This is a genomic window from Streptomyces sp. NPDC017936 (assembly GCF_044328485.1).
GTDB lineage: Bacteria > Actinomycetota > Actinomycetes > Streptomycetales > Streptomycetaceae > Streptomyces.
On the sequence record NZ_JBIRHK010000029.1, the window covers coordinates 1 to 56,491 of the forward strand.

At 73.3% G+C, this 56,491-nt stretch carries 50 protein-coding genes and 1 pseudogene (1 of these 51 cut by a window edge); 19 read left to right on the forward strand and 32 right to left on the reverse strand.

Annotated elements, in window-relative coordinates; all coding sequences use genetic code 11:
• Together ACH4F6_RS38220 and ACH4F6_RS38225 are read left to right on the forward strand one after the other, a co-directional pair.
• A partial coding sequence (locus ACH4F6_RS38220; RefSeq protein WP_397965165.1) for an acyl-CoA dehydrogenase family protein occupies positions 1-479 on the forward strand: 479 nt, incomplete at its 5' end.
• On the forward strand, positions 476-1,372 hold the full coding sequence (locus ACH4F6_RS38225; protein WP_397965166.1) for a 3-hydroxybutyryl-CoA dehydrogenase: 897 nt from the start codon (positions 476-478) through the stop codon (positions 1,370-1,372). The genes ACH4F6_RS38220 and ACH4F6_RS38225, both read left to right, overlap by 4 nt.
• Before the next feature lie 243 nt (positions 1,373-1,615).
• Here ACH4F6_RS38225 and ACH4F6_RS38230 read toward each other — a convergent pair whose 3' ends face one another.
• The 6 genes from ACH4F6_RS38230 to ACH4F6_RS38255 form a co-directional block, all read right to left on the reverse strand.
• Positions 1,616-2,368, reverse strand: coding sequence for an ABC transporter permease (locus ACH4F6_RS38230; protein WP_397965168.1), 753 nt, complete (start codon positions 2,366-2,368; stop codon positions 1,616-1,618).
• 12 nt (positions 2,369-2,380) lie between these two features.
• Positions 2,381-3,409 carry an ATP-binding cassette domain-containing protein gene (locus ACH4F6_RS38235; protein ID WP_397965169.1) on the reverse strand — a complete coding sequence of 343 codons (1,029 nt, stop codon included), beginning with the start codon at positions 3,407-3,409 and terminating at the stop codon, positions 2,381-2,383.
• Complete coding sequence (locus tag ACH4F6_RS38240; protein WP_397965171.1) at positions 3,406-4,056, reverse strand: PadR family transcriptional regulator; 651 nt, start codon at positions 4,054-4,056, stop codon at positions 3,406-3,408. Before ACH4F6_RS38240 ends, ACH4F6_RS38235 begins: the two co-directional genes overlap by 4 nt.
• A gap of 27 nt (positions 4,057-4,083) precedes the next feature.
• A complete protein-coding gene (locus ACH4F6_RS38245; RefSeq protein WP_397965173.1) occupies positions 4,084-6,561 on the reverse strand; it encodes an excinuclease ABC subunit UvrA in 2,478 nt (825 codons plus the stop codon).
• Positions 6,562-6,652: 91 nt separating this feature from the next.
• Entirely contained in the window at positions 6,653-8,233 is a 1,581-nt protein-coding gene (locus ACH4F6_RS38250; RefSeq protein ID WP_397965175.1) for an FAD-dependent monooxygenase, read from the reverse strand.
• Positions 8,230-9,411: a nucleotide disphospho-sugar-binding domain-containing protein gene (locus ACH4F6_RS38255; protein WP_397965177.1), complete on the reverse strand. Its 1,182-nt coding sequence runs from the start codon at positions 9,409-9,411 to the stop codon at positions 8,230-8,232. Before ACH4F6_RS38255 ends, ACH4F6_RS38250 begins: the two co-directional genes overlap by 4 nt.
• A 219-nt stretch (positions 9,412-9,630) precedes the next feature.
• On the opposite strand from ACH4F6_RS38255, the gene mtmGII reads away from it, so the two are divergent.
• Complete coding sequence (gene mtmGII, locus ACH4F6_RS38260; RefSeq protein ID WP_397965264.1) at positions 9,631-10,770, forward strand: 3A-deolivosylpremithramycin B:dTDP-D-olivose D-olivosyltransferase MtmGII; 1,140 nt, start codon at positions 9,631-9,633, stop codon at positions 10,768-10,770.
• 151 nt (positions 10,771-10,921) lie between these two features.
• On the opposite strand, the gene mtmMI is transcribed toward mtmGII, so the two are convergent.
• The 5 genes from mtmMI to ACH4F6_RS38285 form a co-directional block, all read right to left on the reverse strand.
• Positions 10,922-11,959 (reverse strand): demethylpremithracinone o-methyltransferase, encoded by a 1,038-nt coding sequence (gene mtmMI, locus ACH4F6_RS38265; protein WP_397965178.1) that lies wholly within the window; start codon positions 11,957-11,959, stop codon positions 10,922-10,924.
• Between the two features lie 62 nt (positions 11,960-12,021).
• Complete coding sequence (locus ACH4F6_RS38270; RefSeq protein ID WP_397965180.1) at positions 12,022-13,050, reverse strand: methyltransferase; 1,029 nt, start codon at positions 13,048-13,050, stop codon at positions 12,022-12,024.
• A gap of 11 nt (positions 13,051-13,061) precedes the next feature.
• Positions 13,062-14,252, reverse strand: coding sequence for a mithramycin biosynthesis glycosyltransferase MtmGIII (gene mtmGIII / locus ACH4F6_RS38275; RefSeq protein WP_397965182.1), 1,191 nt, complete (start codon positions 14,250-14,252; stop codon positions 13,062-13,064).
• A gap of 72 nt (positions 14,253-14,324) precedes the next feature.
• A complete protein-coding gene (mtmGIV, locus tag ACH4F6_RS38280; RefSeq protein ID WP_397965183.1) occupies positions 14,325-15,545 on the reverse strand; it encodes a mithramycin biosynthesis glycosyltransferase MtmGIV in 1,221 nt (406 codons plus the stop codon).
• Positions 15,546-15,768: 223 nt separating this feature from the next.
• The gene (locus tag ACH4F6_RS38285; protein ID WP_397965184.1) at positions 15,769-16,710 is read right to left on the reverse strand and encodes an aldo/keto reductase; all 942 of its coding nucleotides are present in this window, start codon (positions 16,708-16,710) and stop codon (positions 15,769-15,771) included.
• A gap of 194 nt (positions 16,711-16,904) precedes the next feature.
• On the opposite strand from ACH4F6_RS38285, the gene ACH4F6_RS38290 reads away from it, so the two are divergent.
• The 4 genes from ACH4F6_RS38290 to ACH4F6_RS38305 are packed head-to-tail and all read left to right on the forward strand — an operon-like array spanning position 16,905 to position 21,395.
• Complete coding sequence (locus ACH4F6_RS38290; protein ID WP_397965185.1) at positions 16,905-18,365, forward strand: NDP-hexose 2,3-dehydratase family protein; 1,461 nt, start codon at positions 16,905-16,907, stop codon at positions 18,363-18,365.
• Positions 18,362-19,357, forward strand: a complete 996-nt coding sequence (locus ACH4F6_RS38295; protein WP_397965186.1) for a Gfo/Idh/MocA family protein — start codon at positions 18,362-18,364, stop codon at positions 19,355-19,357. Before ACH4F6_RS38290 ends, ACH4F6_RS38295 begins: the two co-directional genes overlap by 4 nt.
• A gap of 29 nt (positions 19,358-19,386) precedes the next feature.
• The gene (locus ACH4F6_RS38300; RefSeq protein ID WP_397965188.1) at positions 19,387-20,649 is read left to right on the forward strand and encodes a class I SAM-dependent methyltransferase; all 1,263 of its coding nucleotides are present in this window, start codon (positions 19,387-19,389) and stop codon (positions 20,647-20,649) included.
• Positions 20,646-21,395 carry an SDR family NAD(P)-dependent oxidoreductase gene (locus tag ACH4F6_RS38305; protein WP_397965189.1) on the forward strand — a complete coding sequence of 250 codons (750 nt, stop codon included), beginning with the start codon at positions 20,646-20,648 and terminating at the stop codon, positions 21,393-21,395. The genes ACH4F6_RS38300 and ACH4F6_RS38305 overlap by 4 nt, the downstream gene beginning before the upstream one ends.
• A gap of 72 nt (positions 21,396-21,467) precedes the next feature.
• Here ACH4F6_RS38305 and ACH4F6_RS38310 read toward each other — a convergent pair whose 3' ends face one another.
• From ACH4F6_RS38310 to ACH4F6_RS38340, 7 genes are all read right to left on the reverse strand, one after another.
• Positions 21,468-22,241, reverse strand: a complete 774-nt coding sequence (locus tag ACH4F6_RS38310) for a cyclase family protein (RefSeq protein ID WP_397965191.1) — start codon at positions 22,239-22,241, stop codon at positions 21,468-21,470.
• Positions 22,242-22,244: 3 nt separating this feature from the next.
• Entirely contained in the window at positions 22,245-23,555 is a 1,311-nt protein-coding gene (locus ACH4F6_RS38315) for an FAD-dependent monooxygenase (RefSeq protein ID WP_397965192.1), read from the reverse strand.
• 3 nt (positions 23,556-23,558) lie between these two features.
• Entirely contained in the window at positions 23,559-24,323 is a 765-nt protein-coding gene (locus ACH4F6_RS38320) for an SDR family oxidoreductase (protein ID WP_397965194.1), read from the reverse strand.
• Positions 24,324-24,353: 30 nt separating this feature from the next.
• Entirely contained in the window at positions 24,354-24,623 is a 270-nt protein-coding gene (locus tag ACH4F6_RS38325) for an acyl carrier protein (protein WP_397965195.1), read from the reverse strand.
• A gap of 51 nt (positions 24,624-24,674) precedes the next feature.
• Positions 24,675-25,901: a ketosynthase chain-length factor gene (locus ACH4F6_RS38330; RefSeq protein ID WP_397965196.1), complete on the reverse strand. Its 1,227-nt coding sequence runs from the start codon at positions 25,899-25,901 to the stop codon at positions 24,675-24,677.
• On the reverse strand, positions 25,898-27,166 hold the full coding sequence (locus ACH4F6_RS38335; protein WP_397965198.1) for a beta-ketoacyl-[acyl-carrier-protein] synthase family protein: 1,269 nt from the start codon (positions 27,164-27,166) through the stop codon (positions 25,898-25,900). Before ACH4F6_RS38335 ends, ACH4F6_RS38330 begins: the two co-directional genes overlap by 4 nt.
• 176 nt (positions 27,167-27,342) lie before the next feature.
• Positions 27,343-27,795 carry a nuclear transport factor 2 family protein gene (locus ACH4F6_RS38340; protein WP_397965199.1) on the reverse strand — a complete coding sequence of 151 codons (453 nt, stop codon included), beginning with the start codon at positions 27,793-27,795 and terminating at the stop codon, positions 27,343-27,345.
• Between the two features lie 211 nt (positions 27,796-28,006).
• Here ACH4F6_RS38340 and ACH4F6_RS38345 point away from each other — a divergent pair, with 211 nt between their 5' ends.
• The 5 genes from ACH4F6_RS38345 to ACH4F6_RS38365 are packed head-to-tail and all read left to right on the forward strand — an operon-like array spanning position 28,007 to position 33,209.
• A complete protein-coding gene (locus tag ACH4F6_RS38345; RefSeq protein ID WP_397965200.1) occupies positions 28,007-28,954 on the forward strand; it encodes an aromatase/cyclase in 948 nt (315 codons plus the stop codon).
• Entirely contained in the window at positions 28,947-30,500 is a 1,554-nt protein-coding gene (locus ACH4F6_RS38350; RefSeq protein ID WP_397965202.1) for an AMP-binding protein, read from the forward strand. Before ACH4F6_RS38345 ends, ACH4F6_RS38350 begins: the two co-directional genes overlap by 8 nt.
• A 43-nt stretch (positions 30,501-30,543) precedes the next feature.
• A complete protein-coding gene (locus ACH4F6_RS38355; RefSeq protein WP_397965203.1) occupies positions 30,544-30,843 on the forward strand; it encodes an antibiotic biosynthesis monooxygenase in 300 nt (99 codons plus the stop codon).
• Positions 30,836-32,431: an FAD-dependent oxidoreductase gene (locus ACH4F6_RS38360; RefSeq protein ID WP_397965205.1), complete on the forward strand. Its 1,596-nt coding sequence runs from the start codon at positions 30,836-30,838 to the stop codon at positions 32,429-32,431. Before ACH4F6_RS38355 ends, ACH4F6_RS38360 begins: the two co-directional genes overlap by 8 nt.
• A 16-nt stretch (positions 32,432-32,447) precedes the next feature.
• Complete coding sequence (locus tag ACH4F6_RS38365; protein ID WP_397965206.1) at positions 32,448-33,209, forward strand: SDR family NAD(P)-dependent oxidoreductase; 762 nt, start codon at positions 32,448-32,450, stop codon at positions 33,207-33,209.
• 216 nt (positions 33,210-33,425) lie between these two features.
• Here ACH4F6_RS38365 and ACH4F6_RS38370 read toward each other — a convergent pair whose 3' ends face one another.
• From ACH4F6_RS38370 to ACH4F6_RS38395, 6 genes and pseudogenes are all read right to left on the reverse strand, one after another.
• Positions 33,426-33,629, reverse strand: a complete 204-nt coding sequence (locus ACH4F6_RS38370) for a hypothetical protein (RefSeq protein ID WP_397965209.1) — start codon at positions 33,627-33,629, stop codon at positions 33,426-33,428.
• Positions 33,629-34,624: a dTDP-glucose 4,6-dehydratase gene (rfbB, locus tag ACH4F6_RS38375; protein ID WP_397965211.1), complete on the reverse strand. Its 996-nt coding sequence runs from the start codon at positions 34,622-34,624 to the stop codon at positions 33,629-33,631. Before rfbB ends, ACH4F6_RS38370 begins: the two co-directional genes overlap by 1 nt.
• The gene (locus tag ACH4F6_RS38380) at positions 34,621-35,688 is read right to left on the reverse strand and encodes a glucose-1-phosphate thymidylyltransferase (protein WP_397965213.1); all 1,068 of its coding nucleotides are present in this window, start codon (positions 35,686-35,688) and stop codon (positions 34,621-34,623) included. Before ACH4F6_RS38380 ends, rfbB begins: the two co-directional genes overlap by 4 nt.
• A 469-nt stretch (positions 35,689-36,157) precedes the next feature.
• A pseudogene (locus ACH4F6_RS38385) lies at positions 36,158-36,291 on the reverse strand (methionine adenosyltransferase); the annotation flags it as partial.
• A gap of 183 nt (positions 36,292-36,474) precedes the next feature.
• Positions 36,475-37,257, reverse strand: a complete 783-nt coding sequence (locus ACH4F6_RS38390) for a thioesterase II family protein (RefSeq protein ID WP_397965215.1) — start codon at positions 37,255-37,257, stop codon at positions 36,475-36,477.
• 99 nt (positions 37,258-37,356) lie between these two features.
• A complete protein-coding gene (locus ACH4F6_RS38395) occupies positions 37,357-38,187 on the reverse strand; it encodes a BTAD domain-containing putative transcriptional regulator (protein WP_397965267.1) in 831 nt (276 codons plus the stop codon).
• A gap of 868 nt (positions 38,188-39,055) precedes the next feature.
• Between ACH4F6_RS38395 and ACH4F6_RS38400 the strand changes: the two genes are divergently transcribed.
• Positions 39,056-40,444 carry an MFS transporter gene (locus ACH4F6_RS38400; protein ID WP_397965216.1) on the forward strand — a complete coding sequence of 463 codons (1,389 nt, stop codon included), beginning with the start codon at positions 39,056-39,058 and terminating at the stop codon, positions 40,442-40,444.
• A gap of 155 nt (positions 40,445-40,599) precedes the next feature.
• Here the strand turns inward: ACH4F6_RS38400 and ACH4F6_RS38405 are convergent, their stop codons facing one another.
• From ACH4F6_RS38405 to lnt, 4 genes are all read right to left on the reverse strand, one after another.
• Positions 40,600-42,579: a helix-turn-helix domain-containing protein gene (locus ACH4F6_RS38405; RefSeq protein ID WP_397965217.1), complete on the reverse strand. Its 1,980-nt coding sequence runs from the start codon at positions 42,577-42,579 to the stop codon at positions 40,600-40,602.
• 76 nt (positions 42,580-42,655) lie between these two features.
• Positions 42,656-43,456 (reverse strand): 3-hydroxybutyrate dehydrogenase, encoded by an 801-nt coding sequence (locus ACH4F6_RS38410; RefSeq protein ID WP_397965219.1) that lies wholly within the window; start codon positions 43,454-43,456, stop codon positions 42,656-42,658.
• A 54-nt stretch (positions 43,457-43,510) separates the two neighbouring features.
• Positions 43,511-43,990 (reverse strand): NUDIX hydrolase, encoded by a 480-nt coding sequence (locus ACH4F6_RS38415; RefSeq protein ID WP_397965220.1) that lies wholly within the window; start codon positions 43,988-43,990, stop codon positions 43,511-43,513.
• 67 nt (positions 43,991-44,057) lie between these two features.
• A complete protein-coding gene (gene lnt / locus ACH4F6_RS38420) occupies positions 44,058-45,656 on the reverse strand; it encodes an apolipoprotein N-acyltransferase (RefSeq protein WP_397965221.1) in 1,599 nt (532 codons plus the stop codon).
• A gap of 274 nt (positions 45,657-45,930) precedes the next feature.
• On the opposite strand from lnt, the gene ACH4F6_RS38425 reads away from it, so the two are divergent.
• The gene (locus tag ACH4F6_RS38425; protein WP_397965269.1) at positions 45,931-46,956 is read left to right on the forward strand and encodes an O-antigen ligase family protein; all 1,026 of its coding nucleotides are present in this window, start codon (positions 45,931-45,933) and stop codon (positions 46,954-46,956) included.
• 2 nt (positions 46,957-46,958) lie between these two features.
• Here ACH4F6_RS38425 and ACH4F6_RS38430 read toward each other — a convergent pair whose 3' ends face one another.
• Positions 46,959-47,507, reverse strand: a complete 549-nt coding sequence (locus ACH4F6_RS38430; protein ID WP_397965224.1) for a hypothetical protein — start codon at positions 47,505-47,507, stop codon at positions 46,959-46,961.
• 105 nt (positions 47,508-47,612) lie between these two features.
• On the reverse strand, positions 47,613-48,398 hold the full coding sequence (locus tag ACH4F6_RS38435; protein ID WP_397965226.1) for a glutamate racemase: 786 nt from the start codon (positions 48,396-48,398) through the stop codon (positions 47,613-47,615).
• 39 nt (positions 48,399-48,437) lie between these two features.
• Between ACH4F6_RS38435 and ACH4F6_RS38440 the strand changes: the two genes are divergently transcribed.
• Positions 48,438-49,631, forward strand: coding sequence for a glycosyltransferase (locus tag ACH4F6_RS38440; protein WP_397965227.1), 1,194 nt, complete (start codon positions 48,438-48,440; stop codon positions 49,629-49,631).
• Positions 49,632-49,655: 24 nt separating this feature from the next.
• On the opposite strand, the gene ACH4F6_RS38445 is transcribed toward ACH4F6_RS38440, so the two are convergent.
• Positions 49,656-50,948 carry a TerD family protein gene (locus ACH4F6_RS38445; RefSeq protein ID WP_397965229.1) on the reverse strand — a complete coding sequence of 431 codons (1,293 nt, stop codon included), beginning with the start codon at positions 50,946-50,948 and terminating at the stop codon, positions 49,656-49,658.
• Positions 50,949-51,248: 300 nt separating this feature from the next.
• On the opposite strand from ACH4F6_RS38445, the gene ACH4F6_RS38450 reads away from it, so the two are divergent.
• From ACH4F6_RS38450 to ACH4F6_RS38465, 4 genes are all read left to right on the forward strand, one after another.
• Positions 51,249-51,680 carry a DUF6643 family protein gene (locus ACH4F6_RS38450; protein WP_397965231.1) on the forward strand — a complete coding sequence of 144 codons (432 nt, stop codon included), beginning with the start codon at positions 51,249-51,251 and terminating at the stop codon, positions 51,678-51,680.
• 44 nt (positions 51,681-51,724) lie between these two features.
• Positions 51,725-52,546 carry an MOSC domain-containing protein gene (locus tag ACH4F6_RS38455; protein WP_397965233.1) on the forward strand — a complete coding sequence of 274 codons (822 nt, stop codon included), beginning with the start codon at positions 51,725-51,727 and terminating at the stop codon, positions 52,544-52,546.
• A 178-nt stretch (positions 52,547-52,724) separates the two neighbouring features.
• Positions 52,725-53,330, forward strand: a complete 606-nt coding sequence (locus tag ACH4F6_RS38460) for a hypothetical protein (RefSeq protein ID WP_397965236.1) — start codon at positions 52,725-52,727, stop codon at positions 53,328-53,330.
• Positions 53,331-53,495: 165 nt separating this feature from the next.
• Positions 53,496-55,937: a right-handed parallel beta-helix repeat-containing protein gene (locus ACH4F6_RS38465; protein ID WP_397965237.1), complete on the forward strand. Its 2,442-nt coding sequence runs from the start codon at positions 53,496-53,498 to the stop codon at positions 55,935-55,937.
• Here the strand turns inward: ACH4F6_RS38465 and ACH4F6_RS38470 are convergent.
• A protein-coding gene (locus ACH4F6_RS38470; protein WP_397965239.1) for a hypothetical protein crosses the window boundary here: on the reverse strand, positions 55,934-56,491 show its 3' portion. Its footprint extends 1,863 nt past the window's final position; 558 of the gene's 2,421 nt are visible here — the last part of the coding sequence; its start codon lies beyond the right edge, outside the window; its stop codon occupies positions 55,934-55,936. The genes ACH4F6_RS38465 and ACH4F6_RS38470 overlap by 4 nt on opposite strands.

Sequence of the window (56,491 nt, forward strand, 5' to 3'; positions counted from 1 at the left end):
AGGGCACCGGCTTCGCCACCGCGATGAAGACCCTCGACCACACCCGCATCACCATCGCCGCCCAGGCCCTCGGCGTCGCCCAGGGCGCCCTGGACCACGCCAAGGGCTACGTCACCGAGCGCAGGCAGTTCGGCAGGCCGATCGCCGACTTCCAGGGCATCCAGTTCATGCTCGCCGACATGGCCATGAAGATCTCGGCCGCCCGCGCCCTGACCTACCAGGCCGCCGCGGCCTCCGAGCGCGGCGACAGCGACCTCACCTTCCAGGGCGCGGCCGCCAAGTGCTTCGCCTCGGACGTGGCGATGGAGGTCACCACGGACGCCGTCCAGCTCCTCGGCGGCTACGGCTACACCCGCGACTACCCGGTCGAACGCATGATGCGCGACGCCAAGATCACCCAGATCTACGAGGGCACCAACCAGGTCCAGCGCATCGTCATGGCCCGCAACCTGCCGGGCACCCCTGGCGGTGCGCGATGAGCGGCGACGCGGCCGGGATCCGCTCCGTGGGCGTGGTCGGCTGCGGGCTCATGGGCTCGGGGATCGCGGAGCTCTGCGCACGGAGCGGCCTGGACACCCTGGTCCACGACGTCGACCTGCCGGCGGTGGAGGCCGGACGCCGCCGGATCGAGAGGTCCCTGGCCCGGGCGGTCGCCCGCGGCAAGCTCACCGACGCCGCACGCGAGACGGCGCTGGCCTCGCTGGCGTTCACCACCGACCTCGCGGACTTCGCCGACCGGGACCTGGCGGTCGAGGCCGTGCCCGAGGACGAGGAACTCAAGCTGGGCGTCCTCGCCCGGCTCGACGAGGTCATGCAGCGACCCGAGTCGCTGCTGGCGTCCAACACCTCGTCCCTCCCCGTCATGAAGCTGGCCGCCGCCACCGGCCGCCCCGGCCGGGTCGTGGGGCTGCACTTCTTCAACCCGGTCCCCGTCCTCGACCTCGTCGAACTCGTCCCCTCCCTGGTCACGGACGAGACCACTTGGAAGCGGATCAGGGGCTTCGTCAGCGACGTCCTGGGGCGGCACGTCATCGTCTCCCAGGACCGCGCCGGCTTCGTGGTCAACTCCCTGCTGATCCCCTACATCCTCTCGGCGATCCGCATGTTCGAGTCCGGGTTCGCCGTCGCCCACGACATCGACGAGGGCATGGTCCGCGGCTGCGCCCACCCGATGGGCCCGCTGCGGCTGGCCGACCACATCGGGCTCGACACCACCCTGGCCGTCGCCGAGTCCCTGTACGCGGAGTTCAAGGAGCCCCTCTACGCTCCACCGCCGCTGCTGTGCCGGATGGTCCAGGCGGGCCTGCTCGGCCGGAAGACGGGCCGCGGCTTCTACAGCCACCCCGGTACGCCGGCGTCCGGCGACTCCTGACGGGCCGCAGCCGGGCGGGAGGCCGGCCGGGACCACTCGACGCTCCCGGCGCTGGACCCCGGCGGGAACGAACGGCGGGGCCGGGACTCCTCCTCCCCGTGCCCTCCACGACGGACGTGGCCCATCGGGGACCGGAGCCCTTGCTCCCCGCTGTCCTTCACAGGGGATCAAGCACGGTACGGCCGCGGTCCCCGAGCCGGGGGCTCGGGGACCGCGGCCGTACCGTGTCCGGTGCCGGACGGCTCACGCGTTGTACTTGGCGAAGATGCGGGTGCCGCCCACCGCCGAGACGACCATCAGGCCGAGCACCACGGCCACGCCGGTCACGACGTGGTGGGAGGTGTAGTCGCCGGTGAAGAAGTCGCGCATGGCGTCCACCGCGTAGCGCAGGGGGTTGGCGTCGCCGATGGCCTGGAGCCAGCCGGGGGCATAGGTCAGGGGCAGGAGGATGCCGGACAGCAGCATCAGAGGCAAGGCGATGCCGTTGAGGACGGGGGCGAAGAGCCACTCCGATGTCAGCTTCATGGCCAGCGCGTAGGAGAGGAAGGCCAGGCTGATGCCGACGAGCATCATCAGGGCGATGGCGGCCACGATGCCGCCGAACGGCGCGCGCAGGCCGAAGAGCAGGGCGATGAGGACGATGACCACCGATTGGACGAACAGGGCCAGGACGTCCCAGAGGACCCTGCCGAGGAGCAGGCCGAGCCGGCTCGCCGGGGTCACCCGCAGCCGTTCCAGGTAGCCGGAACGGACGTCGGGGATGAGACCGAACCCGGCGTAGCCGGTGGCGAACAGGCCCAGCTGGACCAGCAGGCCCGGGATGTAGACCTGCCAGGCGGCCGGACCGTCCTCCGGCAGCATCTTGACCAGCAGGGGGCCGAACAGGGCCATGTAGACGAACGGCTGGACGAGGCCGATGAGGAGACCCATCCTCTTCTGGGCCACGGCGGCGGCCTCGTCGCGGAAGATGATCGCCGCGTCGCGGATCGTGTGCATCCTTGGCTCCCTTCAGGCGTGGACGGCGTCCGCGCCGCGCTGCGAACGCCGGTCGGTCAGGGTCATGAAGACGTCGTCGAGCGTGGGCTTCAGCACCCGCAGGGACTCCACCCGGACGCGCGCGGACTCCAGCGTGCGCAGCAGGTCGGCGAGGAGGCGCTCGGCGTCGCGGCAACTGATCGACAGGACCGTGCCGTTCGCCGACACCTCCTGGACGTCGCGGTGGGCGGTGAGCAGTTCGGTGGCCCGTGCGGTGTCGCCGTCCACCTCGAGCTCGATGGTGTCGTGGGAGATGGCGGCCTTCAGGTTCCGCGGGCTGTCCTCGGCGACGATGCGGCCCTTGTCGATGATCAGGACGCGGTCGCAGAGGCTGTCGGCCTCGTCGAGGTAGTGGGTGGTGAGGAACACGGTGGTGCCGCGCTCGTCCCGCAGGCGGCGGATGTGCTCCCAGACGTCGTTGCGGCTCTCTGGGTCGAGGTTGGCGGTGGGTTCGTCGAGGAAGAGCAGCTTCGGCTGGTGCATCAGGCCCAGCGCCATGTCGACGCGGCGGCGCTGGCCGCCGGAGAGGGTCTGGATGACCCGGCCCGCGAGTTCCTCGAGGCCGAGCTGGGTGATCACCTCGTCGGTGCGGGCCTCGGCCTCGGGGCGGGACATGCCGTAGAGGCGGCCCTGCAGGACGAGGTCCCGGCGGACCAGGGAGCTGGGCTTGGCGCCGCCCGCCTGGGAGACGTAGCCGATGTGCGTGCGGACCTTCGCGGGCTCACGCAGCAGATCCCGGCCGGCGATGACGGCCGTGCCCGAACTCGGCGGGAGCAGCGTGGTCAGCATCCGCATGGTGGTGGTCTTGCCGGCGCCGTTGGGCCCCAGGAAGCCCACGATCTCGCCCGCGTGGACGGTGAAGTCGACTCCGGCCACCGCCTCGACCGGACCCTGCTTGGTGGTGAACGTCTTGGCCAGCCCCTTGGCCTGGATCATGGGTAATGCCTTCCTCGGCGGATACGGTTCGGCCCGCTGGTCGTGCGTCGCGGGTGGTGCGCTCATGTCTGCTGCTTCTCCGTCCTGTCTTCCGTCTCGTCCTGGTCGGTCCATACCTCGCGGCCCTCCTTGGTGGTGAGTTCGGGCCAGGCGAGGGTGCCGTCGTGGATCTCGGCGACGATCCGCCGGGCCCAGTCCCGCTCGGCTTCGGCCATGGTCAGGGCGTATTCGAGTTCGATCACGAACAGCCGCGGCGTCTGCTGGTCCAGTACCGCGGTCCGTGCCTGGCGGGCCTCCTCGATCTGCTCGTCCAGGCGGGTGATGCGCTCCCGCAGGGCCTGGACGGCGCGTTCGGGCCCGAGGGCGCCGAGGTAGCTCACCGCGGCGAGGAAGCTGGGGTACTCCTTCACCGGGGTACGGACCAGTTCGTCGAGCCAGCTCATGAACTCCTTGCGGCCCAGGTCGGTGTGGGCGTACACGGTGCGCTCCGGCCGGCGCCCGGCGCGTTCGGTGCTGTGCTCGGCGATCCAGCCGGCCCGCTCCAAGGCGTCCACGACGTCGTAGAGCGAGCCGGTCCTGACCTTGAAGCTGGTGTCCTTGTTGCGCTCCCGCAGGGTCGCGGCCATCTCGTACGGATGCATCGGCTGTTCCAGCAGCAGCCCGAGGACCGCGAGCCCGAGCAGGTTGGACACCGGCCGTTTGCGCACCGCCATCTCTCTACCTCCCTTAGTCGGTTCCGACTATACGGCATCGACTGATGCCTTGGGAGCACCCTGGCCGGGGAGCAGCCCGCGCAGATACCCGGCGGTGGGGCCCGAGTCCGGGGGGAGGGTGTCCGGAGGACCGCAGTGCAGCACGCTGCCGCCGGCCGCACCGCTGCCCGGGCCCATGTCGATCAGCCAGTCCGCAGCGGCGGCCAGGTGCAGGTCGTGCTCGGCGAGGACCACGGTGTTGCCCGCGGCGATCAGCACGTCGAACGCGTCGACCAGCACCTGCACGTCCGCCGGATGCAGACCGGTGACCGGCTCGTCCAGCACCACGAGGCCGGGCTGCCGCGCGCCCTTGGTAAGCGCGGCGGCGAGCTTCAGCCGCTGCGCCTCGCCGCCGGACAGCACGGTGGCGCTCTGCCCAAGCCGCATGTAGCCCAGTCCCGTCCGCCGCAGCGCCGTGAGCACCGGCCGCAGCGCGGGCGTGTCCAGCAGCTCGCTCGCCTCGTCGACACTCAGGTCCAGCACCTCGTCGATGGCCAGCCCCTGGTAGGTCACCGCCAGCACCTCGGGCCCGAACCGCCTGCCGTCGCAGACGTCGCAGGTGACCCAGACGTCGGGCAGGAAGTTCATGTCGACCTGCCGCACGCCGTACCCGGTGCACGGTTCGCAGCGTCCGCCCGGCGAGTTGAAGGAGAACGAACCCGCTGTCAACCCGCGGCGGGCGGCGGCGTCGGTGCCCGCGAACAGGTTGCGGATCAGGTTGAACGCCTTGGTGTACGTCGCCGGATTGGAGCGCGGTGTCCTGCCGATGGGCTCCTGGTCGACCACGGTCGCCCAGTGCAGTGGGCCCGTCCAGTCCACCCCGCCGACACCCGGCACGCTCGTCCCGTCGAGGCGGGCCTGCACCGCCCCGGCCACACCGTCCATGAGCAGCGTGCTCTTGCCGCTGCCGCTCACGCCCGTGAGGCAGGTCAGCGCGCCCAGCGGGATGTCGATCCGGTCGGCCCGCACGGTCCGCACGTCGACATCGGTCAGGCTGAGCATCCGGTCGGCGCGCACCGGGCGCCGGGCGCGCCGCACCCGTCCGCCCGGCATCGCCAGATAGCGGCCGGTCAGCGATTCGGGGACGGCCGCGACCTCCCGCGGAGTGCCCTGGGCCACCAGCCGTCCGCCCTCGCGCCCGGCCCGTGGGCCGATGTCGATCACCCAGTCCGCCCGGGAGATCAGCTCGGGATCGTGCTCGATCATGAGGACGGTGTTCCCGGAGCCGCGCAGTTCCTCGATGAGTTCGCCCAGCCGCGCCTTGTCGGCCGGATGCAGACCGGCGGACGGCTCGTCCAGGACGAACGCCACCCCCGACAGATCGGTGCACAGCTGGGCCGCCACCCGGGCCCGCTGCAGTTCCCCACCGGACAGCGTGGGAGCCGGGCGGGAGAGCTGGACGTGTCCGATCCCGAGCCGGACCAGCAGCCTGAGCCGCGCCCGGAGGGCGGGCAGGACCGCCTGCGCCGCCTCACGCTGGGCCGGACCGAGCGTCGTGGCCAGACCTTCGGCCCAGCCGAGCACGTCCTCGACCGGGCGGTCGAGGAGTTCGTGCAGGCGCCGGCCGCCGAGCCGCACGGTACGGGCGACCGCGCCCAGGCCCGTCCCTTCGCACGCGGCACAGGGCTCGTTGCGGACGAACGGCTCGTACGTCGCCCGGACGGCGGGACTGGCCGCAGCGCCGTACAGCCGCTCCGCCTCTGCGATCGCCCCCGGCCACGGGCGGCTGTCACGGACGCTGACCGCCGTGCCGCTCTTCTTCATGGTCGCCTCGTAGGCGATCTCCACCGCTTCCTCGCCCGTGCCGTGCAGCACCGCCCGCCGGAACTCCGCGGGCTGCTCGCGCCAGGGCCGGGCGAGATCCGCCGCGAAGCGCCGGGCCAGCGCCTGAACCGTCGCCCGTTCGGGAGCGCGCGCCATGGCGAACCACGGCGACGCCCCGTCCAGCAGCGGCCGGCCGGGTTCGGTGATCAGCAGGGCCTCCGCGGACCGGGCCCGGCCTCCGCTGCCACGGCACTGTGCGCAGCACCCCTCCGGCATGGCCGGGTTGAACTGCGCCGGCTTCAGCACCGCGCCCAGCGCCGGGTCCCAGTCCCTGGCCAGCGGAGGCAGCCGGGCGAAGGCGAGACCGAGGTAGTCGCCGGCTCCGGTGACGGTGGCCAGCGTGGAGCGCGGGCTGCGCGCCGGGGTCCGCTGGTCGACGGCGAGCGTGGGGGGCAGCCCGTCGATCCGGGTCACCTGCGGGCGGTCCCGCGGAGTGATGAACTGCCGTACGAACGGGCTGATCCCCTCCAGATACCGCAGCTGGGCCTCGGCGTGGATGGTGTCGATCAGCAGTGAGGTCTTGCCGCTGCCGCTCACTCCCGCGAACGCGACGACCCGGCCCTTGGGCACGGAGACCGTCAGATCGTCCAGGTTGTGCGTGCGGGCACCGACTACCTCGATGGCGTGCTCCCCGGATCCCATGGCACCCTCCTCGGACTCTTATATTCGGTTCCGAATAAGTAGCTTAGTCGGGACCGAATATAAGGCCTCGGCTATTTGGGTTTCAAGGCGCTCAGGGCGCACCCTCGGCGACCGGCGCGCTCCCCGCGGCCGGCGCGCCCTCGGCCGCCGGCGGGCCGAACCAGCGGGCCAGGCTCGCGCGCAGTTCGTCCGCCGTCGCGGCCGGTGAACCGGCCCAGGCGACATAGCCGTCCGGGCGGACCAGCAGTGCCTGCGCCGACGGCTCGACGGCCGCCTCGCCCGCGACCACGCAGACCCGGTCGGACCACGGGCGCGTCGCCTCCCGCAGATCGGCCCGCCCCGCGAGGTCGAGCAGCAACGGCCGTGCCGGATGCAGCAGTTCGGCCACCGGCACCGGCCCCTCGGGCCCGCCGGACAGCACCAGATGGCCGGCGAAACGCCCCGCCCACGGGTGCGGTCGCGCCGGGGCGGCGGGGGTGGACGTCGCGTACCGCACGTCCGTACCGGTGATCATGCCGGTGAAGTACCGGTTCACCTCGTCCGTGCCGAGCAGCTCCTCGACGAAGCCGCGCAGCGGGGTGGTGTGCTGCTCGTCCGGGCGCATCAGGGCGAGCTGCGCCCGCGTGTTGAGCAGGACCCGCTCGGCGACCGGATGCCGCTCGTCGTGGTAGGTGTCGAGCAGTTCCTCCGAGCCCCACCCGCGGACCCGGGCCGCCAGCTTCCAGCCCAGGTTGAACGCGTCCTGCAGACCGGTGTTCAGCCCCTGGCCGCCGATCGGGAAGTGCACGTGCGCCGCGTCACCGGCCAGCAGCACCCGTCCGCTGCGGTAGCGCTCCGCCTGGCGGCTCGCGTCCCCGAACCGGGAGAGCCACGACACCGGTTCGGTCAGCGTCAGGGGCGTGCCCCGCACCCGCGCGACGGCGGCGTTGAGATCCTCCAGGGTCACCGGTCCCTCGTGCGCCGCCGGGGGGTGCCCGTACTCGATGACGACCACCCGGCCCAGGCCGCCCTCCGGCGGGAACGCCAGCACCAGAATGCCGTCCGGGGTGCGCTCCCAGCGGCGCGGCACATCGCGCTCGGGAGTGGTCACATAGCCGATCAGGGCGCGGACGGTGGCCTCGGTGCCGGGGAAGCCGATCCCGGCCAGCCGGCGGACCGCGCTGCGTCCGCCGTCACAGCCGACGACGTAGCGGGCACGCACCCGGTACGGGCCGCTCGGCCCCTCCACCGTCACCTCCACCCCTTCCGCGTCCTGGCGCAGCCCGGTCACCTCGTGACCGCGATGGATCTCCGCGCCCGCCTCGCGCGCGTGCTCGGCGAGCAGGGCCTCGGTGCGCGACTGCGGCACCAGGGCCGTGTACGGGTGCCGGGTGTCCACCAGCCCGAAGTCCAGACCCCGGGTGAAGATCCCGGCGAAGGGCAGCCCCTTGGCGACCTGCGTTCCCTCCAGGAACCGGTCCAGCAGCCCGCGCAGGTCCAGCGTCTCCACCGTCCGGATGTGCAGGGCCCCCGCCCGGTCGTGACCGGCGGGCTCGACGAGCTTCTCGAGCACCAGGGCCTCCACCCCGCCGGCCCGCAGCTCCCCGGCCAGCATCAGGCCGACCGGGCCTCCTCCCACCACCACGACGTCCGTCGTCCGTACGGCGTCGTCCGCGTTGTCGTTGTGCATCATGCGCCTTTCGTGATCGGTGCGCCCGCTACGGGCCACTGGGCGAGCAGTTCCTCGAAGCCACCGGCGACCTGGGCCGGGGACGGGCGGGACAGGGCCAGGCCGCGCAGTTCCGCGGCGGCCCGCGCGTACCGGCCGTCGCCGACCAGCCGCCCTGCCGCCGCCGCGACGGCGTCCGGATCCGTCTCCGCCTCCCGCGCCTCCAGGTGCACCACCGCGCCGGTCTCCGCCAGCCGCTGCGCGTTCAGAGCCCGTTCGAAGGTGTCGCTCACGACGAGCTGCGGCAGTCCGCGGACCACGGCACCCAGCGCGGTGTTGGCCCCGCCGTGGTGCACGACCGCCGTGCACGAGGGCAGTACGGCGTGCAGGGGCACGCCGGTCACCGCCCGTACGCCGGCGGGGAGTCCGCCCAGCCGGGCCAGGTCATCGGCGCGGGCGACGAGCACCACCTCCACGCCGAGCCGCGGCAGCGCGCGCATCGCCCGCATCAGCGGATGGCCGCCCGGCATGCCGTCGGCGAACGTCCCCCAGGTGACACAGACCCGCGGCGCTCCGGGCGGATCCAGCAGCCAGGCCGGGACCGTTCCCGGCCGGTCCACGGGGACGTAGCGGACCGGGACGACGGCGCCGGGCCCCGGTCGCTGGAGCGGAACGGGACAGGGGTCGATCACGACCTCCCGCGCCGACGGCCACGCGCTGTCCGGTGCCTCGGCCGTCACCAGCTCGCGCACCCGGTGCCGCAGCCAGGCACCGGGCGGCGTACCGAAGAGGTCAGGACCCCAGAGATGCCGTAGCGTGGGGAGGTCCCGTGCGGCGGCGACCGTTTCCGCGGCGAAGGCCACCGGCTCGTGCACCACCGCGTGCGGCCGCCAGCGGTCGACGAGCGCCGCCAGACCGTCGAGCATGGCGAGGGCCCGGTCGGCGAACATGCGGGGCAGCGCGTCCCGCTCCCGGTAGTACGGCTCGCCGGGTACGCCCCGCACGCTCTCGCGGTGCCGTCGGGCGAAGTCGCCGTCCGCGCTCACCCGCACCACGGTCAGCCCGAGCGCCAGCGCACCCGGCGCCGTGTCGGCGTCGCAGGCCACCCGCACGTCGTGCCCCGCGGCCCGCAGGGCCCAGGCCAGCGGAACCATGGGAGCGAGATGCGAGGCGGAGACGGACGTCACGAACAAGATGCGCATGAAAGCCCCTGATCCTGGACATCGGGAGACGCACCGACGCTAGGCAGGACGCCTAGAGGCCCGCCTGAGGCTGAGCCGTGCCCGTCTCCTCCAGCGCCGCTCCAGGGCCACGCGATCCGCTTCCAGGACCGTGCGGGACAGTGCGGCGCGGCCGGTTGCCGGACGCCGCTGCTCTGTGTCCGAACCGAAGGCAGGTCGCAATGAAGGCGATTGACTGACATGCGCGTACTGGTCTGTTCCACCCCCCTGCTCGGCCACTTCAACCCTCTGCTGCCGCTGTCCTGGGCACTGCGCGCCGAGGGACACGAGGTCCTGGTGGCCACGGACGAGGACTTCGCGTCGAAGGTCCTGGAGCGCGGGCTGCCCGTGGCGCCGCTGTCGCCCGTGGCGCTGCGGGACGTGATGGCCCGGGACCGGGCCGGCCGCCCGGTGCCCCACACCGCCGAGGCGGACCGGGTCTGGCGCAGCGGCCACGGCTGGGGGCGGCTGGGCGCCCGGCACCTGACGGAGACGGTCACGCTCGCCCGTCGCTGGCGACCGGACCTGATCGTCACCGACCCCGTGGAGTTCGCGGGTCCGCTGGCAGCCGCGCACCTCGGCGTCCCCCGGATCGAGCACGGCTGGGGCATCCGTCCCAACCCCGAGTTCGCGCTGGCCGCCGAGGAGGAACTCGAACCCGAACTGCACGGGTACGGACTCGCCGGGCTGCCCCGGCCGGCCCGCGTCCTCGACACCTGCTCGCCCAGCCTCCAGCACCCCGGCACGGCCGGCGACCCCATGCGCTACGTCCCGGTGACCGGTCCCGCCGAACTGCCCGGCTGGCTGGACGAGCCCCGGAAGCTCCCGCTGGTGTGCCTGACCTTCGGCAGTGTGCTGCCGTCCCTGGCACCGGAGAGGATGCGGGGCCTGATCACCCGGCTGACCCACACCCTGCCCGCGCTCGGCGTGGAGGTGGTGGTGGCCATCGACCCGGCCGGTGCACGGGGGCTGCCGCCGGCGCCGCCCGGCGTGCTGTCCGTGGGCTGGCAGCCGGTGGACCACCTGATGCCGCGCTGTGCCGTCCTGGTCCACTACGGCTCCTCCGGCATGACGATGGCCGCGACGACCGCGGGGGTGCCCCAGGTGGTGCTGACCGTGCCGATCGCCGACGCCCCGGACAACGCGCGGCGCATCGAGGCGGCGGGGCTGGGCATCGCCCTGCCCGCCCTCGACCTCGACGCCGACCGCGTCGAGGCGGCCTGCCGGACGCTGCTCACCGACCCGTCCTGGCGGGCCCGTGCCGCCGAGGTCGCCGCGGAACAGGCCGACCGCCCCACGCCCGCCGAAGTCGCGACGGGGCTCGCCGCCGCGTACGGCTGAGCCGGGTGCGGCAGGAAGCGTTCCGTCCGGGGCGGGTGCGGGAGCCGGCGTCCGGTCCGGGGCGGGTGCCGCAGCCGTGCGGCGGAAACGGGTGCGCCGCCGTCCCGGTCACCGGGACGGCGGCGCAGCCGTGTGCGGGCCCGGCCCCGCGTCAGCCGGGCTTGCGGGCCACGAAGAGCCGGTCGTGCGTCATGGTGTCCAACGGGATGACCTGCTCCACCGTGAAGCCGGCCTCCTCGGCCCAGGCCGTGATGTCCCGTACCCGGTACTCCGAGCCGCCGTCGAGGATGACGGAGCACACCAGGCTCTGCAGATAGGCCCCCGCCTCGGAGCGGTCGTCGAGCATCGCGTCGTAGACCAGCAGGGTGCCGCCCGGGGGCAGGGCGCGGAACGCCTGGCCCAGCAGCCGCTTGCGGCTTTCCTCCGGGTGGTCGTGCAGGACGTGCCCGAAGAGGATCACGTCGGCGGCGGGCAGGGGATCGGTGAAGAAGTCCCCGCCCACGAAGTCGACTCGGCCCGTGGTGCCGCGGGTCGCCATGTGCTCGTCGAACAGCGGCTCCACGCCGGGCACGTCGAAGACCGAGCCCTTCAGGTCCGGGTGGTCCAGCACCAGTTGTGCCGCGACGTTGCCGCGGGCTCCGCCGACGTCCACGAACGTCTTCCAGCGGCTCCAGTCCAGGGCCTTGCTCAGCTCCGCGGCCACGAACTGGTTGAAGGTGTCCATGTGGTCGAGGAACCGGCGGGCCCGGTCCAGGTCCGGCTGCTCCTCCACCACCGCGCCCGCGGTGATGTCCTTGCCCGAGGTGGCCTTGCCGTCGCGCAGGGCGTCGGCGAAGCGGTTCCACAGCTCGTAGTGGACCCGGCCGTGCTGCAGCACGGCGCCGCCGATGTAGTGCGGGCGGCCCGGGACCAGGAAGTGCTCCGCGCGGGGCGCGTTGGCGTACGTTCCGCCGTCGACGGTCAGCAGGCCCAGCCCGACCAGTGCGTCCAGCCAGTCGCGCACGAGGTGGGAGTGCAGCCGGCCGTGCTCGCGGATCTCCGCCTCGGTGCGCGGACCCGCGGAGAGGTGCTCGAAGAGGCCCAGCTCCATGGCGGTGTGGAGCGCTCGGGCCCGGGTGTAGGCGACATTGAGCTGGAGGATCTCGCGGGCGTCGGCCGGCGAGGGGGCGGCCGTGGGGGTGTTCGTCATCGCGTGCCTTTCGGTCGAGGGAGGGACGGTGAGGGGTACGGGAGCCGGAGACGGACGGCGGTTCAGAGCCGCTCGGCGAGCAGCAGGCGCAGCGGCACCCCGCCCACCTCGTGCAGCCGGGGCTCCCCGAAGCCGTTGGCCGTCAACAGGTCTCGGTAGGTCTCCAGCGCGTGCGACTCGCCTTCGTGGGTCCAGGCCAGCATCAGCGCGGCGAACAGGTGGGGCACCGGGTCGGACGCCGGGTCACGGCCGTCCGCGGTGACCGCGACGATGCCGATCCGCCCACCCGGCCGGGTCACCTCCGCCAGGCGCCGCAGCATTTCGCCCGCGCGCTCGGCGGAGAAGTGGTGCAGCACATTGGTGATCAGCGACAGGTCGTACGGGCCGCTCAGCGGCACCTCGAACATGTCGCCCGGGGTCAGCTCGACCCGGTCCAGCACGCCCAGGCGCTCCGCGTGCCCCCGGGAGTGCTCCAGGACGCCCGGCCAGTCGACGGAGCGGACCCGCGCCTGCGGATAGCGCCGGGCCACCGTGTAGCCGTACAGCCCGTGCCCGCAGGCCACGTCCAGGACGTCCAGGCGCTCGCGGCCCGCCGCCCACGGCTCCAGGGTGTCGGCCAGCAGATCGGCGACCAGGGGGGTGTGCGGGGTGGGGGTGCGGGCCAGGTCCGCCCAGAACGGGTAGTCGGGGGTCTCGGCGTTGGTGTCCAGCACCGTTCCGCCTCGCCGGACCGCGTCGGAGAGGCGGCCCAGGGCATCCCACTCGTAACGGCTGACCGCGTGCCGGAGGATGTCGCCGAACCAGCCGGGGCTGGACCGGACCAGGACCCGGTCGACTCCCGGGGCCAGCCAGAAACGCTCGCCGTCCGTCTTCAGAAGCTCGATCGCGGCGAGCGCCCGCAGCAGGACCCGCGCGCCCCGAACCGGTACGTCCAGCCGGGCGGCGACGGTCTCGGCGTCGGCCGGGCCGTCCGCCATCGTGTCGAAGACGGCGAGGTCCATCCCGGCACACAGCACTCCGGCGCGGCGCACCGCCTGGGCCATGGCGAGCAGAGTGAACTCATCGATCGTGGAAACGGTGGTCTCGGTCACGGTCCTCTTCCTCAGTGGTGGGCGTGGGCGGTGGCCAGCTCGGCGAGTCCGGCGGCCACCTGTGCGGGGGTGGGCTGGGAGAGCATCTCGGCGCGCAGCCGGTCCGCCGACGTGCGGATGTCCGGGTCCTCGAGGAGCCTGGTCACCGCGGCGCGGATGGCCTCCTCGGCGGCCTGCTCACCGCGCAGATGGATGCCGGCGCCCGTCTCGGCGAGCGCGGCGGAGATGTTGTCCTGGTCGGCCATGTGCGAGATGGCCAGCTGGCCGAGGCCGGCCCGGATCGCGTTGAGCACGGTGCCCGAGCCGCCCTGGTGGACGATGGCGTCGCAGTCGTCGAGCAACAGATGCAGGGGCGGCGAGTCGAGGACGCGGACGTTGTCGGGGAGTTCGCCGAGCCGCGCGTGGGTGGCGGCGTCGGCGGCGACCACGATCTCGATGTCCAGCCCGTCGAGCGCCCGGACGACCCGCGGCAGCAGGAAGGCCCGCTCGCCCATGATCCGGGTGATCGACCTTCCCCAGGTGAGGCACACCCGTGGCGTGGACTTGTCCGTGCGGCGCAGCTCCGGGCCGGGGGCGCGGCCCGCACCGTTGTACGGCACGTACTGCACCTGGAGCCGGGCGGGCGAGGCGGGCGGCTGGAGGCTCGGCGGGCAGGGGTCCACGGTGCGCAGTGCGGGATCGCCCTGGACGTCCAGTCCGCGGGCGCGGTACACGTCGTAGAAGCCCGGGAGTTCGGCGAGGATCCGTTCGCTGCCGGCCGAGCCGTAGAAGTCCCAGCCCCACAGGTGGCGGATCCCGGGCACGCCGAGTTCCTGCGCGGCGACGAGGCCCGGCGGACACATGGTGTCGGCGAGCACCAGGTCCGGTTTCCAGGTCCGGGCGAGGTCCATGACCGGGTCGAGGTTGGCGAGGGCGGCCTGCTGCCAGGTGTCGAAGACCTGGCCGCCGTCGTCGGCCTGGTCGGGTTCCCCGGGCTTCTGACGGGCGTCCAGCTCCTGGGACAGCGTCTTGCGGCGGATGTCCACCATGTCGATGTCGCTGCCGACGGCGGCCATGGGCAGGCCGGACCGGGTGACCAGGTCCGCCATGGACGGCTGGGCCGCCACGAGGACTTCATGGCCCGCCGCGCGGAACGCGGCGGCCAGCGGCTGGACGACGAAGTAGTGAGTGGGCCACGGGGACGTGGCCACCAGAACGCGCATGGTCTTGCTCCTCCTGTCGGGCGGGAGTCGTCCCCGCCGGGCGAGATGCGCCCCTTCCGGGCCCGATCGCCCCTATCGGGCGAGATGCGTCAGCTCCGCCACCACGTCGGCAGGTGTGGGCTGGGTGCGGATGCCGTCGGCCAGCCGCCGTGCGGCGGCGCCGTGTGCGGGCTCCGACAGGAGGCGGTCCATCTCGGCGCGCAGCAGGCGCACCCCCTCCCCGGTGGCGGGGACCTCCGTGGTCATCAGGTGCCGGGCGGCGCCCGACGCGGCCAGCCGGGTGCCGTTGACCGTGGGCTCGGGCCGGGTGGTGATCAGCAGCTGCCGTACGCCCGCGACCGCGGCGGTCATGCTGGTGCCGGCGCCACCGTGGTGGACCACGAGGTCGCAGGACGGCATCAGCAGGTGCAGCGGCAATCCGACCGCGACGCGGGCGTGGTCCGGCAGCGGCGTGTCCCCCAGTGCCCGCGCGGTCTGCTCGGTCACTGCGACGACGACCTCGTCGGCCACCTCGGCGGCGGCTTCCACGCACTGGCGTACGAGTTCGACGACGGTGCCGCCGCGCAGGGCCATGGAGGTGGCGCCCCACGTGACGCAGACCCGGCTGCCGGACGGCTCCCGACGCAGCCAGTCCGGCAGCAGGCCCGGGCCGTTGTAGGGGACGTACCGCATCTGGCGGCAGGCCGGCCCGGCCGGGTAGCGGATGCCGGGGGCACTGGGGTCGATCCAGGCACTGGGCTCGGTCCGCACCGTCGCCCCCGCCCGCTCGTACAGCCGGGCGTACTCCGGCAGCGGTTCGCCGCTACGGCGCAGCTCGATGCGCTGGAGTCCGGGAGTGCCCCACAGGTGGCTGACGTTGGGCACGCCCAGCGCGGCGGCGACCACCGGGCCGGCGAGGGTGACGGCGTCGTGCACCACCAGGTCGGGCCGCCAGTACCGGGCGAAGTCCAGCAGGTCGTCGAGCATGGCCGAGGCCATGACCGTCTGCATCCGTCCCAGGTTCTCGATCAGCGCGAACTGCTCGTCGTCGAGGAGTTCCGGGCGGAGGGGCCAGTCGTCGGGCCAGCGGCCCTGGACGTGCCAGGCGGCCCGGCTGCGGTCGTTGGACAGGGAGGCGAGGTCCACGTCCTGCCCGACCGGTATCCCGGGCAGGCCCGACGCGGTCACGATCGGCATCAGCGCGGGTGCGCTCGCGACCCGCACCTCATGCCCGGCGGCCAGCGCCGCCGACTCCAGCGGGACCATCGGGAAGTGATGGGAGTGCCAGGGGAACGTGGTGAACAGAATGCGCATCCGTAGCGGACCTCTCCGGGAGCGTCGGAAGTAGGGACGGAGGGAGGGGGCGGGTCGGTCAGGAGGGACGGCAGGGGACGGGCCGGCCCGGCGTACGTCCAGGCACTTGCGGCTCGGCGCCGCGCCCCCGCGCCGGGCGTGCCGGACGGGCCGGGCCGTGGGCCGGGCGGGCGCGGCACGGACGCACCCGCCTGAGCGGGCGGCAGCGCGCTCCCGCCCGGGACTACTCCTCGTCGTGCACGACGGAATCGCCCAGGACCTCGTCGATCCTCGCCAGCAGGTCCGTCTCCAGGCGGACGCCGGCAGACTTGGCGTTGGCCAGGACCTGTTCGGCGTTGGACGAGCCGATGACGGCACCGCTGACGCCGGGATTCTGGAGCACCCACGCGAGGGCGAGCTGCGCCGTGGTCAGCCCGGCTTCCTCGGCGAGCGGGCGCAGCCGCTCGACGCGCCCGAGGACCTTGTCGTCGTCCAGCCAGCGTCGCATCAACGGGGCCCGGCCGCCTTTGGGCACCGCGGCCCGGGACCCGGCCGGAAGCGGGGCGCCCGGTGTGTACTTGCCCGTCAGCACGCCCTGTTCCAGGGTGAAGTAGCAGATCTGGCCGATGCCCAGGTCACGGCAGGCCGGGATCACCTCGGCCTCCGGCGCCCGCCACAGCATCGAGTAGCGGGGCATGTGACAGATCACCGGCACGCCGAGCCGCGCGCCGATCCCGGCCGCCTCGGCGATCCGCTCCACGGGCCATTCCGACATGCCGACGTAGAGGATCTTCCCGGCCCGTACCAGGTCGGAGAAGGTCCACATCAGCTCCTCCAGCGGAGTCGCCGGGTCGTAGCGGTGCGCGGTGTAGACATCGATGTGGTCGACGCGCAGACGGCGCAGCGAGCCGTCGACGGACTCCATGACGTGTTTCCTGGACAGCCCCCGCCCGTTGGGTCCGAGCCCGGTCGGCATCCCCACCTTGGTGCACAGCACCAGCTCTTCGCGGGGCGTGCCGGCCAGTGCCCGGCCCAGCAGGCTCTCGGAGCGGAACATGCCGTAGACGTCCGCGGTGTCGAAGGTCGTCACCCCGGCGTCGAGCGCCGCTCTGATCGAGGAGAGCACCACCTCGTCGGGGGTGTCGTCCTGCGGGTACAGCAGGTTGCCGTACACGATCTCGCTCACTGAAAGGCCGCTTCGGCCAAGGCTTCGGAACTCCACGGCGACCACGCTCGGCCGCCCGGATCGAAGGCGGCTCGAGCCCTGACGGAACCGCCGTCCGCCCGGGCCGGACCGACCGGGCCTCGAGCGCGGCTCCAGCCCGGGTGCCGACGGTGGCTCGGAGCGCGCTGCCCATGCCTGCGATGAAAGAGACATCCATGAGTCAAGCGATCATGAGCAGAAAGCATCCAGCGGTCCCCCCGGACAGCCTCGACGCGCCGGATCTGAGGCGCATCGCCGAATCGGCGGCGGCCGACAGCGGACTGCTGTCCCTGGATGATTTCCACACCTGGTTCGAGGAGCGCCGCAAGGCGATCCGGATGGAGGTGAGACGCATCCCCTTCGCCGAGCTCCAGCGCTGGGGCTTCCACCCGGTCACCGGGAACCTGGCGCACGACAGCGGCCGCTTCTTCACCGTCGAAGGGCTGCGGGCACGCTCCGAGGGGCCGGATCCCGTCTCCTGGTCCCAGCCGATCATGTACCAGCCGGAAGTGGGGTTCCTCGGCATCCTGGTCAAGGAGTTCGACGGTGTCCTGCACTGCCTGATGCAGGCGAAGGCCGAGCCCGGCAACGCCGAGGGGCTCCAGCTGTCGCCCACGGTGCAGGCCACCCGCAGCAACTACACCGGCGTGCACGAGGGCAGTGCCGTGCGGTACCTGGAGTACTTCACGGACCCCGGCAAGGGTCGGCCGCTGGTCGACGTGCTCCAGTCCGAGCACGGTTCCTGGTTCTTCCGCAAGCGCAACCGCAATCTCGTCGTCGAGGCCGTCGGCGACGTGCCCGAGCATGAGGACTACCGCTGGCTGACCCTCGGTCAGGTCCGTCGGCTGCTCGGTGTCCCGGACCTGGTCAACATGGACACCCGGACGGTCCTGGCCTGCCTCCCCGTCGCCCCGCCGGACGGTTCCGGCGGGGGAGCCGCGGCCGACGGTTCCCGCGGGGCAGCCGTGGCCGCCCTGGCCGCCTCCCTGTCCCCGCAGGCCCCCGCCGCGCACACCCTGCCGGAGCTGCTGCGCTGGTTCAACGGGCTCAGGGCGCGCAGCGAGGTCGCCGCGCAGCTCGTCCCGCTGACCGCCGTGGACGGCTGGGTGCGCGACACGGACGAGATACGCCACACCAGTGGACGGCACTTCGCGATCGTCGCCGTGTCCGTGGAGGCCGGCAACCGCGAGGTCAAGGGATGGACCCAGCCGCTGCTCAGCCCGCGCGGCACCGAGGTGGTGGCGTTCCTGGCCAAGCGGATCGACGGCGTCCTCCACGTCCTGGCGCGCGCCCACCCGGAACCGGGTTACGTCGACCTCATCGAGCTGGCCCCGACTGTCCAGTGCGTCCCCGACGACCACGCCCATCTGCCCCCCGAGCAGCGGCCCAGGTTCCTGGACCAGGTGCTCGCGGCCCGGCCGGAGCAGATCCTCTACGACGCCGTGCAGTCCGAGGAGGGCGGCCGTTTCTACCGGGCGCTGAGCCGCTATCTGGTGGTCGAGACGGACGAGGACCCCGTCGTGCCCGACGACTACCGCTGGATGACGGTGGCGCAGCTGGTCACCCTGCTCCAGCACAGCAACTACTGCAACATCCAGGCCCGCAGCCTCATCGCCTGTCTGCAGTCCGTCTGGTGAGCGCCGTGCCCGAGGACCGTGCCCCGCTCCGCCTGGGCCTGCTGGGCTGTGCCGGCTTCGCCCGGCGCCGCGCCCTGCCCTCGCTCGCCCGCCTCACGGAGATCACCCTCACCGCGGTCGCCAGCCGGGACCCCGCCAGGGCGAAGCTCTTCGCCGGTGAATTCGGCGGCGAACCGGTCGCCGGATACGAGGAACTGCTCGCCCGGGACGATCTCGACGCGGTATACATACCGCTGCCCGCCGCGCTGCACGCCCCCTGGACCGGCCGGGCGCTCGAAGCCGGACTGCACGTCCTGGTGGAAAAGCCGGCGGCGGTCACGGCCGCAGAGGCCGACCGCCTGACCCGTGCGGCCCGCGAGCGCGGCCTGGTCGTGATGGAGAACTTCGGTTTCGTCCACCACACCCAGCAGCAGACGGCCCGTTCCCTGCTGGCCGAGGGCGCCATCGGGGAACTGCGGTCGCTGACGGCCGAGTTCGCCTTCCCCCCGCTGCCGGACACCGACATCCGCTACCAGCCGGACCTCGGCGGCGGCGCGCTGCTGGACGCCGGCGTGTACCCGATCCGGGCGGCCCGGCTGTTCCTGGGCGACGAGCTGGAGGTGACCGGCGCCTCGCTGCGCGAGGACCCCGGCCGCGGGGTGGACGTCGCCGGCGCGGCGCTGCTGACCGGGCCGACCGGGATCAGCGCCCACCTGGGCTTCGGCTTCGTCCACTCCTACCGCTGCGGCTACACCCTGTGGGGCTCGGCGGGACGGATCAGCCTGAACCGTGCCTACAGCGCCCCGGACGACCTCGCGCCGACGCTCACGCTGGAGCGCGACGGACGGGTGGAGGAACGCCGACTGGTGCCCGACCAGCAGTTCACCACGCTCTTTCGGCGGTTCGCCGCCGCCGTCCGCGGCCGGGACGTCACCGGCCCGGCCCACGACCTCGCCCAGCAGGCGCGCCTGGTGGAGCGGATCGCCGCCACCGCGCGGCGCCTCCCCCTGTGACCCGAACCACGAAGAGAAAGGTCGACCACATGGACATCTCTGGTACCGCGCGGGCAGTGACCACCTGCCGGATGTGCGGAGCGCAGGACTGGCAGGAGGTCGTGGACTTCGGCCCCGTCCCCCTGGCGGACAGCTTCCTCGAACCCGCCGCGTCCTACGACGACGAACCGCGCTATCCGCTGGCCGTCATCTCCTGCCGCTCCTGCCGGCTGATGAGCCTGACCCACGTCGTGGACCCCGAGGTCCTGTACCGCACGTACCCCTACACCACCTCCGACTCGGAGACCATCAAGAAGCACATGGGGCATGTCGTCGCGGTGTGCGTCGAGCGCTTCGGCATCCCCGAGGGCAGCTTCGTCCTGGAGATCGGCAGCAACACCGGCTCCCAGCTCAAGGCGTTCCAGAACGCCGGGATGCGCACCCTCGGCATCGACCCGGCCCGCAACATCGCCGCGGTCGCCAACGAGCGGGGCATCGAGACACTGCCGGAGTTCTTCTCGGTCGACACCGCCGCCCTGGTGAAGAAGACCCACGGTACGCCCCAGCTGATCCTCGGCCGGCATGTCTTCGCGCACATCGACGACGTGTCCGCGGTCGCCGAGGGCGTCCGCGATCTGCTGGGCCCGGACAGCCTGTTCGCCATCGAGGTGCCGTACCTGGTGGACATGCTGGAGCGCAACGAGTTCGACACCATCTACCACGAGCACCTGTCCTACATCGGCGTCGGTTCCCTGGTCGCCCTCTTCCGGCGGCACGGGCTGCGTGTGGTGGACGTCGAACGCCTCGCGGTGCACGGCGGATCCATCCTGGTCTTCGTCGGGCTGGACGAGGGCACCCGGGCGACGGCGCCCGTCGTGGAGGAGCTGATCGCGCTGGAGAAGGAGCGCGGCCTGTACGAGGACGCCACCTACGAGCGGTTCGCCGGGCACGTCGCGGAGATCACCGCCGAACTGACCTCGATGGTCCGCTCGCTGCGGGCCGAGGGCAAGCGGATCGCCGGGTACGGGGCGCCCGCGAAGGGCAACACCCTGCTGAACGTCTGCGGGCTCACCGCGGACGACCTGGAATTCTGCTGCGACACCACCGAGTTCAAGCAGGGCCTGGTGCTGCCCGGCACGCACATCCCGGTCCGCAGCCCCGAGTACGCGAAGACCCAGGCCATCGACTACTACCTGCTGCTGGCCTGGAACTACGGCGAGGAGATCCTCGCCAAGGAGGGGCCGTTCCTGGCGGACGGCGGACGGTTCATCCTGCCCAACCCGCGGCCGTCCATCGTCCCGTCCGGGGCGTGACCGTGGCACGGACGACGGACCACGCCCTGAGCGTCGTCGTCACCGGCGGTGGTTCCGGCATCGGCCGGGCCACCGCCCGTGCGTACGCCGCCCAGGGCGCACACGTGCTGGTCGTGGGGCGGACCGCCGGGCGTCTGGAGGAGACCGCCGAGGGGCAGCCGCGCATCCGGGCGTTCGTCGCCGACCTCGCCGACCGCGACGCTCCCCAGCGGATCGTGGCGGCGGCGCTGGACGCCACCGGCGGGATCGACGTCCTGGTCAACAACGCCGCCGTCCCGTGGCGGGCCCGGCTCGGGGAGATCGACCGGGAGCACGCCGAGCGGCAGGTCGCCACCAATCTGCTGGGCCCGCTGTTCCTGACCCAGAGCGCGGTGCCGCACATGCCGGCCGGCGCGACGGTGGTCAACATCAGCTCCAACCCGCCGACGCGCGGCTGGCCCGCCAACTCGGTCTACGGCAGTACGAAGGTCGGCCTGGACTTCCTCACCCTCACCTGGGCCGTGGAGCTGGCGCCGCGCGGGATCAGGGTGGTCTCGGTGGCTCCGGGGCCGACGCTGACGCCGGGTCTCGCCCGGGCCAGGTCCGACCAGCCGCCCGAACGGCGCGACGACTTCTCCCGCGTCCCGCTGGGCCGCCCCGCCCGGCCGGAGGAGATCGCCTGGTGGATCACCCAGGTGACCCGCCCCGAGGCCGGCTATCTGACCGGTGCGGTGCTGCGCGTCGACGGCGGCCTGAGCGTGGGCTGACCCGCCGTGCACGACGGCACCGGGCCCGGGCTGCGCGCCCGGGCCCGGTGCGGTACGTCCGCGGCCTCGCGGTCAGTCGTCCACCAGGGCCACCGCGCGGGCCCAGCCCGCCCCGGACCCGACCAGCTTCACCGGCAGGCAGGAGACGGTGTAGCCGAAGTCGCCGGGCAGGGCATCGAGGTTGTTCAGGCGCTCGATCTGACAGTACTCGCGTCGGCGGCCGGCGAAGTGCGCGGGCCACAGGACGGAGCGGTCACCGGTCTCCCGGTACCGGCGGATCATGTCGCCGAAGGGCGCGTCGAGACTGAAGGCATCGGTGCCGATGACCCTGACCCCCAGGTCGAGCAGGAAGTCGGTGGCCTCGCCGTCGAGTCCGGTGAAGTCGGTGAAGTACTTCTCGGTGCCCAGGTGCACGGAGGCGCCGGTGTTCAGCAGGACGATGTCGTACGGCCGGGGGGCGCGGCCGATCCGGGCGATCTCCCGCTCCAGGACCCCGGCTCCCACGGCGCCCACCGGCTGGTCGCGCAGGTCGAGCCGGATCGCCGGGCGGTGGAACCAGTCCAGCGGCATCTCGTGGATGTGGCGCGGCGTGCCGTACGCGGCCGTCGAGCCGTAGTGGGACGGCGCGTCCACATGGGTGCCGGTGTGACTGGTGAGCGTGAACGTGTCCAGCGACAGCAGTTCGCCCCCCGGCAGCACCGACGGGTCGAAGTCGATGCCGAAGTGGGCCTTCATCTCCTCGCTCATGTGCCGGGCCCCCTCGGCCGGCGTGAGGATCTCGTGGACGACGGGGTCGGGTTCCCAGGCCGTGGCGTCCACGGGCGAGGAGAGGTCGACGATACGCATGGGTCATCCCTTCGGACCGCCCGTACGCTCGGCACGGGCGGTCGGGCCGGTGGTGAACAGATCGGTACGGACCTCCACCACCGGATGCCCGTAGGCCACCCGGTGGGTGATCTTCCTGCCGAGCGGGCTGTGCCGGATCAGCCGGGCGACACCCGAGCGCAGCCGGTCGGCCATCGGCCCGCCGGTCCCGAACATGCCTTTGGCCTGCATCTGCTGCATCCGCATGACGGCGTCCACGGCGGGCATCCGGGCGTCGAGGTACGGGGCGAAGCGCGCTTGGTGCACACGCCCGTCCCGCAGCGCCGCCACCAGCACCGGATGGAGCACGGCCGCGTCCTGAAGGGCGAGGTTGATGCCCTGGGCGCCCAGGGGGCTGTGCGTGTGGGCGCTGTCGCCGATCAGCACGAGTCCGTCACGCGTCCAGGCGTCGGCCTTCCCAGCGTACACGTCGAGCAGGCTGAGGTCGGACAGGCCGCTCACGGATTCCTCGATGAGGTCCGCGAACTGCGGCACGGCCGCGGTCAGTTCACGCCGGACCTCGTCGACGCCCCGGGCGGCGAGTTCCGGCCAGCTCCGGTGCGGCAGGGTCCAGCCGATCTGCAGCTGGTCGGGGTGGGAGTCGTGCACCAGGACGGGGTTGCCCGCGGTGCGGTGGATGCGGACGTACCCGGTCTGCCGGCCGGGCGCGCGCACCTTGAACCACAGCACGTCGTGCCCGAACGCCTCCATCCGGCCCGCGCCGATCCCCGCCAGCGCGCGGGTCTTGGAGAACCGGCCGTCGGCCCCCACGACGATCCGGGCGCGCACGGTGCGCCGGCTGCCCGGGCCATGGGCGACGGCGCCGGTGATCCGACCGTCCTCCTCCACCAGGGCGCCGATCCGGTGTCCGTCCAGGAAGCGGAAGCCGGGCAGTGCCCGGCACCGCTCCAGGAGCGCGTCGAGCAGATGGCGCTGGGGCATCGCCAGCAGATGGCGGTACGGGGCGGGCAGCCGCCGGTAGTCGATGTCGAGCAGGACGCGGTCACGGTCGACGAGCTGGAAGCCGTTCAGTTCGCACGCTCCGGCGGCGCGCGCCGCGGCGAGGACGCCCAGGTCGTCGAGGATGCGCTGGCCCCCGGGCTGGAGGATCTCGCCGCGGAAGGCGCGGTCGAACCGTGCCGACTTCTCCAGGAGGGTGACCCGCACCCCCGAGCGCAGCAGCATCAGGGTGAGGGCGAGCCCCGCGGGCCCGCCGCCGACGACGCAGACGTCGGCGTGCAGCTCCTCGTCGGAGGCGGGCGTGCCGGAGGATGTGGTGCCGGTGGTCTTGTCCATCGCTCAGCCCGCCACCAGACCCAGGCCGCCGTCGACCGTCACGACCTGGCCCTGCAACCAGCCCGCCTCGTCCGTGCACAGCAGGCTGACGGCGTCGGCGACGTCCTCGGGGCGGGTGAGCCGGCCCCCGGGCGTGCGCTCGGTGATCGTCTTGGCGACCTCGGCCGGAACGGTCCCGTCCCCCTTGTCGACCTTGGCCGCGGCGACCGCGTTGACGGCGATGCCGCGTCCGGCCAGCTCCACCGCGAGATACCGCACGAGGGACTCCAGCGCGGCCTTGGCCACACCCGCCCCGGCGTACCGGGGCACGACCCGGTGGGCACCGGTGCTGGAGACGGCGACGATCCTGCCCGGGCGTCCCGCCATCAGCCCGGCCAGCCGGGAGGCCCCGGTGAGCAGGGGGCGCAGCGCCACGGCCAGGGAGCGGTCCACCTGCTCCGGCGTGGTGGCCAGGGTCGGCGCGGGCCGGAAGTAGGAGGTGTTGTGGACGAAGATGTCGAGATGGCCGAAGCGCCGCCCGGCCTCGTCGCACAGCGCGTCGAAGTCGACGGTGACATCGGCCCGGACGGCGGCGGCCCGGCCCGGCAGGCCGGCCAGCGCCCCGACGGCCCGCGCGGCGTTCGCCTCGTCCTCGGCGTAGTCGAGCAGGACGTCGGCGCCGCAGGCGCACAGTTTGCGGGCGATGGCGAAGCCCACGCCCCGGGTGGCGCCGGTCACCAGCGCGGTGCGGCCGGTCAGGGCCGGGGCTGTGGAGTGGTGCGTGGTCACGGTTCGGCTCCCCAGTGGTCGACGGGCGGCTCAGGCCGCACGGGTGCCGTCGGCGAGCGCCTCGTTGACCAGGGCGAGGTACTGCCCCAGGGTCTCCGCCTCGAACACGGCCTCCTCGTCGAGGACGACGCCGTGATCGCGCTCGATGCGCGCCGTGGTCTCCAGGACGGCGACCGAGTCGTAGCCGAGGTCGGCGAAGGAGACGTCGAGGGCGGGCGTGGACGGACCGGCGCTCTCGCTCTCGCCCGCGCACTCGCGCAGCACGGCGGTGAGGTCTTCCAGGTGCATCTGCTGGGACATGGGGTGATCCCTCTCTGGGTCTCGATGGCTGTGGACGGCCGGCGGGGGCGGTCAGGGCACGGCCCGCACGACGGCCGCGGCGTTGAATCCGCCGCAGCCCCTGGCCAGCACGAGGGCGGCGCGCAGCGGCAGCGGCCGGGGGCCGCCGGTGACCAGGTCGACGGGACAGTCGTCGGCGGGTTCGGTGACGTTCACGGTGGGCGGTACGACCTGGTCGCGCAGTGCCAGCAGGGCGGCCGCCAGGTCCAGGGAGGCGCCGCCGGCCGAGAGCCGCCCGGTCATGGTCTTCGGCGCGGTGACCGGCACCCCACGGGCGCCGAACACCCGGGTCAGGGCATCGGCCTCGGCGCGGTCCGCGGCGCGGTCGCCCGCGGCGTCGGCGAACACGACGTCCACCTGGTCCGGGGTCATCCCGGCGTCGGTCAGGGCGAGTTCGGCCGCCCGCGCGAGCTGCGGGGTGCCGCCCCGCCCGGGCGGCGGGTCGAAGGTGGCCGCGTACCCGGCGAAGACGCCGTATGCGCGGGCGCCGCGGGCGCGGGCCGCGGCGGCCCGCTCCAGCACCAGCAGGGCGCCTCCCTCGCCGACGACCTCCCCGTCGGCGTCCGCCGAGAACGGCAGGTAGGCACGCGCCGGGTCGTCGCCGGTGGACAGCCGGCCGCCCGCCAGATGGGCGGTCCAGCCCCAGGGGCACAGTGCGGAGTCGACGCCTCCGGTGACCATCAGCTCGCTGCCCCGGCGCAGCAGGCGGCGGGCCTGGGCGACCGCGTCCAGTCCTCCGGCCTGCTCGGTGACCAGCACGCCGCTGGGGCCGCGCAGGTCGTGGCCGATCGAGATCTGCCCGGTGTTGACGGCGTAGAACCAGGCGAACGACTGGTACGCGCTGACGTACTGCCCGCCCTTGCTCCACAGGGCCTGCAGCTCCCGCTGCCCGAACTCGAACCCGCCCGCCGAGCTCGCGGTGCTGACACCGGCCGCGTACCGGGGCAGTCGCTCCAGATCGACGCCCGCGTCCTCGACTGCCTCCCGGGCCACGGCGAGGGAGAGCCGGGTCACCCGGTCGGTCTGGGGCAGCAGCCGGCCCGGAATGTGGTCGGCGTCCACGAAGTCACGGATCTCGCCGGCGAGCCGTGCCGGATAGCGGGCGGGGTCGAACCGGCTGAGTCTGCGGATCCCGCTCTCCCCCCTCAGCACGGCGTCCCACCAGGCCTTGACGGACAGCCCGTTGGGCGCGGCGACACCGATGCCGGTGATCACCGCCTGCGAGGCCTCGGCGCTCATGCCGCCTCCCTGCGTCCGGGTGCCGTCAGCACCATGGCGCTCTGGAAGCCGCCGAATCCGCTGCCCACGCTCAGGACGGTGTCGGTGCGCTGTTCACGGGCGGTGATCGGGGTGTAGTCGAGGTCGCAGGCCGGGTCCCGGTCGTGCAGATTGGCCGTCGGAGGCACCGTGTCGTGCTCGATGGCCAGCGCGCTCGCGGCCACTTCCAGGGAGCCGATGGCACCGAGCGAGTGCCCGATCATCGACTTGATGGAACTCACCGGGACCCGGTAGGCGTGGTCTTTGAGACTGCGCTTGAAGGCGGCGGTCTCGTGCCGGTCGTTCTGCTTGGTGCCGGAGCCGTGCGCGTTGACGTAGTCGACGGCCGTCGGGTCCAGGCGCGCCTCGTCGAGAGCGGCGCGAATCGCCTCCGCCATCTCGATGCCGTCGGGCCGCAGCCCCGTCATGTGGTACGCGTTGCAGCGACTGGCGAACCCCGAGACCTCGGCGTAGACATGGGCGTCGCGGCGGCGGGCGTGTTCGAGGCTCTCCAGGACGAGTACGGCGCTGCCCTCCCCGAGCACGAAGCCGTTGCGGCTGCGGTCGAACGGCCGGGACGCGGTGGCCGGGTCGTCGTTGCGCGGCGAGGTGGCCTTGATGGCGTCGAAGCAGGCCACGGTGATCGGAGAGATCGGTGCCTCGGTCGCGCCGGCGACCATCACGTCCGCGCTGCCCTCCCGGATCAGCTCGACGGCATGGCCGAGGGAGTCGAGACCGGAGGTGCAGCCCGTGGAGATCAGCGCCACGGGGCCCTGCGCACCGGTGCTCCAGGCGACCTCGGCGGCCATGGAGCTGGGCACGAAGTAGTCGAAGAGGTGGTCGACCGCGCGGGTGTGGTCGACGTACCAGTCGGAGCCGCCCTCGCTCACGACGTTGTACTGGGTGTCCAGACCCGTCGTACAGCCGACCGCGCTGCCGAGCGCCACGCCGGTGCGCGACGGATCGATGCCACCGTCGAGGCCGGCGTCGGCGACGGCCTCGCGGGCACTGACGAGGGCGAACTGGGTGGCGCGGTCGAGGCGTTCGGCCTCGGCGGGGCCGAAGCCGTGCCGGGCCGCGTCGAAGTCCACCTCGGCGGCGATCCGGGAGCGGAACGCGGAGGCGTCGAAGAGACTGATCGTCCGGGTGGCCGTACGGCCCGCGGTGAGCTGCTCCCAGAACGCCTCGACGCCCACCGCCCCCGGGGCCACGACCCCGATGCCGGTGATGACGACGCGACGGCTCATCGGCCCTCACCGCCTACTGTCCCCCTGGTCATGGGTCCTCTCCTGCTGGTCGGGGCATGCCGTTGTGTGCTGTCTCCCAAGCTTCGCGAGCCCCCTCGAACCCGGCTCGAAGCGCACAGGAGCCCCGATCGGGGGCCGGGAGACACCGGGGGAGGGAGCGCGCCGGGGCCCGGCGGTCAGCGCAGGTCGTCGCGGGTGACCTCGCGGGACCGCACGAGCAGCCGGCCGCCCTCGCGGACCAGGAGGTCCGTGCAGGTGCAGACGCGGTGCACACGGGACTCCCCGCCGCGCGACGAGGCGTACACGGTGGTGTACGAGTGGACCACCACGGAGCCGTCCCGCTGCGGCCGGACGTCGAAGACGCCGGGCCAGTGGCGGTGCTGCTCACCGGAGGAGGCGAGGGACTCCGCGGTGCGCCGCACCGCGGCCGCCAGGGCGTCCCGGCCCACCACCGGTGCCGACAGGGTCGGCACCGAGAACGACGCGTCCTCGGTGAAGTCGGCCGCCCACTCGTCGGCGGCTCCCCCGTCTAGGAGCTGCATGTGGCGGGCGTAGAACTGCTGGATCTCCGCGTACAGGGAGCCGAACCCGGCGGAGGAGTACGGCTGTGTCTCGGTCGGCGTGGTCACGGTGTCTCCGATGCGTGAGGAAGGAACGACGGGGTTGCGTGAGGGCCATCGTGTGCGGCACCGGTCGAGCCGCGTTCGAGCCGCCCTACAGCCCGGCCGCCTCCGCCCCGGCATCCAGCCGGAATCCAATGCGCCTCAAGCGCCACGGCCCAGCGTGGTTGCCCGCACGCCACGCAAGGTGACGCGTCAACGGCGCAGGAGGACACACGCGATGCCGAACAGCCAGCAGTACTCCGTCCGGGACGAGATCCTCGTCGCCGCCCCGGCCGAGCGGGTCCGCTCACTGGTCGACGACGTCGTCGGCTGGACGCAGTTGCACGGACCCGCCGTCCACGCCCACGTCCTCCGGGACGCCGGCGACGAGCGGCTGATCCGGCACTGGGCCGTCACCGGCCGGGACTCGGTCCGCACCTGGACGGCACGCCACACCAGGTCCGCCGACGGCAGCCGGATCTCCTTCGCGCACGTGGCGCCCGAGGCGCCGTTCGCGTCCCTCGAAGGCGCTTGGACCTTCCGGGAACAGGACGGCAAGACGCGGGTCGAGATGCGTCACGACTTCACCCTGTCCGAGGGCTCGGCCCACCTGGCGGACGAGCTGACCACCAGGCTGCGCGAAGGCAGCCGCGCCTATCTGAGCACCCTCGGCCACGCCGCCGAGAACCACCAGGAACTGGACCGCCTGATCATCTCCTTCACGGACTCCCTCTTCATCGCGGGCGACATCAAGGACGCCTACGACTACCTGTGGGAGGCGGACAAGTGGGAGGAGCGCATCCCCCACATCGCCAAGCTCGACCTGGAGGAGCCCGCGCCCGGCGTCCAGTTCTTCGACATGCTCACCTCCACCCCCGACGGCTCCTCGCACCGCACCCGCTCGGTCCGGGTCACCGTCGAGCCGGACATCATCGTGTACAAGCAGACCGAGCTGCCCGCCCTGCTCGACGGGCACACCGGGCACTGGAGGTTCACTCAGACCCCCGAGGGCGTCATCGCCGAGGCCCGGCACACGGCGACCATCAAGCCGTCGGCCCTGCACATCCTCGGCGAGGGCACCACGGTCCAGGACGCGCGCAACTACCTGCGCCGGGTGCTGAGCGCCAACAGCGTCAGCAACCTGCGCCTGGCCAAGGCGTACGCCGAGGAGCGCGCCGGTGTCTGAGGTCCCGCCCGGGCCGACGGTGCCACTGGACGGGCTGCTGCGCCGGGCCGCCGAGCGGCACCCGCAGCGGATCGCCGTCCGCGACGAGCGCGGAGCCGTCGACTACGCCGGACTCGACGCCCGCGCCGACCGGTTCGCCCGCGCCCTGTTGCGGCTGACCGGCGGCCGGCCGACGGCCGTCGGCGTGGCGAACGTGCTCGACCCGGTGTTCGCGGCGGCCTTCTACGGCACCAGCCGCAGCGGCAACCACGTCGTGCTGGTCAACCCGCTGGTGCGCGAGCCCCTCCTGGAGCACGTCTTCCGCACGGCCGGCGTCGAGATCGCGCTGGTCTCCGCCGAGACCGCGGCCCGCCTGGCGACCGTCCGCGCCGCTCTCCCCGGCCTGCGGGAGGTCTACGTGGTCGACGCGGACCGGACCGGGCCGCCGCCCCCGGGAGCCCGCCCCCTGGACGACCTCCTCGCCGAGGACGGCACGGCCGCGCCCGCGCTGCCCGACCCGGCCGGCGTCGACCTGGAATCCGTCGTCTGCGTGCAGTTCACCAGTGGCACCACCGGGCCTCCGAAAGGCGTCCGGCTCACCCACCGCAACCTGGTGACCAACGCCGCCCAGGCGGCGCACGCGCTCGGCCTCGACGCCGACAGCGTCTGCCTCAACCACCTTCCGCTCCACCACGTCATGCACCTCGACTCGGCCGTGTACGCGGGCGCCACCCAGGTGCTGTGCCACGAGCCCGACCCGGTGGCCTCGGTCGCCGCGGCGGCCGAGGCCGGGGCCACCCACTACTTCGGGCTGCCGGTACGGCTGACCAGACTGGCGGCGGACCCGCGGCTGGCCTCGGTCGTCCCCGGGCCCGAGCTGAGGCTGATGGCCTCCGGCGGCTCCCGGCTCTCCCCCGCCGTCGCGGCCCGCCTGCGCGAGCGGCTCGGCGTGCCGGTCATCCAGGGATACGGGCTCGCCGAACTCTCGCCGCTCAGCCACAACGACCGTCCGGAGCGGAGCAAGCCCGGCTCGGTCGGCCCGGCCGTCCCCGGCACCGAGTGCCGCATCGTGGACCTGGGCACCGGAGCCGCCCTCGGTCCCGGTCGGCCGGGCGAAGTTCTGCTGCGCGGACCGCAGCTGATGGCCGGGTACCTCGGCCTGCCGGACGCCCCGGACATCGACGCCGAGGGCTGGTTCCACACCGGCGACGTCGGCTACCGGGACGAGGAGGGCTGGCTGTTCCTGGTCGACCGCATCAAGGACGTCTTCAAGGTCGACAACGAACTCGTGTCGCCGAGCGAGATCGAACAGGTCCTGCTGCAGGACCCGGACGTCGCCGACTGCGTGGTGGCCGACCTGCCCGACGAGTTCAGCGGCGCCGTCGTCTGGGCCGGCATCGTGCCCTTCGGTGACGGACCGGTGGACCTGGACCCGATCGTGGCCCGGGCCAACGCCCTGCTCTTGGACCACCAGCGCATCCGTCGTGCCGAACGGCTCACGGCCGTGCCCCGCTCCCCGAACGGCAAGACCGAACGGCGCGCGCTGCGCGAGCGGCTGCGCGCCTAGTCCTTCGACAGTTTCCCTTCCCGATCCGACCAGGAGAAGCATCGTGGTGACCTTCGTCAACAAGCTGACCGTCAACGGCGACGTCGAGGAGTTCCTCAAGATCAAGCGGTCGCTGACCGAGTTCATGTCCGCCCAGCCCGGATACCGCAGTTCCACCACGCTGCGCCAGGTCGGCCGGCCCGACGTGTTCATCGAGCTGGCCGAGTGGGACGACGCCGCCTCCCACCAGGCAGCCGTGCGCAGCGAGGAGTTCCAGGCGCGGGTCAGGGGCCTCGGCGCGCTGGCGAGTGTGGACCCGGGGCTCTACGAGGAGGCCGTCGAGGACGGGGCCGGCCGTGGCTGACCCGACCCAGGTGCTCGTGGCGGGGGCCGGCCCGGTCGGTCTCACCGCCGCCCACGAACTCGCCCGGCGCGGGCTGCGGGTGCGGCTGATCGACGCCGCGCCCCGTCCCGCGACCACCAGCCGCGCCGTGGCCACCCACCCGCGGACCCTGGAGACGTACGACCAGATGGGCGTCATCGAGGAGATCCTCGAGAACGCCCAGCAGATCCGCGCGTTCACCATGTTCAGCCGGGGCCGCCGGCTGGTGCGGCTGGACGCCGACTACGCGACCATGCCGACGCGCTTCCCGTTCACGGCGATCGTCGAGCAGGTGGACACCGAGGCCGTGTTGCGCTCCGCGGTGGCCCGGCTCGGCGTGGAGGTCGAGTGGGGGACGCGGCTAACCGGATTCTCCCAGGACGCGGAGGGTGTGGACGTCACACTCGAACACGCCGACGGGACCACGGAGTCCACCCGGGTGCCCTGGCTGGTCGGTTGCGACGGCGGCCACAGCACCGTGCGCAAACTGCTCGGACTGCCCCTGCTCGGCGAGTCCAGCGAGACCTGGATGCTGGCCGACGCCCCCGTCGACGTGAACCTGCCGCGGGACAGCATCTACTGGGTCCACACCGGCTCCCAGGCCCTGATGATGGTGCCCTTCCGACGCGGTGACCGGTGGCGCCTGCTCGACACGACCACCGCCGAGCCCGGCACCGACGCCGCCGTGATCGCCGACCGCTTCACGCGCAAGCTCGGCCCCGGCCTTGGCCGGTCCGCCGAGGTGCGCACCCCCACCTGGACGTCGGTCTTCACCTTCCAGCAGCGGATGGTGCCGCGCATGGGCGAGGGCCGGGTCTTCGTCGCCGGCGACGCCGCCCATGTGCACAGCCCGGCCTCCGGGCAGGGCATGAACACGGGCATCCAGGAGGCGTACAACCTGGCCTGGAAGCTGGCGCTGGTCGCCGAGGGACACGCGGAACGGGAACTGCTCGCCAGCTACAGCCTGGAGCGGGTGCCGATCGGCGAGCGGCTGCTCGGCTCGACCAAGAAGGCGACCTTCCTGGTGCAGTTGAAGAACGCCTTCGCCCCGATCGCCCTCCCCGTCGTCTTCGGCCTCATCCGCAACGTCCCGCTGCTGCGGAGGAAGGTGCAGCGCCAGGTCCTCGGCGGCATCTCCGGACTTCAGCTCGGCTACCCCGACTCACCGCTGACGCGACCCGCCGCCGGCGCCGGGCCGCGTCCGGGCACCCGCGCCTCAGTGGGATCGGGCGCCGACCCGGCCGACCCCGGCTGCCGGGCCTGGGCGGAGGAACTGCGCGACATCCGCTGGACGCTGGCGGTGACGCCGGACGCGGCGGCCGGGGCGCCGGCGGCGAACACCTGGCTGTCCGTGCGCACGCTCGGCGACGGCAGCCAGGGGCCCTGCCCGCTCGCCGACCCGAACGGCAGGCTGCGCGCCGCGCTGGGACTCGCGTCCGGCGGCTGGCTGCTGGTCCGCCCGGACGGCTACGTCGCCGCGCGCGGCCGGGGACTCGGCGGCGCGGACCTGCGGCAGGCCCTGGCCGCCGCGGGTCTGCGCGACGAACAGCACGTCCTCCCTCACTCGTGAAGGAACGCGAACACGCATGGACATGGGACTGACAGGCCGCAGGGTGCTCGTCACGGGCGGGTCCTCCGGGATCGGTGCGGCCATCGCGCGCGCCTACGCGGAGGAGGGGGCACGGGTCGCCCTCACCTACCGCGGCGGCGGCGAGGCGGCCGAACGGCTCGCCCGTGAACTCGGCTCGGACCGGGACGCGGTGATGGCGACGCGGTACTCGCTCGGGGAGCCGGACACCGTGGAGTCGACCGTCGCCACGGTGACCGAACGCTGGGGCGGGGTGGACGTGCTCGTCGCGAACGCGGTGCGCTGGGCTCCCCGGCGGACGCCCGGTACGCGGTTCGAGGAGGTCGCCTGCGGGGACTGGCGGGGTTTCCTCGACGACAACCTGGCGCCGACCCTGCGTACCGTGCAGCTGGTGGTGGCCGGGATGCGGGCGCGGTCCTGGGGCAGGATCGTGCTCATCTCCTCGCATGTGGCCCTCGACGGCCACCGCGGGCAGGAGTTCTACGGCGCCGCCAAGTCGGCACTGCACGGCTTCGCCCGCAGCCTGGCCTGGGACGTGGGCCCCGACGGTGTCCTGGTGAACGTCGTGTGCCCGGGGCTGACCACCACCGAGCGCGTGCTCACCGGGCTGCCCGACGAAATCCGCGAGCGCGAGCTCCGCTCGACCCCCACCGGCCGGCTCAGCAGCCCCGAGGACATCGCCGGCGCGGTGCTCTTCTTGGGCTCGGCGGCCAACGCCAACACGACGGGCCAGATCCTCACGGTCTCCGGCGGCCGCTGACCGGCCGCCCCCGAGCCGTCCGGGCCGACGACACGACCACGGCCCGGGCGGCTCCGGCACGCCCGGACGCCCCCGGCCTCGAACACCCCCGGCCGCGGCCACGGCGTGCGCGCAGCAGCCGTGGGCCGGACGGGAGCCGGGCGGAGTTCACCGGGGCCCGTCCGGCCTGTGCGGCCGCGCTCTCGGGGCCGCCGCAGGCGGCATGCCGAGGGACGGTCAGCCGTAGCGGCCGCCGTCCCGTGGTTCTCCCGGTGCCGGCTCCTCCGGCGGCCGGCCACGGCTCGCCGTCGCGCCGGCCGTGCAGCAGCCCACCTGACCGAGGGCCGCGAGGACCTGCGCCTCCTCGTAGTGCACGGCGCCGGCCTGCAGCGCGCCGAGGCGGACCAGGCTCTCCCACACACCGCGCAGCACCCCGCGCATCAGGCGGCCACCGCCCCTGTGCGCCGCGTCAGCGGCTCCCACCAGGCACGGTTGTGGCGGTACCAGGCGACGGTCTCGGCCAGCGCGTCCCCGAACTCCCGGGTCGGCCGGTACCCGAGCTCACGCCGGATCTTCGTCCAGTCGACGGAGTAGCGCCGGTCGTGCCCCTTGCGGTCGGTGACGTACCGCACGCGGTCCCAGCCGGCGCCGCAGGCGTCCAGGAGCAGCTGTGTCAGCTCCTTGTTGGACAGCTCGGTGCCGCCGCCGATGTTGTAGACCTCGCCGGCCCGGCCGCCCGTGCGGACCAGCTCGATCGCGCGGACGTGGTCGTCGACGTGCAGCCAGTCGCGTACGTTGGTGCCGTCCCCGTACAACGGCACCTCGCGGCCGTCGAGCAGACGGGTGACGAACAACGGGATGACCTTCTCCGGGAACTGATGGGGCCCGTAGTTGTTCGAGCAACGCGTGACGCGCACGTCCAGACCGTGGGTGCGGTGGTAGGCCAGCGCCACGAGATCGCTGGACGCCTTGGCCGCGGAGTAAGGGGAGTTGGGGCTGACCGGCGCCGTCTCCGGCCAGGAACCGGTGTCGATGGAGCCGTACACCTCGTCGGTGGAGATGTGCACGAATGTCTCGGTCCCCTGCCGCAGCGCCGCGTCGAGGAGCGTCTGGGTACCGGTGACATTGGTGCGTACGAAGTCGGCGGCGCCCAGGATGGACCGGTCGACGTGCGACTCGGCGGCGAAGTGCACCACCTGGCCGTGCGCGGCGATCAGGTCGTTCACCAGGGGCGCGTCGCAGATGTCGCCCTGGACGAACCGGAACCGGTCGCTGCCGCTCACCTCGGTGAGGTTGGTGAGGGTCCCGGCGTACGTCAGCTTGTCGAGCACGGTGACCTTCACGTCCGGCACGCCGCGCGGACCGAGCAGGGTCCGGACGTAGTGCGAGCCGATGAAGCCGGCCCCGCCCGTCACCAGGATGGATGTGGTGGTCATGAGGAGATCTGCACCTCGCTGTGGTCGCCGAGAACGAGCCGGTTGCCGGCCGGCTTGCGCGGGGCGGGGGCCACGGTGACACTGCGGCCGATGAGGGACCCCCTGACCCGCTGGACGCCCCGCACTCGTGAGTCGCGCAGCACGATCGAGAACTCGATCTCGCTGTCCTCGATCCGGCAGTCCTCCGAGACGGATGTGTACGGCCCGATGTAGGAACCGCTGATCACCGTGCCCGCCCCGATCACCGCGGGACCGACGATCCGCGAATTGCTGACCCGGGCGCCGGCCTCGATCCTGACGCGGCCGATCACCTCGCTCTCCGCGTCGACCGGACCCTCGGTGCACGGCTCGATGCCCTCCAGCACCGTCCGGTTGACCTCCAACATGTCCATGACGTTGCCGGTGTCCTTCCAGTAGCCGTGGATCACGGTGGACCGCACGTCGTACCGGCTGTCGATGAGCCACTGGATGGCGTGGGTGATCTCCAGTTCTCCCCGCCAGGAAGGCTCGATGGCGCGCACGGCTTCGTGCACGAGCGGGGTGAACAGATAGACGCCGATCACCGCCATGTCGCTCTTGGGGTGCGTCGGCTTCTCCTCCAGGCGTACGACCCGGCCGTCCCCGTCCAGCTCGGCGATGCCGAAGGCCGTCGGGTCGGGAACGGGGGTCAGCAGGATCTGCGCGTCGGGCCGGTCCGCACGGAACTCGTCCACCAGACCGGCGATGCCGCCGACCACGAAGTTGTCTCCCAGGTACATGACGAAGTCGTCGTCACCCAGGTAGTCGCGGGCGATCACGACCGCGTGGGCGAGCCCCAGGGGTCTCTCCTGCGGCAGGTAGGTCACCTTGAGGCCGAACTTGGAGCCGTCGCCCACCGCGTCCTCGATCTCGCGGGCCGTCTCACCGACGACGATCCCGACGTCCGTGATCCCGGCCCGCGCGATGTCCTCCAGGACGTAGAAGAGAACGGGCTTGTTCGCCACCGGCACCAGTTGTTTGGGCGATGTATGGGTGATGGGCCTCAGGCGCGTGCCCGAGCCACCGGACAGAACGAGTGCCTTCATGTCATGGACGCTAGGCCGTGCCCCTGGAAGCCCACTCGGGCGCCGGTCGACGGGCTCGTGGAGTCAGTGGCGGCTCGAACGAGAACGACGTCGTGCCCGCCCCCCGCGTCGAAGCAGCGGGCTTCGGGGTGAGGGGTGACGAGGGCGTCCGTTCCCGGCTCCGGTGGGATCGGCCACCTCGGTGCCGGGTACGACGGGTACGGTGATCGGCGTCTGCCCGGTGCGGTCCATGCGGACGTCCCGCTCGCCTCGCTGCGCGGGGTCCGCCGCGAACGGGGTGCCGAGTGCCCGGCGGTCGCCGGTGTGGCGCAGCGTGGCAGCCGGGCCGTCGGGCGAGACGAGGACCGGGTCGGGTCCGGCGCCCACGACGAGGTCCCGCACGCCGTTGGTGTCGAGGCCGTGTTCCTTCAGCCGGATCCCGTATTCGCCCGATGCCGTCTTCGGCGAGCCGGCGCAGGACGCCGCCGACCGCGTGCGCGCCGATGGTGGCCTCACCGGTGCCATGCGCCTGGCCGGTGGCCATCGGTGTTTCCGCGGCGGCCCGGGAGCGGGGTCCTCGCGCGGCAGGGCGTCGAGGATCGTGTCGCCGATCCGGTCGGCGATCTTGTCGGGGTGTCCCTCGGTGACGGATTCCGAGGTGAAAGGGCGGCGGGACGTATCACTCCGGGCGGTGGTGCCCGGAAGCCCGGGGTGCGGGGACCCCGGGCGCTGGGCGACCGGGCCGGGCAGCGCCCGGATCAGGGAAGGAGCGGGCAGGGGAGCGACCGAGGAACGCTCGCATGCCGGTCAGTTCCCGGTGTGGGTCACTCGCCTCGCCGCGCGGGACGTGCGCCTCGCCGGGCGGAGGGTGCGGCATGCCTGGCCGAGGAGCCGGGGCAGTTCCGGGCCGCGGACGAAGAAGTGGCCCCCGGAGACCGTGCGCAGACGTGTGGGTCCCTCGCTCCAGCGGCTCCAGCCCTCCGCGACCGCGGGCGACGCCATCGGATCGTCGTCCGCGGCGACGACGAGCAGCGGCGTGGTCAGCGGGCCCGCCGGTGAGGGCGCGCATGCCGCGGTGCGCAGGGCGCGGGCGAGCGTCAGATCGTCACGCAGCACCGGCCGTACGGCACGGTCCCAGATTCCGCCGGGTTCGGTACCGGGCGTGCCGGGCGGTACGACGCCCATCAGGTCCAGCGTGCGCAGGAGTTCGGCATCGGGCACGCCGAGGGCGTACGCCGGCTCGGGCGGCAGGTGCGGCGGCGGGCAGGCACCGACCGCGAGCAGTGCGGGGCCGGGCCTGCCAGCCTCGTGCAGGGCGCGGGCGACGGTGTAGGCGACCAGGGCGCCGAGGCTGTGCCCGTACAGGACGAACGGAGCCGTCGGGGCGCCGCCGAACAGCCGCATCACATCGTCGAGCAGCGCCTCGCGGGTGGTGGCCCGGGGTTCGCGGCGGCGTCGGTCGCGGCCGGGCAGCAGCACCGGGACGGGCACCACACCGGGGCCGACGCGCGCCGCCCACCCGTGGAAGGCCGAGACGCCCGCCCCGGCATGCGCGAAACAGTAGAGACGTATCGGCTGTGCGGCGGCCATGGATCCTCCTCGCCTGCGCGGAACACGAGCGCGTACGAGGGTTGTCGACCGTCCTTGACAGCGCCTCGAGGGCGGCCCGAAGAACCGGGGGGAGCGGCGCTACGCCGCGCTCGGCCCGTGATGTCGGTCCGGCGTCCAAGGGACCCACCAGTTCTGGGCGGCGCCGTCCTCGCGCGACGACGCCGAGCTGAGGATCACCTGCTGGGTGCGCTGCACCTGCTCGGACGGCTCCAGGCCGAGATCGTCCATCAAATTCTTCCGGAGCCGGTGGAAAATACCGAGAGCCTCCGATCGACGTCCGGCGAGGTGGAGCGCCCGCATGTACTGGTCGTGGATGTTCTCGTTGAGCGGCTGTTGGGCGGCCAGCGTGACCAAGTCGCCTATGGCGTCGTCGTACCTGCCCATTTGCAGGTCGGCTTCGATACGACATTCCAGCGCGATCTGGTGCTCCGCCTGAAGCCCCCTCACCTTCGGTCCGAGAATGGAGCCGGTCGGCACGTCCACCAGAGCAGGCCCCTGCCAGAAGCTCAATGCCTTACGCAGCAACTGGGAGCCCCGAAACGGATCTCCCTGAGAAAGTGCAATTCTCCCCTCTGTCGAAAGCTCATTGAACTGGCGAAGGTCGAAGGGCGCCATGGGAAGGCGCAGGAGATATCCACCCTGCCGGGTGAGCAGAATATCCCGGGCCACCAGGGAATCATCCTTGAAAGCCTTCGATATGAGCTTTCGAAGATGCAGGATGTATGTTTGCAGGGTCGTTTTCGCGCTGCGCGGCGGGCGCTCCGCCCACAGCTCGTCCACAAAGCTCGATGCCGTCACCACCTGCCCTTCATTGAGCGCCATGAGCGCGAGGACCTGCATTTGCTTCGGCGCGGTAGGAGTGACGTCGACGCCGTTGACGCTGAGCCGTAACGGGCCGAGGACAGACATGGCCACTTCTGTCACACCTTCCGACTCCACGGACATACCAAGCCCCTCCATCAACGTGAGACCGTCTCCGACGATCGCGGTCCTTATTGACTGGGGTGCAGCTCTGGACGACTCCCCCGTGGAGACGCCGCCCGTCTGCATCGAGCTTCCCCCGTCCGTCAATGACGCTACACCAGACCTCAAGGAAGATCCAGAAGTTCAAGAAGTTATTGTTTTCAAGTATCCCTCTAGGGGCACTCAAGTCACCTTTGCGAGTATGGATCGCCCAATCTCATCCATTAAATACACCGCACCAAATAAGCAGAGATCCAATTTCGACACCTTTCGTGGCATATACAAAGATTTATCAATCCTTTACTGAAAAAAAGTTTGAGAGGTTCTCAGAACATGTCGACGCCAGGAAACTCTAAGACCCTCCCGGATGACAAGCGGAAGGGTGGTCACGGTCCGCGCCGGCTTCGGTCGGGCCGTGCGGTTCGCCCTGCATGTCCGTGGGCTCGGGGCGCCCGTACGCGGTGAAGGGTCCGCAGCGCGTGAACGAGGTCTTCCGAGCGTGCCGGAGCGCCTCGGCCGATGCCGCCACCGCCTTGCCCGACAGACCCGGGGCGACGCAGACCGGGTGGTCGGCGTCCGAGGCGACCGGGCCGGCACGCCGACGGTCCGCCCTTTGGCCGCGGCGTGGTAAGGGCCCGGGCGGAGTGTTGACCCGCGCGTGACCCGGATCTTTGTCTTGGCCCCCTCTCTATGGTGGGCGCACGCACTCCCGTGCCCAGAACTATGGCGTCCCACCACATACGCCGTTCACCTGCGCGTTCCTACGGTGTGGCGACACGCAACCGTCCCCGTCAACCGCCAGGAAGTGGTGCCCATGTCCTCCCCCGCGACCGCTCCACCAGCCCCGTCCCACCTCAGGCGCATCGTCGCCGCCTCCCTCATCGGCACCACCATCGAGTGGTACGACTTCTTCCTGTACGGCTCCGCCGCCGCCCTCGTCTTCAACAAGCTGTTCTTCCCGGACTCGGACCCGCTCGTCGGCACCCTGCTGTCGTTCCTGACGTACGCCGTCGGGTTCGCCGCACGGCCGCTCGGGGCGCTGGTCTTCGGGCACTACGGGGACCGGCTCGGCCGGAAGAAGCTGCTGGTGCTGAGTCTGCTGCTGATGGGCGGGGCGACCTTCGCGATCGGGCTGCTGCCCACGCACGCCACCATCGGGACCGCCGCGCCGGTGCTGCTGACGCTGCTGCGACTGGTGCAGGGCTTCGCGCTCGGCGGCGAGTGGGGCGGGGCCGTGCTGCTGGTGTCCGAGCACGGGGACGCCCGGCGGCGCGGGTTCTGGGCCTCGTGGCCGCAGACCGGGGCGCCCGCGGGGCAACTGCTCGCGACCGGCGTGCTGTCCTTCCTCACCGCCGTGCTGTCGGACGCCGCGTTCGGCAGCTGGGGCTGGCGCGTCCCGTTCCTGCTCTCCGGTGTGCTGGTGGTCGTCGGTCTGTGGATCCGGCTGTCCGTCGACGAGTCGCCCGTCTTCCGGCAGGCGCTGGCACAGGCGGAGGCCCGGAAGGCGGAGCGGGCGGCCGACGCCGAGAAGCTGCCGCTCGTGGCCGTGCTGCGCCACCACTGGCGTGACGTGCTCGTCGCCATGGGGGCGCGGATGGCGGAGAACATCTCCTACTACGTCATCACCGCCTTCATCCTCGTGTACGCGACGACCTCGGCCGGCGTCTCCAAGCAGACCGCCCTCAACGCCGTGCTCATCGGTTCCGCCGTGCACTTCGCGGTGATCCCGGCCTGGGGCGCGCTGTCGGACCGGATCGGCCGGCGTCCCGTGTACCTGCTGGGCGCGGTCGGCATCGGGCTGTGGATGTTCCCCTTCTTCTCGCTCGTCGACACGGGCGGCTTCGGCAGCCTCGTCCTCGCCGTGACCGTCGGCCTGGTGCTGCACGGGGCGATGTACGCGCCCCAGGCGGCCTTCTTCTCCGAGATGTTCGCGACCCGGATGCGCTACTCCGGCGCCTCCATCGGCGCCCAGTTCGCCTCGGTCGCGGCCGGCGCCCCGGCACCGCTCATCGCGACCGCCCTGCTCGCCGACTACGACAGTTCCACTCCCATCGCCCTCTACGTGATCGCCGCGGTCCTGCTCACGGTCGTCGCCGTGGGCGTGGCCGAGGAGACCCGGCACCGCGACCTGTCCGGGATCGAGGACCCGGCCGACGCGGAGCAGGCGGCGCAGGCCCCGGCCGCGGACGCCCGCGCCGTCTGACCGCTCCCCCGGCCGGGCTCCGCACTCGCCGTCCCCGCCGGCTCCCCGCCCCCGTGCGCAGGCTCCCCGCGTACGGGGGCGGCGGGGGTCCGGGAGCGGTCGGGCACGGGGAGTCGGCCGGCTGTCGCCGTCGGGGAGGCCCGCGCCGTCGGGAATCAGCGGGATATCGGGGACGCGGACGCCAACCGGTGCAGCCTGAGGGCGAGTTGGATCTCCAGGGTGCGCGCGGGGCTGTGCCAGTCGTCGCCCAGCAGGCGGCCCACGCGTTCGAGGCGCTGGGCCACCGTGTTCACGTGGACGTGGAGTTCGTCCTTGGTGCGGGCCGGGCTCATGCCGCAGGCGAAGTACGCGTCGAGGGTGCGCACCAGGTCGGTGCCGCGTCGTTCGTCGTAGGCGACGACCTGGCCGATGGTGCGGTCCACGAAACCCGCCACGTCCCGGTCGCCGGCCAGCAGCAGGCCCAGGAAGCCGAAGTCCTCGGCGGCCGCCCCGTCGCCGGAGCGGCCCAGCAGCCGCAGGGCGTCCAGGCAGCGACGGCCCTCCTCGTACGCGGCGGCCACCGCGTCGGGGTGGACGGTGAGGTCACGGACCGGGGCGGAGGCTCCGACGGTGACGGCCTCGTGGACCGCCGTGCCGAGGTGGCGGGCGGTGCGGCGGGCCACCTCCGTCGCGGTGTCCCCCGGTGCGAGGGGCAGCAGCAGGACGGTTCCGCCGTCGCGGGCGGCGGCCAGGCCGTGCCGGGTGGCGGCGAGGTGGGAGGCGGCGGACCACAGGCGCCGGCGGGCGGCCGCCTCCTGGTCGGCGTCGGACGCGGCGGCGTCCAGCCGCGCGGCCAGGACGACGTGGGTGGCGTCGAGGTCCGCGTGCAGCCGGGAGGCACGCTCGCGCAGCAGCCGCGGATCGCGGTCGCGGGCGTCGAGGAGGTCGTCCAGCAGCTCGCCGCGCACGCGCCGTTCGGCCTCGGCGGCGGAACGCCGGGCGAGCAGCAGCAGGGAGGTGACCATCGCGGCGCGCTCCAGGGTGCGCTGGTCGACGGGGTCGAGGCCGGGATGGCCGCGCAGGACGAGCGCGCCGAGGAGCTCTCCGCCGGCGGCGACGGCGGCGATCCAGTCGTCCTCGTGCCGCACCGCGTGTCCTTCGGCGCGGGACGTCTCCAGGGCGCCGGCCGGCGCGGCGGCGGCCTCGGCGAACTCGACCGTGCCGGCGAGGACCTCGGAGACCGCGGCCGCCACGTCGTGGACCCCGCCGCCGCGCAGGACGAGTTCGGCGAGCCGGTCGTGGACGTCCGAGGCGCGTTCGATGGCGGCGCTGCGGTCCTGGATGATCTCGTTGGCCCGCTCCAGGCCGGCCAGGGCCGAGCGGGTCTCGGTGAGGAGGTTCGCGGAGTCGATGGCGGCCGCGGCCAGCGCGGCGAAGGAGCCGAGCAGCGCGATCTGCTCGCGTTCGAAGACCCGCGCACGCCGGTCGGCGGCGAACAGCACCCCGATGACGGTGGACCCCAGCGTCAGCGGTACGCCGAGGATGGCCACGAGGCCCTCGTCGCGCACGCCCGCGTCGATGGTGGTCGTGTGCCGGAAGCGGCCGTCCCGGAAGTAGTCGTCGGTGACGTACGGGCGGGCCGTCTGGGCGACCAGTCCGCCGAGCCCCTCCCCCATGCCCAGGCGCAGCTGCTGGAAGCGGGCGGCGACCGAGCCCTCGGTGACCCGCATGTAGGTGTCGCCCCGGAGGGGGTCGTTCAGGCTGAGGTAGGCGACGTCCGTGCCGAGCAGCGAACGGGCGCGCTGGACGATCGCCTGGAGGACGGCGTCGACGTCGCGCAGGCCGGCCAGGTCGTGGGCGGTCTCGAAGAGCGCCGACAGTTCGGCCTCCCGCCGGCGGCGGCCCTCCAGCTCCGCGCGCACCCGCAGCGCGAGCAGCTTGGCGTGTTCGAGTGCCGCGATCCGCTCGGCGGACCGTCCCCCGGCGCGCGCCAGCAGCACCGGGCGCTCGTACGCCTCGGCGGCCGCGCCCCGGGCGAGCAGCTCGAGGAACGGCACCTCGGCAGCGGCGGGGGCGACCGGGGCCGCCGCGGCGCCCACGAGCGCCTCGGCATCGCTGACGGAGCGCTCGACGGGCTCCACGTGATCGCGGGACATGCTCACAGGATTCCTCATGACCGGGCCGGCCCGTCAGTCCTGTGGAAAACTCCGGAACCGCCGGGCCGCGGGGCGCTCAGTGCGCGGTCCAGCCGCCGTCGAGGACGAGCGAGGTGCCGGTCACGAAGGACGCGTGCGGGCCGCACAGATGGGCGACGGCCTCGGCGACCTCCTCCGGCTCGATCAGCCGTTTGACGGCGCTGTCGCGCAGGAGCACGTCCGTCAGCACCCGCTCCTCGGGCAGGCCGTGCGCCCGCGCCTGGTCGGCGAGCTGCTTCTCCACCAGGGGGGTGCGCACGTAGGCGGGGTTCACGCAGTTGGAGGTGACGCCGTGGGGGGCGCCTTCGAGGGCGGCGGTCTTGGACAGGCCCTCCAGCCCGTGCTTGGCGGCCACGTACGCCGACTTGTAGGCGGAGGCGCGCAGCCCGTGCACGGAGGAGATGTTGACGATGCGGCCCCAGCCCTGCCCGTACATGTGGGGCAGGGCGCCTCGGATGAGCCGGAACGGCGCCTCGAGCATCACGGTGAGCACCGTGTGGAAGACGTCGGGCGGGAAGTCCTCGAGGGGGCGTACGAGCTGCAGTCCGGCGTTGTTGACGAGGACGTCGGTCCCGGCGGCGACGAGTTCGGCGGCGTCCAGGTCGGTCAGGTCCAGGACGTGCGGCTCGACGGCGCCCGGCAGGCCCGCGGCGCTCTCGGCGAGCGCCTCCAGGCCGGGGGCGTCCCGGTCGACCGCGCGCACCTTGGCCCCGGCGGCGGCGAGCCGCAGCGCGCAGGCGCGGCCGATGCCGCCGGCGGCGCCGGTGACGAGGGCGGTGCGACCGCCGAGGTCGAGCGGGGAGGCGTGGGGACCAGGAGCGGCGGGGGGCGTGGTCATGACTCGACCCTAGGCAGCGCCCGACCACCGCCCCATGTGGTCACACCCCATACTTCATTGAGAACTCATGGTTTCGAACCATGTGGGTTCATCGGAGAGGGCCTGCTTGATGCGGAACAGCTGGCTCTCGCGCATGACCGGCAGGGAGTCCAGGTCGAACCAGCCGACCGCCACGGACTCGTCGTCGTTGACCCGTGCCTCGCCCCCGACGGCCCGGCAGCGGAAGGTGATGTCCATGAATCGGCACCGGTCGCCGTTCGGGTACTCGACCTCCCTGCCGGAGCGGACCAGGACGACCCGCTCGGGCACGCAGTGGACGCCCGCCTCCTCGTACACCTCCCGCACGGCGCAGTCGGCGGGCTGCTCGCCCGGCTCCGGGATGGCCGTGATCACGGTCCACCGGTGGTTGTCCGCGCGCTGCCCCAGCAGCACCCTGCCCTCGTCGTCGAAGACGACGGCGCTGACGCCCGGGAGCCAGAGCAGCTGGTGGCCCGCGGTGGCGCGGATCTCACGGATGAAGTCAGGAGTCGCCATGCCCCGACCCTAACCGGGCCGGTGCGGACGACGGGTCCGCCCCGGCCGGATTCCGCCCGGACGGTTCCTAGGCGCGCCGCGCGCGCAGTCCCGCGGCGACCGCCCAGCCCAGGCCGCCCGCGGCGACCAGCAGCAGGGCGATCTCGGGGAGGACGCCGAGGCGGGTCGCCGGCGTCTGCGAGGACCGCAGCGGCACCTTCTGGACCAGGGAGTCCGCGACGAACATGCCGGTCTTCCGGGTGATCGTCCCGTCCGGCAGGATGATCGCGCTGACCCCGCTGGTGACGGGCACGGTGACCGTCCGGCTGTGCTCGACGGCACGCACGCGCGACATGGCGAGCTGCTGGTAGGTCATCTCGCTGCGGTCGAAGGTGGCGTTGTTGCTGGGCACGGAGATCATCTGGGCTCCGTGGGTGACGGTGTCGCGCACGGCCCAGTCGAAGGCCGCCTCGTAGCAGGTGGCGAGGCCGACCCCGGTGCCGCCGATGTCGAACACGCCCGGCTCGCTCCCCCGGCTGAAGTCCTGCCGGACCATCGAGGTCCAGTCCTCGTTGACGGCGCCGATGAACGAGCGCAGCGGGAGGTACTCGCCGAAGGGCTGGACCTGGCGCTTGTCGTAGGTCTGGGTGGGGCCCTTGGCCGGGTCCCACAGGATCTGCTCGTTGTAGAGCTCGCCGTCGCGCTCGACGACCCCGCCGACCGAGACGGGCACGCCGATCGCCTCGGCCGCCTTCTCGATGACGGCGGCGGCGTCGGCGTAGGCGAAGGGGTCGATGTCGGAGGAGTTCTCGGGCCACAGCACGAAGTCGGGCCGGGGCACCTTGCCCGCCGCGACCTCGGCGGCCAGCCGCTCCGTCTCGCGCGCGTGGTAGTCGAGCACGGCCCGGCGCTGGGCGTTGAACTCCAGGCCGAGCCGGGGGACGTTGCCCTGGACGACGGCGACCGTCACGGTGCCGTCCTCGGCCTCGTCGCTCACCAGGGGGCGGGCGGCCACGGCCGCCACGACGGGGAGGACCAGGCTGAGCAGGGCCAGGGCGGCGGCCGGCCGCCGGACCTCGCCGGTGCGCCGCCGGTCCAGGCCCACGCGGACGACCTCGCACAGGCCGAAACCGCACAGCACGACCGCGAAGCCGAGCACGGGGGTGCCGCCGACCGCGGCGAGCGGCAGGAAGACGCCGTCCGCCTGCCCGAAGGCGATCTTGCCCCAGGGGAAACCGCGGAAGGGCACGCGCGCGCGTGCCGCCTCTCCGGCGATCCAGACCGCGGCCGCCCACACCGGCCAGGCCGGCAGTGCCGACACCGCGGCGACGCCGACGCCGACCAGCGCGACGAAGACCGCCTCGACGGCCACCAGCGCGAGCCAGGGTCCGGGGCCGACCTCCACGCCGGTCCACACCAGCAGGGGCAGCAGGAAGCCGAGGCCGAAGAGGTACCCGAGACCGAAGGCCGCCTTCCGGCTGCGGCCGCGCAGCACCCAGCCGAAGCCGGCGAAGGCCGGCAGGGCCAGCCACCACAGGGTGCGCGGCGGGAAGCTGAGGTACAGCAGGACTCCGGAGAGCGCCGCTACGACGGCCGGGACGAGACGCAGGAGCCGGGCGCCGCGCGACGGCGCGGGCGAAGGCTCCAGCTGGTCCTGCGGGCCAACGGAAGGTGCGGTGACGGTCACCCGGGGAGTGTACGTGGGGTGGCCTTCCGGCCGACAGCACGGTCCGTGCACCGGTCCGGCCCGGGCGCCCTGCCCGATCCGGTGCGACTCGTCCCCGAACCGGCCGTCAGCCGTTACGGTGTGCGAGAGCTCCTGTCGCGCGGGGCGGCCGGGGCGGGTCACGGTCGCGGGGAGACCGGGTTCGGGGGGACGCGTGAGGTCCACGGGGACAACGTCCGCGGTCGGCCAGGACGCGGACGACGGGGAAAGACGAAACGTTTCGGACGCGGTGGGCGTGGTGGTGCTCGGCGCCTGCGCCGCCTGGTCGCTGATCACCGCCGCCGCGGGTGACGGACGGCCCGAGGGCGTCCTGCTCGCGGTGCTGGCCGTGTCCGCCGGATACGCGTCGGGGCGGATCTTCGGGGTGCTCCTGCCGGTCGCCGCGCCGTGCGCGGCGGCGCTGGCCGGGCTCGCCCTGACGGTGGCCCTGCCCCGGCTCGCCCCGGGGCCCGAGATCGCCGCGCCTCCGGGCCGGGCGGGCGCCACGGCCGCGGTGCTCACCCTGTCGGCCGGGGCCGCGTGCTGCGCGGCGTGGGCCGCGCGGGGGCCCGTCCTGCGGTTCGCGCTGGGGGTGCTGGCCGGCGGCGTCGCGGTGGCCGGGGCGGCCCTGGGGTCGACGACGGCGGTGGTCGCCTGCTGCGGCGTGCTGCTGTGCTCCCTGGCGGCCGGCCGCGTGCGGCAGCGGGGGGCGGGCCTCGCCGCACTGGCCCTGGCGGCGGCCGCCGTGACGGGCCTGACCTGGGCGACCGCCGGGAACGCGGTGCCCGGTGGGCTCGCCGCGTCCCTGGAGGACCGGCTGACCGCGCACCGGGTCGGCCTGTGGCGCGACGCCCTGCGGCTGGCCGGGGACGACATCGTCCTCGGCATCGGTCCCGGGCGCTTCGGGGAGCTGAGCGCGACGGCCGCCTCGCGGTCGGCCCCGTCCGACGGCAAGCCGCACTCCGCTCCGCTGCAGATGGCCGCGGAGCAGGGTGCCGTCGGTGTGCTGCTGCTGGTGGCGGCCTTCTGCTGGGTGCTGTTCGCCCTGTGGCGCGCCCCACGGCCGACGCCGGTCGTGCTCACGGCGGGTGCCGCCCTCACGGCGCTGGCGGCGGTCGCCGCGGTCGGCAACGCGCTGAGCTTCACCACCGTGCCGGTCGGCGCGGGCCTGCTGGCCGGCCTCGCCACGGCCCGTCCGCTCGCCGTGGAACCGGCGGCGGCCGAGGTGCCGGCGAGGTTCGAGCGGGGGCTGCGCCCGCGCGACGACCGCCCGGCCGCCTGAGGTCAGTGCGCCGTGCCGGGCGTGCTCTGCCGCAGCCGGGCCCTGATGACCCGTACGGCCGACTCGGCGTCGTCCACGGTGATGGTGAACGTGTGGCCGTCCCAGAGCCGCAGCACCACGCCCTCGCCGCGCCGCACGACGACCGCGGTGCCCTTCTCCGGCCGCCAGCGGTAGCCCCAGCCGCCCCAGTGGCGCGGGGTCACGTGCGGTTCGAAGTCGGCTCCGGCGACGTGGGCCAGCGGGATCCGGCGGCGCGGCAGGCCGATGTGGCCGCAGCGGATCTCCAGGCACTCCTTGTCGAGCTTGAGGTCGACGTGGACGAAGGCGAGGGTGCCGAAGAGGACCAGCAGTCCGGCGGCGATGCAGCCGACGACGGACATGACCAGCGGCGCGACACCGGACGCCCACGCGGAGTCGACCGCCAGCTCGATGCCGAGCGCCACGCAGGCGGCTCCGGCGAGGGCGAGCAGCCACTGGAAGCGGTTGGTGGCGCGTCCGTGCCAGACGTCGGGGTGCGGGGCGTTCTCGTCACGGGGGTGGTGGTCCCTCATATCGATGAGGTTACTCAGGTTTCGCTCCGCCGGTACCGGGTCGCACAGGGTGACTGCGCCGGCCGGAGGACAACGGGGTGCGCGCGGCCGGCCGGCGGCGGGCGGTCACCGGACGGGGCTGGCCGCCCGGAGGAGCCGGCCCTCCGCGTAGGCGAGGGCGGGCGCCGGAAGCACGCCTTCGCGGCCGCTGAGCAGCACGGTCACCGTGCCGGTGGTCGCCGCCGCGGGCTCGGGGCGGGCGCCGACGCGGCGCAGGGCCTGTGCGGCCACGGCACCGGCCGAGCCGTGCAGGACGAGCGGGGGCCGGCCGGCGCGCTGCACGGCGGCGCGGATGCGTTCGGCGACGAGTTCGTAGTGGGTGCAGCCCAGGACGACGGTCGTCACGTCCTCGGGGGTCAGCGCGGCGGCCGCCGCGACGGCGGCGTCGATCGCCGTCTCGTCCGCGTGCTCCACCGCTTCGGCCAGGCCCCAGCAGGGCACCTCGGCGACGGTGACGCCGTCGGCGAACTCCTCGATGAGTCCGCGCTGGTAGGGGCTGCCGGTGGTGGCGGGCGTGGCCCAGATCGCGACGGGGCCGCCGCCGGCCGCGGCCGGCTTGATCGCGGGGACGGTGCCGATCACCGGGATGTCCGGCTCCAGGCGGGCGCGCAGGGTGGGCAGGGCGTGCACGGTGGCCGTGTTGCAGCCGACGATGAGCGCCTCGGGGCGGTGGGCGGCGGCGGCCTCGGCGACGGCCACCGCGCGCGCGGTGAGGTCCTCGGGAGTGCGCGGTCCCCAGGGCATGCCGTCGGGGTCCAGGGACAGCACGAGATCGGCGTCGGGGCGCAGGCGCCGTACCGCGGCGGTGGCCGCCAGCAGCCCGATTCCGGAGTCCATGAGCGCGATCTTCACCCGGCCACCTTAGACGATGCGCCCTCGGCGCCCGGCCCGGTGGGGCAGACTGCGCGCGTGAGCGCCTTCGCGTGGACCGCCGCCGTGTCCCTCGCCGCCTGGTTGTGGCTGCTGCTCTGCCAGGGCTTCTTCTGGCGCACGGACGTGCGGCTGCCGCCGCGCCGGGAGCCGCGGGAGTGGCCGTCGGTGGGTGTCGTCGTCCCCGCGCGCGACGAGGCGGCCGTGCTCCCCGCGAGCCTGCCGTCGCTGCTCGCGCAGGACTATCCGGGACGCGCGGAGGTCTTCCTCGTCGACGACGGCAGCAGCGACGGCACCGGGGAGCTGGCCCGCGCGCTCGCGCGGCGGCACGGCGGGCTGCCGCTGACGGTGGGCTCGCCGGGCGAGCCGCCCGCCGGCTGGACCGGGAAGCTGTGGGCGGTGCGGCACGGCATCGGCCTGGCACGCGCGCGTGACCCCGAGTACCTCCTGCTCACGGACGCCGACATCGCGCACGCGCCCGACAGTCTGCGCCGGCTGGTGGCGGCCGCGCGCACCGGCGGCTTCGACGTCGTCTCCCAGATGGCGCGGCTGCGGGTGGAGACGCCGTGGGAGCGGCTGATCGTGCCGGCCTTCGTCTATTTCTTCGCGCAGCTGTACCCGTTCCGCCGGATCGGCCGGCCCGGATCGCGCACGGCGGCCGCGGCGGGCGGCTGCGTGCTGCTGCGCGCGGACGCCGCCGAGCGGGCCCGCGTCCCGGAGGCCGTCCGGCACGCCGTCATCGACGACGTGGCCCTCGCGCGGGCCGTGAAGGCGAGCGGCGGCCGGATCTGGCTCGGGCTGGCCGAGGGCGTGGACAGCGTGCGCCCGTATCCGGGGCTGCGCGACCTGTGGCGGATGGTCTCGCGCAGCGCCTACGCCCAGCTGCGGCACCATCCGGTGGTGCTGGCGGGCACGGTGCTGGGGCTGGCCGTGGTCTACCTGGTGCCGCCGGCGGCCCTCCTCGCCGGGCCGGTCCTGGGCGACGCGGCCGCGGCGGGCCTCGGCGGCGCCGCCTGGCTCGTGATGACGGGCACGTACGTCCCGATGCTCCGTTACTACGGCCGACCGCCGTGGCAGGCTCCGCTGCTGCCGTTCACCGCGTTCCTCTATCTCCTGATGACGGTGGACTCCGCGGTGCTGCACCACCGGGGGCGGGGCGCGGCCTGGAAGGGCCGCACCTACGCGCGTCCGGACGCGGTGGCCGACGAGGGCTGAGCGCCCTCGTCCTCCGAGGCGGGCCTACTTGCGGCCGGGGGTCCAGTTCATGCCCCAGCCGTAGGCGTGGTCGACGGTCCGCTGCGGGCTCACGCCACGCTGCGGGACCAGGTAGCGGGCCTCGCGCTGGACGACGAGGTCGCCGCCCTGGTTCGTGATCAGCGCGAGCGCGCACACGGTCGAGGGGACGGTGCACTCGTCGAGGGAGAAGTCGATCGGGGCGCCGTACTGGGGCTGCAGGGTGACCGTGGCGTGCAGGTCGGCGAAGGAGCGGGCGCCCTCGTAGACGGTCACGAAGACGAGGATGCGCCGGAAGTCGTTCTTGTGGTCGAGGTTGACGGTGAGGTTCTCGCCGGCGGCCGAGGCGCCGGTCCGGTCGTCGCCGTCGAGGTGGATGTACGGCGGGTGGTGCAGGGCGCCGAAGGCGTTGCCGAGGGACTGGACGACGCCCTTGCGGCCGTCGGCCAGTTCGAACAGGGCGCACAGGTCGAGGTCGAGGTCGTTGTGCAGCGCGACCGCGCGGCCGCGCTTGCTGCCCCACCCGGAGAACTGCTTGCGCACCTCCCAGTTGAGGTTCACGCGCATGACGCCCGAGGTTCCGCCCTGTTTGGTCAGCGACACCGAGGGGGCGGCCTTGGTGAGCGTCACCTTGGTGAGGCGGACCGGCGCGGCGGGCGGTGCCGGCGGCGGGGGCGGGGGCGGGGCGGAGTGGTGGACCGGCGGGGGCACCGTGGCGGGCGGCGCCGGGGGCGGGGGCGGAGGCGTGGGCGCGGCGGTCGCCGGGGGCGCCGTGTGCTGGGGCTCGTCGACGGTGATGCCGAAGTCCGTGGCCAGGCCCTCCAGGCCGCTGCCGTAGCCCTGTCCGACGGCCCGGAACTTCCAGGCGCCCTGGCGGCGGTAGAACTCGCCCAGCACGAAAGCGGTCTCGACGGTGGCGCCGGTGCTGTCGAAGCGGGCGACCACGGTGTCGCGCGCCGCGTCCCGCACCTCGATGCGGAGGTCCGGCACCTGCCCGAAGGTGCCGCCGTCGGCCGAGGCGGCCAGGACGACGGTCTCGATCGAGGGCTCCACGCGCGCGAGGTCGACGAGGAGGCTGTCGGTCACCTGCCCCGCGGCGTTCCGCTTGCCCTCGTGGCGGACCGCGCCGGAGGAGTGCTCCGCCTGGTTGTAGAAGACGAAGTCGGCGTCGGACCGGACCTTTCCCCCGACGAGCAGCAGCGCCGAGGCGTCCGCGTCGGGCACGCCCGGCCCCGAGCGCCAGCCCACCTCGACCCGGAGCGCCGTGGTCGGCACCGGCGTGTTGGATCCCTTCGACATTGACATGTCCGCGCCCCCATCACATGATCCCGCGCCGGGCCGCTCGCCTCGGCACCCATCGGGTTTTCCACCGCTCAACCTATGCGGCCGGGCGACGAACTCACATCCGGGAGGCGGAAACACCTTCGCCCAACCGCCGGTAACCCTCCCGGAGCTTGGCTTTTACCCGATCCGGGCGGCGATTGCCGCCCTTTTTTCCCACGTTCGCTCGCATTGGGGATCCCGCGTCACCCCGGACACGGAAAACAACCCTCTTATCGGTCTCCCCAACCAGCACATCGTGGGCTTAACTTATGTGCCATGACCTCCCCCCGCTCCACTTATGGCGGCGGCTACTACTCCGCCTCCTTCCCGGACACCCCGATCTACGACTCGCTCGTGGCCGAGCGGGGCACCCCGCAGATCGCCCCGATCCGGGTCCCCGCCGAGTACGCCACGCCGGGCAGCAGCCTGCCCGCGCTGCCCTCGGCGCTGCCCGCCCTCCCGGCGGCCCCGTCCCAGCCCTCCTACGGCTACCCGCAGGCGCAGCAGCCCGCCCCGCTGCAGCAGGCCCCGGCGGCCTACATCCCGCCGCAGGCCACCGCGCCGCGCGGCTATCCCGGTCCGCAGGTGCAGCAGCCGCGCCCGGCGGCGCCCGCCATGGGCTACGAGGCGATGCGCCCCGCGGCTCCCCGGCCCGCCGCCCCCCAGTACCAGGATCCGTACAACAACCAGCAGTACCGCGGCTACTGAGCCGGCCCGGTGGGGTCGTCCGCGCCGCCTGGCAGGATGACCCCATGGGCACTGCGCGACTGCTGTCGATCCACGTTCATCCGGTCAAGGCGTTCCGGGGCCTGTCGCCCCGGGAGGCCGTCGTGGAGCCCTGGGGGCTGGCCGGAGACCGACGCTGGGCGCTGATCGACGACGGGGGAAAGGTCGTCACGCAACGCCAGCAGCCGCGCCTCGCGCTGGCCGCCGCCGAGCTCCTGCCCGGTGGCGGCCTCCGGCTGTCCGCGCCCGGGCTCGAGCCGCTCACCGTGCGGGTGCCGGAGCCGGTGGAGACGGTCTCGCTGGAGATCTTCCGGGACAAGGTGGAGGGGGTCCTCGCCGACCGGGCCGCGCACGCGTGGTGCAGCGCCCACCTCGGCGCCGACGTCCGTCTGGTGCACATGGACGACCCCGCGACACGCCGTCCCGTCGACCCGGAGTACGCACGGCCCGGCGAGACGGTCGCGTTCGCCGACGGCTATCCGCTGCTGGTCACCGCCGCCTCGTCCCTGGACGCCCTCAACTCCCTGATCGCCGGGGGCGAGCACGCCGCCGAGGGTCCGCTGCCGATGGACCGTTTCCGGCCCAACGTGGTCGTGGCGGGCACCGAGCCGTGGGCCGAGGACGGCTGGACCCGGCTGACGATCGGCGAGGTGTCCTTCCGGGTCGCCAAGCCCTGCGGGCGGTGCGTCGTGACCACGACCGACCAGGCCACCGCGGACCGCGGCAGGGAGCCGCTGTTCACCCTGGGCCGGCACCGCCGTCTCGGGGGCAGGCTGGTCTTCGGCCAGAACCTGGTGCCCCTGTCCCGCGGCACGATCCGGGTCGGCGATCCGGTCACGGTCGAGTAGTTCCGGCCGACCTCCCCCGGCCCGGCGCCGCGCGGGAACCACGGTGCGTGCCCGGGTCGTTCGCTCCGACGAGACGCCCGTGCGAGGCCGCGGGCGCGCGGGACGCCGCTCTCTGCGACCGGTCCCCCGCGCGCACGGCCCGACAGGGCGGCGTCCCGGAGCGGAAGGGGGTGGGACGGTGCACGCGATCGGCGGTCTCCGGCGCTGGCGGCACAATCCGCTGCGCCGCACGACGGACCTGGTGGAGGGGTGGGTCGCCCTGTCGGCGCTGCTGCTCGTCCTCCTGGTGGCGCCCGCCGTGGGCGCGCTCGTCGGCGCCGTGGCCCAGGACGCGTTGCAGGAGTCGGTCCGCGAGCAGCGCGCGGCGCGGCATCAGGTCACGGCCACCGTCGTGCGGAAGCTGGACGGTCCGGTGCCCGAGGCCGATCCCGAGAGCGCCGGCGGGCGGGACGCGCGCACCCGGGTGATCGCCGGCTGGACCGCGCCGGACGGCACCGCGCACCACGCCGCGGTCCTGGCGGACCTGAAGTCCCCCCGTCCCGGGGACCGCTTCGGGATGTGGACGGACACGCACGGCCGTCCGGTGGCCCGCCCGCTCGACTCCGCCACGGCGACGACACACGCCGTCCTCGCCGGTTTCGGCGCCGCCCTGTTCACCGCCGGCGTCGTCGAGGGCGTCCGCAGAATGATCGTCCGGCACATGGTCCGCCGTCGTTACGCCCGTTGGGACCAGGCATGGGACCGTGCGGGGCCGGATTGGGGACGTACCGGCACCGGGAGCTGACAGCGTCGCGTCTCTGGTCGGTCCACGGCCCGTGCGCACGCTACGGTGGACCGGCCGGCCCAGGTCGGCATCGACCCGCGCGCGAGGGAGCCGCCGGGGTGCCGCTGTGGCGCCCCCGCGGCGAACGAGCCATCAGCACGACCGAGGTGGGGGCACGACAACGCCATGGCACAGGGCACGGTCCAGGTGACGCACACCGGCGCATCGCGGTGGCGGCGCCGCACGGGTGAGTACGCATCGCTCGCCGCCGCCCTGGAGGCCGCGGCCGAGGGCGACGTCCTCACCATCGCTCCCGGCACCTACCGGGAGAACCTCGTCGTGGAGCGGGCCGTGACCCTGCGCGGTCCCGAGGGGCTCCCCGGTGCCGTGCGCATCGCGCCCGCGGACGGCGTGCCGCTCACCGTGCGCGCCTCGGCCGTCGTCCAGGACCTGCACGTGGAGGGCCAGGACGCGGCCGCGCCCGCGGTGCTCGTCGAGGAGGGCACGCCCGAACTGCTGGACCTGCGGATCGTCACCCGGTCGGCGGCCGGCGTCGAGGTGCGCGGCGACGCCCGTCCGACGGTCCGCCGGTGCTCGGTGGACAACCCGGCCGGCGTCGGCATCGCCGTGGTCGACGGCGGCGGCGGTGTCTTCGAGGAGTGCGAGGTCGTCGCGGCCGGACAGGCCGGCGTCGCGGTGCGCGGGGGCGCCCACCCCCGCCTGGAGCGCTGCCGGGTGCACCACGCCTCGGGCGCCGGCCTGAGCGCCACCGGCGACAATTCCGCGCTGGAGGCGGTGGGGTGCGAGGTCCACGAGGTCCGCGGCACCGGTGTGCAGATCACCGCCCGGGCCACCGCGCACCTGACCGACTGCGAGGTCCACAGCACCACGGCCGACGGGGTCACCCTCGACACGGACGCCGTGCTCACCCTGGCCGACTGCCGCATCCACGACATCCCGGAGAACGCGATCGACCTGCGCTCGCGCGCCGTTCTCACGCTGACGCGCACGACGGTGCGTCAGTTCGGGCGCAACGGCCTGTCGGTGTGGGACCCGGGCACCCATGTGGACGCCAACCAGTGCGAGATCTTCGGCAGCACCGGCGACTACCCGGCCCTGTGGGTCAGCGACGGCGCCACCATGGTGCTGGACTCCTGCCGGGTGCACGACGTGCCGGACGCGCTGTTCGTCCTGGACCGCGGCTCCCGCGCGGACGTCGTCGACAGCGACCTGTACCAGGTGCGCAACACGGCCGTGTCGGTGAGCGACGGCGCGACCGCCAAGCTCGACGAGTGCCGGATCCGGGAGGCCGCGACGGGCGCCTGGTTCCGTGACCACGGCAGCGGCGGCACCCTCAGCAACTGCACCCTGGAGACCCTCCAGACCGGTGTGATCGTCACCAAGGGCGCGGACCCCACCGTGGAGCGCTGCACCGTCGACGCGTCCGCCGAGGCCGGTGTCTACGTCTCGGCCGGAGGCCGCGGCAGCTTCCTGAACTGCCGGGTGACGAACAGCAACGGCTACGGCTTCCACGTGATAGACGGTTGCCGGACGACGCTGCGCAAGTGCCGCACCGCGCGCTGCGCACGCGGGGGTTACGAGTTCGCGGACGGCGGTGCGGACGCCGGGGCCGGGTCGGGCCCCGTCGTCGAGGACTGCACGAGCGACGAGAGCGCGAGCCTGCTCACCCCGCCGTCGGCGGAACGGGAGACGGCCGTGCAGACGACTCCCGGGGCAGGAGTCCTCGGCGGGGTGCCCGAGCAGCGGGGAGACGTACCCGCGGCGCCGTCGGCCGGCGCGGGACCGCAGCGGCCGGAGCGGACCTCGAAGGACGTCCTCGGCGAACTCGACGCGCTGGTCGGCCTGGAGAGCGTCAAGCGCGAGGTGCGGGCGCTGACCGACATGATCGAGGTGGGCCGGCGCCGGCAGCGGGCGGGGCTGAAGGCCGCGTCCGTCAAGCGCCACCTGGTCTTCACGGGCTCCCCCGGCACCGGCAAGACGACGGTCGCGCGTCTGTACGGCGAGATCCTCGCCGCGCTGGACGTGCTGGAGCGGGGCCATCTCGTCGAGGTGTCCCGCGTCGACCTGGTCGGCGAGCACATCGGCTCCACCGCGATCCGCACCCAGGAGGCCTTCGAACGGGCCCGCGGCGGTGTGCTGTTCATCGACGAGGCCTACGCCCTGTCACCGGAGGACGCCGGGCGCGACTTCGGCAAGGAGGCCATCGACACGCTCGTGAAGCTGATGGAGGACCACCGGGACGCCGTGGTCGTCATCGTCGCGGGGTACACCGCCGAGATGGAGCGCTTCCTCTCCGTCAACCCCGGTGTGGCGTCCCGTTTCTCCCGCACGATCACCTTCGGCGACTACGGCCCCGAGGAGCTGCTGCGGATCGTCGAGCAGCAGGCCGAGGAGCACGAGTACCGGCTCGCGCCGGGCGCCGCCGAGGCGCTGCTGAAGTACTTCACGGAGATCCCGAAGGGCCCCGCCTTCGGCAACGGCCGGACCGCGCGCCGGACCTTCGAGGTGATGGTGGAGCGGCACGCGAGCCGGGTGGCGCAGGTGGCGGAGCCGAGCACGGACGACCTGACGCTGCTGTACCCGGAGGACCTGCCCGAACTGCCCTAGCCGAACCCGCTCCCGTCCCCCGGGGCCGCGGCGCCGTCCGCCGCCGGGCGCCGCGGCTCCCCCGTCCGCGACTGCTGGTGCGGGACCTGCGGCCGCAGCCGCGCCAGCAGCAGTTCGCGCTCCTCGGCGAACGCCGGGTCCGCCTGGTAGTCGGAGTGGCCGAGGATCGGCGCGGGCAGCGGGTGGTCCTCGGTGCGGCCGTACGCGAGCGGGTCCGCGAGGGGCTCGCGGTCGACCGCGGGACAGCAGGCGTCGCCGGACAGCCGGACCGGGCCGCCGATGGGGTCGGTGAGCCGGTGGAGGTTGCGCCAGCAGTCGACCTCCTGGTGCAGGGCGTGCAGCGCGTCGGGACCGAAGTGGGCCGGGAACCAGCGTCCGTAGAGGCGCTCGATCGGGGAGCCGTAGGTGAGCAGCGCGACCCGTCCGCGGTCGGCCGCCGTCAGCTGCCAGGCCGCGGCGGCCGCGAGGACGCTGCCCTGGGAGTGGCCGGAGATCACCAGGCGGCCGCCGGTGGAGCGCGTCCAGGCGGCCACGCGCCAGGTCAGGTCGGGCAC

Excerpts from the sequence above, each read along its gene's own strand:
- ACH4F6_RS38345 (WP_397965200.1), top strand. The coding sequence starts at position 28,007 with ATGCCGAACAGCCAGCAGTACTCCGTCCGGGACGAGATCCTCGTCGCC.
- mtmGII (WP_397965264.1), top strand. The coding sequence starts at position 9,631 with ATGCGCGTACTGGTCTGTTCCACCCCCCTGCTCGGCCACTTCAACCCT.
- ACH4F6_RS38380 (WP_397965213.1), bottom strand. The coding sequence starts at position 35,688 with ATGAAGGCACTCGTTCTGTCCGGTGGCTCGGGCACGCGCCTGAGGCCC.
- ACH4F6_RS38235 (WP_397965169.1), bottom strand. The coding sequence starts at position 3,409 with ATGAGCGCACCACCCGCGACGCACGACCAGCGGGCCGAACCGTATCCG.
- ACH4F6_RS38365 (WP_397965206.1), top strand. The coding sequence starts at position 32,448 with ATGGACATGGGACTGACAGGCCGCAGGGTGCTCGTCACGGGCGGGTCC.
- ACH4F6_RS38300 (WP_397965188.1), top strand. The coding sequence starts at position 19,387 with ATGGACATCTCTGGTACCGCGCGGGCAGTGACCACCTGCCGGATGTGC.
- ACH4F6_RS38315 (WP_397965192.1), bottom strand. The coding sequence starts at position 23,555 with ATGGACAAGACCACCGGCACCACATCCTCCGGCACGCCCGCCTCCGAC.
- rfbB (WP_397965211.1), bottom strand. The coding sequence starts at position 34,624 with ATGACCACCACATCCATCCTGGTGACGGGCGGGGCCGGCTTCATCGGC.
- ACH4F6_RS38455 (WP_397965233.1), top strand. The coding sequence starts at position 51,725 with ATGGGCACTGCGCGACTGCTGTCGATCCACGTTCATCCGGTCAAGGCG.
- ACH4F6_RS38230 (WP_397965168.1), bottom strand. The coding sequence starts at position 2,368 with ATGCACACGATCCGCGACGCGGCGATCATCTTCCGCGACGAGGCCGCC.
- ACH4F6_RS38325 (WP_397965195.1), bottom strand. The coding sequence starts at position 24,623 with ATGTCCCAGCAGATGCACCTGGAAGACCTCACCGCCGTGCTGCGCGAG.
- ACH4F6_RS38430 (WP_397965224.1), bottom strand. The coding sequence starts at position 47,507 with ATGAGGGACCACCACCCCCGTGACGAGAACGCCCCGCACCCCGACGTC.
- mtmGIII (WP_397965182.1), bottom strand. The coding sequence starts at position 14,252 with ATGCGCGTTCTGGTGGCCACGTCCCCGTGGCCCACTCACTACTTCGTC.
- ACH4F6_RS38445 (WP_397965229.1), bottom strand. The coding sequence starts at position 50,948 with ATGTCGAAGGGATCCAACACGCCGGTGCCGACCACGGCGCTCCGGGTC.
- ACH4F6_RS38245 (WP_397965173.1), bottom strand. The coding sequence starts at position 6,561 with ATGGGATCCGGGGAGCACGCCATCGAGGTAGTCGGTGCCCGCACGCAC.
- ACH4F6_RS38465 (WP_397965237.1), top strand. The coding sequence starts at position 53,496 with ATGGCACAGGGCACGGTCCAGGTGACGCACACCGGCGCATCGCGGTGG.
- ACH4F6_RS38290 (WP_397965185.1), top strand. The coding sequence starts at position 16,905 with ATGAGTCAAGCGATCATGAGCAGAAAGCATCCAGCGGTCCCCCCGGAC.
- ACH4F6_RS38335 (WP_397965198.1), bottom strand. The coding sequence starts at position 27,166 with ATGAGCCGTCGCGTCGTCATCACCGGCATCGGGGTCGTGGCCCCGGGG.
- ACH4F6_RS38390 (WP_397965215.1), bottom strand. The coding sequence starts at position 37,257 with ATGGCCGCCGCACAGCCGATACGTCTCTACTGTTTCGCGCATGCCGGG.
- ACH4F6_RS38225 (WP_397965166.1), top strand. The coding sequence starts at position 476 with ATGAGCGGCGACGCGGCCGGGATCCGCTCCGTGGGCGTGGTCGGCTGC.
- ACH4F6_RS38450 (WP_397965231.1), top strand. The coding sequence starts at position 51,249 with ATGACCTCCCCCCGCTCCACTTATGGCGGCGGCTACTACTCCGCCTCC.
- ACH4F6_RS38410 (WP_397965219.1), bottom strand. The coding sequence starts at position 43,456 with ATGACCACGCCCCCCGCCGCTCCTGGTCCCCACGCCTCCCCGCTCGAC.
- ACH4F6_RS38370 (WP_397965209.1), bottom strand. The coding sequence starts at position 33,629 with ATGCGCGGGGTGCTGCGCGGTGTGTGGGAGAGCCTGGTCCGCCTCGGC.
- ACH4F6_RS38395 (WP_397965267.1), bottom strand. The coding sequence starts at position 38,187 with ATGTCTGTCCTCGGCCCGTTACGGCTCAGCGTCAACGGCGTCGACGTC.
- ACH4F6_RS38255 (WP_397965177.1), bottom strand. The coding sequence starts at position 9,411 with ATGCGCATCTTGTTCGTGACGTCCGTCTCCGCCTCGCATCTCGCTCCC.
- mtmGIV (WP_397965183.1), bottom strand. The coding sequence starts at position 15,545 with ATGCGCATTCTGTTCACCACGTTCCCCTGGCACTCCCATCACTTCCCG.
- mtmMI (WP_397965178.1), bottom strand. The coding sequence starts at position 11,959 with ATGACGAACACCCCCACGGCCGCCCCCTCGCCGGCCGACGCCCGCGAG.
- ACH4F6_RS38330 (WP_397965196.1), bottom strand. The coding sequence starts at position 25,901 with ATGAGCGCCGAGGCCTCGCAGGCGGTGATCACCGGCATCGGTGTCGCC.
- ACH4F6_RS38240 (WP_397965171.1), bottom strand. The coding sequence starts at position 4,056 with ATGGCGGTGCGCAAACGGCCGGTGTCCAACCTGCTCGGGCTCGCGGTC.
- ACH4F6_RS38400 (WP_397965216.1), top strand. The coding sequence starts at position 39,056 with ATGTCCTCCCCCGCGACCGCTCCACCAGCCCCGTCCCACCTCAGGCGC.
- ACH4F6_RS38250 (WP_397965175.1), bottom strand. The coding sequence starts at position 8,233 with ATGATGCACAACGACAACGCGGACGACGCCGTACGGACGACGGACGTC.
- ACH4F6_RS38310 (WP_397965191.1), bottom strand. The coding sequence starts at position 22,241 with ATGCGTATCGTCGACCTCTCCTCGCCCGTGGACGCCACGGCCTGGGAA.
- ACH4F6_RS38405 (WP_397965217.1), bottom strand. The coding sequence starts at position 42,579 with ATGTCCCGCGATCACGTGGAGCCCGTCGAGCGCTCCGTCAGCGATGCC.
- ACH4F6_RS38415 (WP_397965220.1), bottom strand. The coding sequence starts at position 43,990 with ATGGCGACTCCTGACTTCATCCGTGAGATCCGCGCCACCGCGGGCCAC.